At 34.9% G+C, this 57,671-nt stretch carries 51 protein-coding genes, 1 tRNA gene and 4 pseudogenes (1 of these 56 running past the window's edge); 36 read left to right on the forward strand and 20 right to left on the reverse strand.

Annotated elements, in window-relative coordinates:
• Window positions 1–301 precede the first annotated feature (301 nt).
• The 3 genes from B9T24_RS15875 to B9T24_RS15885 all read left to right on the forward strand — a co-directional run bounded on the left by B9T24_RS15875 (window position 302) and on the right by B9T24_RS15885 (window position 1,212).
• A complete protein-coding gene (locus B9T24_RS15875; protein WP_086166684.1) occupies window positions 302–523 on the forward strand; it encodes a hypothetical protein in 222 nt (73 codons plus the stop codon).
• Between the two features lie 14 nt (window positions 524–537).
• On the forward strand, window positions 538–741 hold the full coding sequence (locus tag B9T24_RS15880) for a hypothetical protein (RefSeq protein WP_086166685.1): 204 nt from the start codon (window positions 538–540) through the stop codon (window positions 739–741).
• Between the two features lie 210 nt (window positions 742–951).
• Window positions 952–1,212 carry a hypothetical protein gene (locus B9T24_RS15885; RefSeq protein WP_086166686.1) on the forward strand — a complete coding sequence of 87 codons (261 nt, stop codon included), beginning with the start codon at window positions 952–954 and terminating at the stop codon, window positions 1,210–1,212.
• A 40-nt stretch (window positions 1,213–1,252) separates the two neighbouring features.
• Here B9T24_RS15885 and B9T24_RS15890 read toward each other — a convergent pair whose 3' ends face one another.
• Both B9T24_RS15890 and B9T24_RS15895 read right to left on the reverse strand, forming a co-directional pair.
• The gene (locus B9T24_RS15890; RefSeq protein WP_086166687.1) at window positions 1,253–1,492 is read right to left on the reverse strand and encodes a DUF2171 domain-containing protein; all 240 of its coding nucleotides are present in this window, start codon (window positions 1,490–1,492) and stop codon (window positions 1,253–1,255) included.
• 329 nt (window positions 1,493–1,821) lie between these two features.
• On the reverse strand, window positions 1,822–2,442 hold the full coding sequence (locus B9T24_RS15895) for an SOS response-associated peptidase (protein ID WP_086166688.1): 621 nt from the start codon (window positions 2,440–2,442) through the stop codon (window positions 1,822–1,824).
• A gap of 337 nt (window positions 2,443–2,779) precedes the next feature.
• Here B9T24_RS15895 and B9T24_RS15900 point away from each other — a divergent pair, with 337 nt between their 5' ends.
• The 5 genes from B9T24_RS15900 (at window position 2,780) to B9T24_RS15920 (ending at window position 8,332) form a co-directional block, all read left to right on the forward strand.
• The gene (locus B9T24_RS15900) at window positions 2,780–4,195 is read left to right on the forward strand and encodes a cryptochrome/photolyase family protein (RefSeq protein ID WP_086166689.1); all 1,416 of its coding nucleotides are present in this window, start codon (window positions 2,780–2,782) and stop codon (window positions 4,193–4,195) included.
• A gap of 453 nt (window positions 4,196–4,648) precedes the next feature.
• Window positions 4,649–5,116: a hypothetical protein gene (locus B9T24_RS15905; RefSeq protein WP_086166690.1), complete on the forward strand. Its 468-nt coding sequence runs from the start codon at window positions 4,649–4,651 to the stop codon at window positions 5,114–5,116.
• A 260-nt stretch (window positions 5,117–5,376) separates the two neighbouring features.
• Window positions 5,377–5,574 carry a hypothetical protein gene (locus B9T24_RS15910; protein ID WP_086166691.1) on the forward strand — a complete coding sequence of 66 codons (198 nt, stop codon included), beginning with the start codon at window positions 5,377–5,379 and terminating at the stop codon, window positions 5,572–5,574.
• Window positions 5,575–5,941: 367 nt separating this feature from the next.
• Entirely contained in the window at window positions 5,942–6,376 is a 435-nt protein-coding gene (locus B9T24_RS15915; RefSeq protein ID WP_086166731.1) for an I78 family peptidase inhibitor, read from the forward strand.
• A gap of 660 nt (window positions 6,377–7,036) precedes the next feature.
• The gene (locus tag B9T24_RS15920) at window positions 7,037–8,332 is read left to right on the forward strand and encodes a dicarboxylate/amino acid:cation symporter (RefSeq protein WP_086166732.1); all 1,296 of its coding nucleotides are present in this window, start codon (window positions 7,037–7,039) and stop codon (window positions 8,330–8,332) included.
• 314 nt (window positions 8,333–8,646) lie between these two features.
• On the opposite strand, the gene B9T24_RS15925 is transcribed toward B9T24_RS15920, so the two are convergent.
• Window positions 8,647–9,537, reverse strand: coding sequence for a LysR substrate-binding domain-containing protein (locus B9T24_RS15925; protein ID WP_086166692.1), 891 nt, complete (start codon window positions 9,535–9,537; stop codon window positions 8,647–8,649).
• Between the two features lie 134 nt (window positions 9,538–9,671).
• Here B9T24_RS15925 and B9T24_RS15930 point away from each other — a divergent pair, with 134 nt between their 5' ends.
• Window positions 9,672–11,087 carry an aspartate ammonia-lyase gene (locus tag B9T24_RS15930; RefSeq protein WP_086166693.1) on the forward strand — a complete coding sequence of 472 codons (1,416 nt, stop codon included), beginning with the start codon at window positions 9,672–9,674 and terminating at the stop codon, window positions 11,085–11,087.
• 128 nt (window positions 11,088–11,215) lie between these two features.
• On the opposite strand, the gene B9T24_RS15935 is transcribed toward B9T24_RS15930, so the two are convergent.
• The gene (locus B9T24_RS15935; RefSeq protein WP_171264930.1) at window positions 11,216–12,580 is read right to left on the reverse strand and encodes an amidohydrolase; all 1,365 of its coding nucleotides are present in this window, start codon (window positions 12,578–12,580) and stop codon (window positions 11,216–11,218) included.
• A gap of 378 nt (window positions 12,581–12,958) precedes the next feature.
• Between B9T24_RS15935 and B9T24_RS15940 the strand changes: the two are divergent.
• Window positions 12,959–13,678 (forward strand): annotated as a pseudogene (locus B9T24_RS15940) (SDR family oxidoreductase).
• A 282-nt stretch (window positions 13,679–13,960) separates the two neighbouring features.
• Here B9T24_RS15940 and B9T24_RS15945 read toward each other — a convergent pair.
• Both B9T24_RS15945 and B9T24_RS15950 read right to left on the reverse strand, forming a co-directional pair.
• Window positions 13,961–14,406: pseudogene (locus tag B9T24_RS15945) on the reverse strand (hypothetical protein).
• A 490-nt stretch (window positions 14,407–14,896) separates the two neighbouring features.
• On the reverse strand, window positions 14,897–15,787 hold the full coding sequence (locus B9T24_RS15950; protein ID WP_086166695.1) for a LysR family transcriptional regulator: 891 nt from the start codon (window positions 15,785–15,787) through the stop codon (window positions 14,897–14,899).
• 122 nt (window positions 15,788–15,909) lie between these two features.
• Between B9T24_RS15950 and B9T24_RS15955 the strand changes: the two are divergent.
• A pseudogene (locus tag B9T24_RS15955) lies at window positions 15,910–16,817 on the forward strand (MFS transporter); the annotation flags it as partial.
• Between the two features lie 403 nt (window positions 16,818–17,220).
• Here the strand turns inward: B9T24_RS15955 and B9T24_RS15960 are convergent.
• Window positions 17,221–17,430 carry a cold-shock protein gene (locus B9T24_RS15960; protein ID WP_004648869.1) on the reverse strand — a complete coding sequence of 70 codons (210 nt, stop codon included), beginning with the start codon at window positions 17,428–17,430 and terminating at the stop codon, window positions 17,221–17,223.
• Between the two features lie 428 nt (window positions 17,431–17,858).
• Here B9T24_RS15960 and B9T24_RS15965 point away from each other — a divergent pair.
• The 4 genes from B9T24_RS15965 (at window position 17,859) to B9T24_RS15980 (ending at window position 21,808) form a co-directional block, all read left to right on the forward strand.
• Window positions 17,859–17,935, forward strand: a tRNA-Met gene (locus B9T24_RS15965).
• A 156-nt stretch (window positions 17,936–18,091) separates the two neighbouring features.
• Window positions 18,092–18,451: a hypothetical protein gene (locus tag B9T24_RS15970; protein ID WP_086166696.1), complete on the forward strand. Its 360-nt coding sequence runs from the start codon at window positions 18,092–18,094 to the stop codon at window positions 18,449–18,451.
• 152 nt (window positions 18,452–18,603) lie between these two features.
• Window positions 18,604–18,873, forward strand: a complete 270-nt coding sequence (locus B9T24_RS15975; protein ID WP_086166697.1) for a hypothetical protein — start codon at window positions 18,604–18,606, stop codon at window positions 18,871–18,873.
• Window positions 18,874–19,168: 295 nt separating this feature from the next.
• Window positions 19,169–21,808, forward strand: a complete 2,640-nt coding sequence (locus tag B9T24_RS15980; RefSeq protein ID WP_086166698.1) for a bifunctional aconitate hydratase 2/2-methylisocitrate dehydratase — start codon at window positions 19,169–19,171, stop codon at window positions 21,806–21,808.
• A gap of 233 nt (window positions 21,809–22,041) precedes the next feature.
• On the opposite strand, the pseudogene B9T24_RS15985 reads toward B9T24_RS15980, so the two are convergent.
• Window positions 22,042–22,736 (reverse strand): annotated as a pseudogene (locus B9T24_RS15985) (IS5 family transposase); the annotation flags it as partial.
• Window positions 22,723–22,854, reverse strand: coding sequence for a hypothetical protein (locus B9T24_RS17320; protein WP_265733465.1), 132 nt, complete (start codon window positions 22,852–22,854; stop codon window positions 22,723–22,725). The pseudogene B9T24_RS15985 and the gene B9T24_RS17320, both read right to left, overlap by 14 nt.
• A gap of 578 nt (window positions 22,855–23,432) precedes the next feature.
• Here B9T24_RS17320 and B9T24_RS15990 point away from each other — a divergent pair.
• Window positions 23,433–24,590: an MFS transporter gene (locus B9T24_RS15990; RefSeq protein ID WP_086166699.1), complete on the forward strand. Its 1,158-nt coding sequence runs from the start codon at window positions 23,433–23,435 to the stop codon at window positions 24,588–24,590.
• Between the two features lie 35 nt (window positions 24,591–24,625).
• Here the strand turns inward: B9T24_RS15990 and B9T24_RS15995 are convergent, their stop codons facing one another.
• Complete coding sequence (locus tag B9T24_RS15995; protein WP_086166700.1) at window positions 24,626–26,116, reverse strand: amidase; 1,491 nt, start codon at window positions 26,114–26,116, stop codon at window positions 24,626–24,628.
• A 440-nt stretch (window positions 26,117–26,556) separates the two neighbouring features.
• On the opposite strand from B9T24_RS15995, the gene B9T24_RS16000 reads away from it, so the two are divergent.
• A complete protein-coding gene (locus B9T24_RS16000) occupies window positions 26,557–26,985 on the forward strand; it encodes a hypothetical protein (protein ID WP_413772576.1) in 429 nt (142 codons plus the stop codon).
• Between the two features lie 64 nt (window positions 26,986–27,049).
• Here the strand turns inward: B9T24_RS16000 and accC are convergent, their stop codons facing one another.
• The 4 genes from accC to B9T24_RS16025 form a co-directional block, all read right to left on the reverse strand.
• Window positions 27,050–28,417, reverse strand: a complete 1,368-nt coding sequence (gene accC / locus B9T24_RS16005; RefSeq protein WP_086166702.1) for an acetyl-CoA carboxylase biotin carboxylase subunit — start codon at window positions 28,415–28,417, stop codon at window positions 27,050–27,052.
• 17 nt (window positions 28,418–28,434) lie between these two features.
• Window positions 28,435–28,848: an acetyl-CoA carboxylase biotin carboxyl carrier protein gene (locus B9T24_RS16010; protein ID WP_086166703.1), complete on the reverse strand. Its 414-nt coding sequence runs from the start codon at window positions 28,846–28,848 to the stop codon at window positions 28,435–28,437.
• A gap of 16 nt (window positions 28,849–28,864) precedes the next feature.
• The gene (gene aroQ, locus B9T24_RS16015) at window positions 28,865–29,320 is read right to left on the reverse strand and encodes a type II 3-dehydroquinate dehydratase (RefSeq protein ID WP_086166704.1); all 456 of its coding nucleotides are present in this window, start codon (window positions 29,318–29,320) and stop codon (window positions 28,865–28,867) included.
• Window positions 29,321–30,759: 1,439 nt separating this feature from the next.
• Window positions 30,760–31,359, reverse strand: coding sequence for a LexA family protein (locus tag B9T24_RS16025; RefSeq protein ID WP_086166733.1), 600 nt, complete (start codon window positions 31,357–31,359; stop codon window positions 30,760–30,762).
• Window positions 31,360–31,483: 124 nt separating this feature from the next.
• On the opposite strand from B9T24_RS16025, the gene B9T24_RS16030 reads away from it, so the two are divergent.
• From B9T24_RS16030 to B9T24_RS16065, 8 genes are all read left to right on the forward strand, one after another.
• A complete protein-coding gene (locus B9T24_RS16030; RefSeq protein ID WP_004648987.1) occupies window positions 31,484–31,834 on the forward strand; it encodes a hypothetical protein in 351 nt (116 codons plus the stop codon).
• Between the two features lie 261 nt (window positions 31,835–32,095).
• Window positions 32,096–32,356 (forward strand): hypothetical protein, encoded by a 261-nt coding sequence (locus tag B9T24_RS16035; protein WP_086166706.1) that lies wholly within the window; start codon window positions 32,096–32,098, stop codon window positions 32,354–32,356.
• A 4-nt stretch (window positions 32,357–32,360) separates the two neighbouring features.
• Entirely contained in the window at window positions 32,361–33,119 is a 759-nt protein-coding gene (locus B9T24_RS16040) for a zeta toxin (RefSeq protein WP_086166707.1), read from the forward strand.
• 98 nt (window positions 33,120–33,217) lie between these two features.
• The gene (locus B9T24_RS16045) at window positions 33,218–33,415 is read left to right on the forward strand and encodes a hypothetical protein (protein WP_086166708.1); all 198 of its coding nucleotides are present in this window, start codon (window positions 33,218–33,220) and stop codon (window positions 33,413–33,415) included.
• Between the two features lie 243 nt (window positions 33,416–33,658).
• Window positions 33,659–34,075, forward strand: coding sequence for a YeeE/YedE family protein (locus tag B9T24_RS16050; protein WP_086166709.1), 417 nt, complete (start codon window positions 33,659–33,661; stop codon window positions 34,073–34,075).
• 1 nt (window position 34,076) lies between these two features.
• Complete coding sequence (locus tag B9T24_RS16055; RefSeq protein WP_086166710.1) at window positions 34,077–34,499, forward strand: DUF6691 family protein; 423 nt, start codon at window positions 34,077–34,079, stop codon at window positions 34,497–34,499.
• Window positions 34,496–35,368: an MBL fold metallo-hydrolase gene (locus B9T24_RS16060; RefSeq protein WP_086166711.1), complete on the forward strand. Its 873-nt coding sequence runs from the start codon at window positions 34,496–34,498 to the stop codon at window positions 35,366–35,368. Before B9T24_RS16055 ends, B9T24_RS16060 begins: the two co-directional genes overlap by 4 nt.
• A gap of 208 nt (window positions 35,369–35,576) precedes the next feature.
• Window positions 35,577–36,341: an alpha/beta fold hydrolase gene (locus B9T24_RS16065; protein ID WP_086166712.1), complete on the forward strand. Its 765-nt coding sequence runs from the start codon at window positions 35,577–35,579 to the stop codon at window positions 36,339–36,341.
• Window positions 36,342–36,385: 44 nt separating this feature from the next.
• On the opposite strand, the gene B9T24_RS16070 is transcribed toward B9T24_RS16065, so the two are convergent.
• Genes B9T24_RS16070 through tssH form a run of 6 tightly spaced genes read right to left on the reverse strand, consistent with a single transcriptional unit; the run spans window position 36,386 to window position 44,011 of the window.
• Window positions 36,386–37,336, reverse strand: coding sequence for a M15 family metallopeptidase (locus B9T24_RS16070; protein ID WP_086166713.1), 951 nt, complete (start codon window positions 37,334–37,336; stop codon window positions 36,386–36,388).
• A complete protein-coding gene (locus B9T24_RS16075; RefSeq protein ID WP_086166714.1) occupies window positions 37,333–37,974 on the reverse strand; it encodes a hypothetical protein in 642 nt (213 codons plus the stop codon). The genes B9T24_RS16070 and B9T24_RS16075 overlap by 4 nt, the downstream gene beginning before the upstream one ends.
• Before the next feature lie 12 nt (window positions 37,975–37,986).
• Window positions 37,987–38,793, reverse strand: coding sequence for a type IVB secretion system protein IcmH/DotU (gene icmH / locus B9T24_RS16080; RefSeq protein WP_086166715.1), 807 nt, complete (start codon window positions 38,791–38,793; stop codon window positions 37,987–37,989).
• An 11-nt stretch (window positions 38,794–38,804) separates the two neighbouring features.
• On the reverse strand, window positions 38,805–40,169 hold the full coding sequence (gene tssK, locus B9T24_RS16085) for a type VI secretion system baseplate subunit TssK (RefSeq protein WP_086166716.1): 1,365 nt from the start codon (window positions 40,167–40,169) through the stop codon (window positions 38,805–38,807).
• 5 nt (window positions 40,170–40,174) lie between these two features.
• Window positions 40,175–41,293, reverse strand: coding sequence for a type VI secretion system protein TssA (gene tssA / locus B9T24_RS16090; protein WP_086166717.1), 1,119 nt, complete (start codon window positions 41,291–41,293; stop codon window positions 40,175–40,177).
• 33 nt (window positions 41,294–41,326) lie between these two features.
• Window positions 41,327–44,011: a type VI secretion system ATPase TssH gene (gene tssH, locus B9T24_RS16095; protein ID WP_086166718.1), complete on the reverse strand. Its 2,685-nt coding sequence runs from the start codon at window positions 44,009–44,011 to the stop codon at window positions 41,327–41,329.
• Between the two features lie 423 nt (window positions 44,012–44,434).
• Between tssH and B9T24_RS16100 the strand changes: the two genes are divergently transcribed.
• The 11 genes from B9T24_RS16100 to B9T24_RS16150 all read left to right on the forward strand — a co-directional run.
• The gene (locus tag B9T24_RS16100; protein ID WP_143223768.1) at window positions 44,435–45,103 is read left to right on the forward strand and encodes a hypothetical protein; all 669 of its coding nucleotides are present in this window, start codon (window positions 44,435–44,437) and stop codon (window positions 45,101–45,103) included.
• Between the two features lie 15 nt (window positions 45,104–45,118).
• Window positions 45,119–45,622, forward strand: a complete 504-nt coding sequence (gene tssB / locus B9T24_RS16105) for a type VI secretion system contractile sheath small subunit (protein ID WP_086166720.1) — start codon at window positions 45,119–45,121, stop codon at window positions 45,620–45,622.
• Window positions 45,615–47,096 (forward strand): type VI secretion system contractile sheath large subunit, encoded by a 1,482-nt coding sequence (gene tssC / locus B9T24_RS16110; RefSeq protein ID WP_086166721.1) that lies wholly within the window; start codon window positions 45,615–45,617, stop codon window positions 47,094–47,096. Before tssB ends, tssC begins: the two co-directional genes overlap by 8 nt.
• Window positions 47,097–47,147: 51 nt before the next feature.
• Complete coding sequence (locus tag B9T24_RS16115; RefSeq protein ID WP_086166722.1) at window positions 47,148–47,651, forward strand: Hcp family type VI secretion system effector; 504 nt, start codon at window positions 47,148–47,150, stop codon at window positions 47,649–47,651.
• A gap of 87 nt (window positions 47,652–47,738) precedes the next feature.
• On the forward strand, window positions 47,739–48,215 hold the full coding sequence (gene tssE, locus B9T24_RS16120) for a type VI secretion system baseplate subunit TssE (RefSeq protein WP_086166723.1): 477 nt from the start codon (window positions 47,739–47,741) through the stop codon (window positions 48,213–48,215).
• A gap of 11 nt (window positions 48,216–48,226) precedes the next feature.
• Window positions 48,227–50,035, forward strand: coding sequence for a type VI secretion system baseplate subunit TssF (tssF, locus tag B9T24_RS16125; protein ID WP_086166724.1), 1,809 nt, complete (start codon window positions 48,227–48,229; stop codon window positions 50,033–50,035).
• Window positions 49,999–50,997: a type VI secretion system baseplate subunit TssG gene (gene tssG, locus B9T24_RS16130; protein ID WP_086166725.1), complete on the forward strand. Its 999-nt coding sequence runs from the start codon at window positions 49,999–50,001 to the stop codon at window positions 50,995–50,997. Before tssF ends, tssG begins: the two co-directional genes overlap by 37 nt.
• Window positions 50,994–52,418: a hypothetical protein gene (locus B9T24_RS16135; RefSeq protein ID WP_086166726.1), complete on the forward strand. Its 1,425-nt coding sequence runs from the start codon at window positions 50,994–50,996 to the stop codon at window positions 52,416–52,418. Before tssG ends, B9T24_RS16135 begins: the two co-directional genes overlap by 4 nt.
• Window positions 52,419–52,469: 51 nt before the next feature.
• On the forward strand, window positions 52,470–56,288 hold the full coding sequence (gene tssM, locus B9T24_RS16140) for a type VI secretion system membrane subunit TssM (RefSeq protein WP_086166727.1): 3,819 nt from the start codon (window positions 52,470–52,472) through the stop codon (window positions 56,286–56,288).
• A gap of 48 nt (window positions 56,289–56,336) precedes the next feature.
• Entirely contained in the window at window positions 56,337–57,296 is a 960-nt protein-coding gene (tagF, locus tag B9T24_RS16145; protein ID WP_086166728.1) for a type VI secretion system-associated protein TagF, read from the forward strand.
• Window positions 57,297–57,298: 2 nt separating this feature from the next.
• A protein-coding gene (locus tag B9T24_RS16150) for an OmpA family protein (RefSeq protein ID WP_086166729.1) crosses the window boundary here: on the forward strand, window positions 57,299–57,671 show its 5' portion. The gene runs 398 nt beyond the window's last position; the window shows 373 of its 771 coding nt (coding positions 1–373); the start codon lies at window positions 57,299–57,301; the stop codon falls past the right edge of the window.

Consider the following 57,671-nt stretch of genomic DNA (forward strand, 5'->3'; position numbering starts at 1 on the left):
TTTTTATTAATTCGACTTAGGTATATGCTAATAATGTCATTAATAATTGGACTGATATTGCTATAAATTAAAATATTGAATAGGAATAGAATCATGTCTAAATCACAGTCTCAAAATCAAACAGATTCTCATCAAAGGAATCAACCGATAAAACAGCCTCATCATTTACCACAGCAAGACCATAGGCATAATGAACAGAGATCATCTGAGAAGCAATCACAGGTGCAGAAATAAAAAAATTGTATTCAAAACTTAAGTTTTAAGGGGGCTCAGGTCCCTTTAAATAGTTAAGGAGTCAATGATGCACATCAGACCAGTTAAAGCATATAAGATGAATGAAGACTTTAAAACTTTTCCCAAGCTCATGTATATGGGGGAATATGATGACGATCGTCATTTAATTAATGTATATGATTCATCAAAGGAAAAATTAACAAAAATTATAGGGACTTATCAATGGATATCGAATTCTACTGGTGAGATTTTTTTTATAGAAGAGGATTATCCTTATCTAGCAAATTAATAAGGCTATGTGAGATGAATACAACATATCCACAAAAGTTAGTTACATTTTATAAATTGGAAAGCCCTGATATTCATAGAGGAGTTTGGGCTAATTATGATAAAAATGGAAATTTTATAAACCTTACGAATTATTATGGTAAGGAGTTAATCCTTCTTGAACAGGATCGTGTAAATATTGATGGAAAAATATGGGTTTGTAAGGAGTCATTCAGATAAATTAAAATAAATACGATCTAAATGATGAGGTATTATTTTAATGTGAACATAAAATTATAATTTTTATTATATAGGTTTTTTATAAAATAAATATATGTCATAAAGTAAAATAAATAAAACGATTGGTCATTAAATAATAAAATATTAAGGAAATATTGGAGAGTTTAATGTATATTTATTTTCTGATGCTGCGAATACAGCGAGTAAAAAATGCTACCAAAACAATTGAAAATACTAAGCACTGTTTTAGCCATTTTGGGTATAGCCGCGTTTTTCATATTTCAGTATGTTATGCAGCCAGAAAAATTAGCTGGTTTTACAGAAGGGACGGAACAATACAATGGTTACCGCTATGCTAAAGACAATCAACTTAAGTCCATAGATCAGTGTGATGATGAAAAAGATGATCCAACAATAAATTTTAATCAAGAATTTTTTGAAGGCTGTAAACAGTACTTTAATCATCAATAAGCCCTTCCAAATAAAAAGGGCTTACTTTTGAATAGTTACTTTAATCTTGAGCGGTAACCCAGTGACTTTTTACTTCTTCAGCGTCTTTATTGAGCATAACTTGATTATTGTTAATCTCATTAACCCATGTAAGGGGAATAAAATGATGATGACCATCTTCATGTCTGGTTAACTTAAGCTGATCTGACCCTTGAAGATGATCTACGGTTCCTACTTTTGTCCCACATAATGCAATAACATCTGCATGTTTAGTAATGTCATTCACATTGATAGTCGTCATGTCATACCTCTCCTATAATAGCGGTAATCTTGCCTATCTAATTTAAGACATTCTGAAATTTTTATCGTATATATATGCAAAAGCAAACAAAACGTTAACTAAGTTTACCTTTATGGATCAGTATCATTTTTAAGCCATTATTTTGGAATGATTGAGGTTGAAATATGAGCTATTCTTTTGCGTATTATTCGTTGTTGCGCTGCTTGAAAATAAAATAGCTTAGAACTGATTGCTAAAGTTTTGCTAATCAATAAATAACATTCTTATCTAATTAAAATAGCAGCTTTTAAATAAGGTTGTACATAAATAAAAGGTCATTAAAATAGATTTTATTGATGAATTTTTTTAGGTACAGCTACATACTCATCTTTCATTGCAACGAAAAATTGAGTTGCTTCACTGGATGTGCAATTTAACCAATCTGTTCTATTTTCTTCAGGGATGACAATAATTGAGCGCTTTTCATGGTTTGGTGCATGGAACTGCTTCATAAAAGGGTGCTGATCGGCATTGATGGTTAACAGACTCATAGATCGAATCGGTTGATTATTGATGACCGCATTTTCATAGATTGCAGCCATAGTGAAGGGTAAGCCATCTTTACGAGAAATTTCATACCAATAAGGTTTTTCATCGATATATTTGGGTTCAAAAATAGCATCGACGGGTATTAGGGCAAATTGATTTTTATGCCATGCATGCCGAAAACTCGGCTTTTCAGCGACAGTTTCAGTTCTGGCATTGTAGGTGTGACGACCATATTTTAACTCTTTAGCCCAAGATGGAATAAGACCAAACTTAGCAAGATCCCATTCTGGCTGATCTGCACCATGTATTAAAATGGGTGCATCATATAAAGGGAAAACATCTTCAGGAAATTCAAATGGAGGTTCAGAAAGACCCAGCAGATATGCTCGATTTCGTTTGATGGCTTTAAAATTTGCACACATCAGCAGCCCCTTTGTTTCTATTCATTCTTATGATTAAAGCAAATAGAATGAATAATGATCATGAATTTTACAAATTTGGTACTTTAAAAATCTTTACTGTATAAGGTTTACGAATATTTTCAGGCTAGAAATTCAATCAGCAAAATAGTTAATCGCAGTAGTTCGAATATGAGTTGTATAGTTGATGATGATTTGAATGAATTTCGACAATTAAACAGACTTAAATAATATTAATAACGAATGATCTAAAGTACAAAACTTGTGTTTCATGCTGTTTTTATGTGTTTATTTTTCATAAAATAACAATGAGTAAATATCTTGAGCTTTTGTAATGTCTATGCAATTAATTTGGTTTCGACAAGATTTACGCATTCAAGACCATGCGGCACTTTGGCATGCCACACAAGCAGGTTCTTGCGTTGCTTTCGTGGCCATATCATTTGGTCAATGGGCTTTACATGATGATGCAGCAATTAAAATAGATTTTTACTTAAGACAACTACAAGAGCTTAAAAAACAGTTAAAAAATTTAAATATTCCATTAGTGATTCAGGAAGTTTCTTGTTGGAAAGATATTCCTGAGGTTATTTCTAAGCTTACACAAAAACTGGATATTGAATGTATACATGCAAATATTGAGGTTGGTGTAAATGAGTTAAATCGAGATGCTGAAGTTCAAAAATTGCTCGAAAAATATAATAAAACATTTGAGTTGTATCATGATCGTACTCTATTTCCTGTAGGGGCTGTTCGCAATAAAACAAAACAACCGTATCAAGTTTTTAGTGCATTTAAGAAACAATGCTATGAACAGCTCAGTTTGAGTTTGCCCCAGTGTTATCCTCAAATTGAAGTACAGGCCGATCTTCCGAATAACGAGGTTTGGGATGAGTCAGCTTTGACTATTACATATGAATATCCAAAATTTATTAAAAAACAACAAGCTCACTGGCCTGTAAGTGAGGAATATGCCTTAACGCTATTAGATGATTTTATCAATCATAAAGTGATTAACTATCATAAAGAACGTGACTTTCCTCATTTAGATTCCACCAGCCAATTATCACCCTATTTAAATTTAGGGATTATTTCCATTCGTCAATGTATTCAAGCTTTATTTCGGCTACAACACGGGCATTTTCAGATAGAGCAATTGGGTCAGCAAACATGGTTAGATGAATTATTATGGCGTGAGTTTTATCAACATACGCTTTTTGATTTTCCGCAACTTTCTAAACATTATCCATTTAAGGCAAATACACAGAAAATCCAATGGCGGGATGCACCCGAAGATTTAGCTGCTTGGCAGCAAGGGCAAACAGGTATTCCTATTGTAGATGCAGGAATGCGCCAGTTGCTAGAAACAGGTTGGATGCATAATCGTGTGCGTATGATCACAGCCATGTTTCTGACTAAAAATTTATTGATAGATTGGCGACTGGGAGAACAATGGTTTATGCAACATTTGGTTGATGGTGACTTAGCAGCAAATAATGGGGGGTGGCAATGGTGTGCCTCTACAGGCATGGATTCAGTACCTTATTTTCGGATATTTAATCCGATCACTCAATCACAAAAATTTGATCATAATGGTGACTATATTCGTCAGTGGGTTCCTGAATTGGCACATTTAGATGCTCAAATAATCCATGAACCTTATAATAAAAATCCCGATCTGAGTTTAAATTATCCTAAACCGATTGCAGACTTGAAACAAACCCGAATTCGAGCAATTGAAGCTTTTAAGGTGTAAGCGTCATTAACTGAAAAATTAACGAGCTTGAAAACGATGAGTGATTATAGAGAGAATGGAAGCTGTAAACATTATGCTTATGCAGCCGAATTTCTTATTGATTTTTATACTTTTAAACAGTGAATAATCATTTTTTTATACTGTGGAAGGTGAGTTAATTCAATAGACAGTCACAGATTAGCAATGATATTGAGCACATCGAGGAGATGACTGATTTCTCATCTTGGATGTAGGAAATAATGAAGTTTGGGCAGAAATAACATTAAAATGAATGATTGAAGCTTTTACACATGTGAAAATTGGTGTAGCTATTTTGTCATATCGGTGATTAGATTGCTTAAATGAACAATAATTCGGCTGAAACGGCATTTTTTTGTCGCGATTAACAAGCCTTTCCCATTTTTCGGTATTATATAAATATTAAAGAATGTAAAAACAACAGGAATTTTCTATATGATGAAAAAACTAGCTGCCTTGGTATTTGGCTCTTTACTTGTGACGGGTTGTGCAACAACGCAAAATGTTGAAAATGTCAGTACGGTAGGGCTTTTAATTTGCAAACCAAATGAATTGTGTCCCATCGTAACCGTCAGCTGGAATGAATCACATAAAGATTTACTGAAATTAAGAATGAGTTTGAATAGTACGAAAAATCAATATGACATTCAGAAAGTGATTTTTGAGAATGGGCAGCAATCTTATTCATTTAGTCCTATAGGTAAGACAGAGCAGGACTTTGTTCTTGGAAATTATCGTTCACGTAACAGTATTATTACACCTGTTAATCTTATGAATAATTTACGTGGCTCCGATCAAATTTTAATGAATATCTATACAGATAAAGGTGTTATTTCACGTTATGTTTATAAAGATGGTCAGGAAGCTTTAATTTATAAAGAATTTAAAAGTGTTTATAAGTAACTGTTAATCCTTAAGAGTTAGTCAGTATATGAAGCCGTTCGAAAGAATGGTTTTTTTTTCTTGGAATCATCCATTTTTAAAGAAATAACTACAGAAGAAAAAATCCTCAATAATCAATAATATGTTAGAGAACATAAAGAGTTAAATTATATAATATCTGCTATTTTGTGATATATGTCGCATTTATGTTTAATAAGTTGATGTTTATTGCATATCTATGTAATATTTCAATATTGATTTCTTTTATATTAGAGACGACTATGATTTTTTGGGATGGAGAAAATGTACTTCCTGAACAGGCTGGGAATTTCAAAAAATATTTAAAAAATTACTTGGCTAAGTCAAACTATGAACACCTGCTGGATGACAAAAAATTCAATTACGACAGTACGAGTGATGAGTTTCTGGATGCCGATATCCAAGAGTTCTATCATTTATGGACTATAACTATTGTTTAAAATAAAATTCATTCTAAGAATAAAAAACGTCTAAAAAGGACGTTTTTTTATTCAAAGACATTGAATATAGTATTTTTAAAATCTTGCATTGATAATCAGTTTTTAATGTCTATATTGCTCAATACATGAGTTACTTTATCAAAAATATAAAATAATTTTTTATGTAAATTACTGAAATTTATTGTATTTAATTTAAAAATAAGCAGCGTGTATCAGTTTAGTCCAGTTGTTTTGTGACACTTTTTCATTGAAAATTATTATAGGCTTATTTCACCGAGAATAGACAGGATTTTTATTTTAAACAATTAAGAAATTGATAATTTATCTATTTTTGATATCTTTATATTTTGCTAAGAATTTTTAAATGATGAAAAAAATTGTATTTTTGGGATTGATGATTTCTTCTCTTACAGCATGTTCAGCTATGCAAAACAAAAACACGGATACACCAAAGATCGGTATAGCAAATCCTGCTAGTGAGTATTGTATTAGCCAAGGTGGAAAACTAGAAATCAAAGACGAAGCGAATGGTCAAGTAGGTTATTGCCACTTATCAAATGGTCAAGTTATCGAAGAATGGAAATTTTTCAGAGATAGTCAAAAAGAATGTTTACCTGAAAAGGCTCAGGAGCTAATAGGTCAATCTGCGCTTACGGATGATCAAATTAAACAAAAAACTCAATCTGAAATTATCCGCCGTGTTGCACCCGGTCAGCCAGTGACGATGGACTATCGTTCAAATCGTATTACAGTAACGATTGATCCTGTTTCTAAGAAAATTACACAGGCGAATTGTGGTTAATTTTTTGATGATAATGATTGAAGGATAAAACTAAGAACATAAAACTTTAAAGCTCAACCTCGGTTGGGCTTTCGTTTGATTAGAAATAGGGATGTTAGATCAAGCCTACAATTTTAAAAAATAAAAAAACTTTTATTGAAATGATTTGAGGTCAGTAAAGTTTATTTCTTTTCAAGAAAACCAATCAAATTGATGAATTTCCATTGTTCGTCTTTACCCAAGCGATAAAAAATTTTAGAGATGATCGGAAATCTGCTCAGCCCCAGTGAATTTGTCTTATCGCTGGATCGAATGTATGCACCGTAAAATGTAAGATTATTTTCTAAATGGGTATTTTGTTCTGAACCATAATATCTAGAAATTTTTCTTTAAAATCTGTTGAATATGCCATTTATTTATCGTCTATATTTTTTAGGATTGAGTTATAAAGTAAGTCTAAAGAATAATTTTATGCATTTTTTGCATGCCATAATTAATTTTTGCATTATCGTTTTTTCCAAAAAAAAGTAACACTTGCCGCAGTTAATTGCTTAATCAGTGATTTTGCATCCAGCTCCTAGAACAAAGCCTACATAAATTGATTCACATGGAATGTCATCAATGCCTTGGTATAGAGGCAAGAAACTTGATGCAAAGAAGATTAAAGACGGAACTATTTTTATGAACCAGAAAAAATTGCTCAAATATATTTTGATCGCAATGATATCGGGAATACTCGTTGGTTGGGCCTTTCATAGTACTTTAACGACTGCACAAACAACGGAAATCGCAGCATACTTTAAGATTGTTACAGATGTATTCTTAAGATTAATTAAAATGATTATTGCACCTTTGGTATTTGCAACGATTGTTTCTGGTTTAATCTCAATGGGTAAATCATCTTCTCTGGGATCGATTACCTTAAAGGCGATGAGTTGGTTTATTGGTGCATCGTTTATCTCCCTTTTGCTTGGAATGGGCTTGGCAAATTTATTCCAGCCGGGATCTGGAATGAACCTGAGTATCCCGAAAGAAGCTGTAGATGTGGGTGTAAGTGCCACCAGTCTAAGCTTACAGATATTTATTACGCATATTTTTCCGCGTAGTTTTGCAGAAGCGATGGCAAATAATGAAATATTACAAATCCTCGTTTTTTCAATTTTCTTTGGTTCAGCACTCGCTTATGTTCAGCATCAAAGCGAAGCGACTGTGATTGGCCGAATTATTGATGAGCTTTGCCGAGTCATGTTCCGCATTACAGATTATGTAATGGCCTTTGCACCTATCGCAGTTTTTGCCGCAATTGCGTCTGCCATTACCATTCAAGGGCCTAAGTTACTTCTCGATTACAGTATTTTTATTGGACAGTTCTATGTCGGGTTGCTCATCCTTTGGACAATTTTAATTTCTTTCGGTTATATCTTCTTGAAAAAAGATGTTTTCCGATTGATGCGATTGGTGCGTGAACCGACCATGTTGGCATTTGCCACAGCCAGTAGCGAATCGGCTTACCCAAAAACCATGGAAGCTTTAGATAAATTTGGTGTGCCAAAACGTATTACTAGCTTCGTTCTTCCATTGGGTTATTCGTTTAATCTCGATGGTTCTATGATGTATATGGCATTTGCCGTGTTATTTATTGCACAAGCCTATAACATTGATTTGAGTTTTGCCCAGCAGGTTTTAATCCTACTCACATTAATGATCACCAGTAAAGGAATTGCAGGTGTTTCTCGTGCATCTATCGTGGTTATTGCATCAACGCTTGCTATGTTTAAACTTCCTGAAGCGGGTATTTTATTAATTCTGGCTGTTGATCAATTCTTAGATATGGGACGCACTGCGACCAATGTCATTGGAAATAGTATTGCCACAGCGGTGATTGCCCGTACTGAAGGCAACAAGCATGATCTCCCTGAAGAAGAAGGCGTTGTTGATACAATTGTTCCTGTGAATCGATTAGCTGATAATAGTTAATGTACTTCAGCAAGGTTTATATAAAATCAATGAAGTAACCACTTAAATAATTTAAAAGGTGATTTTTAAAACGATTAGCATAAATTTATATTGCTATACGTTCCTAAAGATCACCTTTTATTATTTTTGTATATACTATGTAAAATCAAAACTTGATATATTTAAACTTAACGATGCATAAATAGAAAAAATAAAGACCTAAAATTATTTAGGTCATTTAAAAAAATAGTATTAATTTTGTGCTGTATATTAAATACACAGAAATATGTATATAACATATAGGTAATGATTAATTAAGTAAACAAAATGTAAATTTATTCAGTCTGTTTTGTTAATGTATTCCAAATATAGTTAATTCTATTTGAAAATGCCATTTCACGCCTAATAATGTAGATATCTTGAAATAAATTATATTGATTACAGTCAACTACTTTTAATTTATTCTCGGAAATCTCTTTTTCAACTAATAATTTAGGTAACCATGCAATACCTAAACCTTGTAAAACCAACTCTTTTAAATCACTAGCATTATCTGTTTCATATAAAGTTCGATAATCTAATTTATTTTCAATTACTTCATCAACACAATTTCTTAAATATGCTTGTTTACTATAAGCCAACAAAGGGAAGGGCTGATCTAATGAATATTTAGGAGTACCATCATTATTTAATGTCGTTACAGGTAATATTTCCATTTCAACAATTTTATGGCATACGAAAAAAGAAAGATCGAGTTGTTGTAACGTTTTTTGATCACAATAACCAATTAAAAAATCACACGAACCATCTTTAAGTAAACGCATCCCTTGTTTGAGATTAGCAGCAATAATTTCTAATTTTAAATCCTCCATGTTGGTTGATAATTCATGAATAAAGCGAGGAAAAAACTGCGTGATTAAGGAGTGCGATACTGAAAATTTGACCGTTAATTCATTATTCTTAACATTCTTTTCTAGATACTTAATGGTTGTAGTGAGTTGATTTTGTATGTTTTTTGAAGATGCTAATAAGACTTGCCCCGCTTCTGTGAAATCAATATTTTTACTATATCGTTTTAAAATTTGGAAACCCAACGCATTTTCAATGTTCTGGATTCTACGCGTAAATGCAGATTGTGTGACGTGTCGTATTTCCGCCGCTTGGGAAATAGATTTTTCTTGCTCTAGTGCAAGCAAATCTTCAATCCATCTAATTTCTAAGGTCATAATTAATCCTTCACGCATACTTTTATAAATTATAATCTATTATGCAAAAAATGCATGCAGTAATATCTTTTTACATTAGAAAAAAAACAGCTTGCGCTCTAATATTAATTTATTGCTACTCAGAGTCTATTTAAATGAACATTAAGATTAATACACGCACTGAAAAAGATTTATTAGGTTATAAAGAAATTCCTGCTCATTGTTATTATGGTGTACAAACTTTAAGAGCAATAGAAAATTTTAATCTAAGTCAAAATAAATTAAGTCAATTTCCTGTTTTTATTAAAGCACTTGCAATGGTTAAATCTGCATGTGCACATGCAAATTTTAAGCTCAATAAAATTGAAGAAAATAAAAATAATGCAATCCAATATGCTTGCCAACAAATTTTAAATAATCAGTATCATGATCAATTTCCAATCGATATGATTCAAGGTGGCGCTGGCACTTCAACCAATATGAATATTAATGAAGTACTTGCGAATATAGGTTTAGAATATTTAGAACATTCAAAAGGTGAGTATCAGTATTTACATCCAAATAATGATGTTAATATGTCACAGTCTACAAATGATGTTTATCCAACAGCAATTAAAGTTGGATTAATCTCTGCAATAGCTCAATTAAATACTCCATTTGAAAATTTAATTCAAAGCTTTAAACATAAGTCAGATGAGTTTTCTGATATTTTAAAAATGGGCCGTACGCAATTACAAGATGCTGTGCCGATGACTTTGGGTCAAGAATTTGGTGCTTTTGGAAATACCTTACAAAGCGATTTGAACAGACTTAATCAAATCATGCCAGATGCTTTAAGTGTGGTGAATTTGGGCGGTACTGCAATTGGAACAGGTATCAATACTGAAGTTAAATACCGTGAGTATGCGATTGCCTCATTATCAGAAATTACGCAGCGAAATATTAGCAGCGCACCTGATTTAATTGAAGCGACTTCAGATATGGGTGATTTCGTTTTATTGTCTAGCTTGTTAAAACGTACAGCAACTAAACTGTCAAAAATTGCGAATGACTTACGTTTACTTTCTAGCGGCCCTCGCGCAGGTTTAAATGAAATTCATTTAGAACCACGTCAACCGGGTAGTTCAATTATGCCAGGTAAAGTTAATCCTGTTATTCCAGAAGCAATGAACTTAGTCTGTTTCCAAATTATTGCTAACGATTTGGCAATTACTTTGGCAGCAGAAGCAGGTCAATTACAATTGAATGCCATGGAGCCTTTAATTGCTTTCAAACTGTTCGAATCTATTGATTTGTTAGGCAAAGCTATGCAAATGTTTCAACATAAATGTATTGAAAATATACGTGCAAATGCTGAACATTGTCAGGCCTTGGTTGAAAATTCAATTGGTATTATTACCGCGTTGAATCCATACTTGGGGTATGAAACGACCACACGTATTGCTAAACAAGCCAATGAGTCAGGTCAAAGTGTTTTGGCTTTAATTAAAGCTGAAAATTTACTTTCGGATCAAATTTTGGCAGATGTTTTAGCTGTCAATAATATGGTACAACCTAAGCAATATGCTTAATCATCCGTTTGAATTAATTGCTGTATAAGTTAAAAGGAACCTATTATTAGGTTCCTTTTTTATCTCTGAAATATTTTATTGATTATGAATAAAGCGCTAAATCAGAAGTAGGCGCAGCACTATCTAGGTTACTGCAAGGAGTTTACTTCTTTTTTAAGAAATTTTTTTGTCCAAGCTGTCTGTACTTGTTCTGCAACTTTTGGATAATTTATAATAAAGCGAGTATGTAATTCTATCCCAGTTTTTAAAGTTCCGTCATCGACTATAAATTGTGGGTTATGGTTGGGGGCTGCTTTTTCCATATCTTGATTGTTCGGTGTTGCACCAATAAAGACAAATAAAGAGGGCATTAACTTGCCATAATATGCAAAATCTTCACTGGCGCTGGCATTATGTTCAAGTACGTGTAATTTAGAGTCGCCTGCTACAGTTGCTAATGTTGGTTGCATCATTTGAGTAAGGGTTTTGTCATTGGTCGTAACTGGAGCATACGGTGCAATTTCGACTTTAGCTGTTATATCATTTGCAAGAGCATTATATTCAACCATCTTGGGTAAATCTTTTAAAATATTTTGACGGATAGCCTCATTGTTGGAACGAATAGTTCCCACCATATTAACTTGGGCTGGAATAACATTGCCCGCAGTACCGCCTTGAATACTCCCAATGCTTATTACTCCCATACCTTGGGTTAAGTCTGCTCTACGACTCAATAAACTTTGCATGTTATTAATAATTTGGGATGAGGCATAAATTGGATCACGTCCTAACCATGGCATAGAACCATGTACCTGTTTACCATTAACTTGAATACGTAAATGGTCTGCGCTGTTGAGAATAGCCCCATCTTTATAGAAAATATTTCCACTTGGTATGCCAGCCATCACATGCATACCAAAAATCACTTCAGGTGTAGGATTATTTAATGCACCATCGGTAATCATTTTTCGTGAACCAATTTGATCCCCTTGAGTAAAGTTGTCGATGTCTGCACCACCTTCTTCTGCGGGTTGGAATACAAAAATGACAGTACCTGAAATTTTATCTTTATTGGCTGCAAGTACTTTAGCTGCACCAAGCAACATTGCAGTGTGGGCATCATGACCACACCCATGCATAACATATGTTTCTTTACCTTGATACATAGCCTTGGTTTTACTTGCAAAGGGTAGTCCCGTTTTTTCTTCTATGGGCAAAGCATCCATATCTGCACGTAATGCCATGACTGGACCTGATTTTTCACCTTTTAAAATACCAATTACGCCTGTTTTAGCAAAACCAGTTTTGACTTCAATGCCATATGATTTTAGTTCTTTTTGAACCAAGGCAGCTGTTTTAAATTCCATATTGCCGAGTTCGGGATGTTGGTGAATGTGTTGACGGAATTTAATGGTATGAGCTTCTACATTTTTAGCAGAATCATTAATCCAATCTGCAAGGCTAAATTGACTGAATAAAGAAAGGGAGATGTATAGTGAAATTTTTTTATACATGTTCATATTTAATAGAGCTCCATACCCAGTTTTACAATTAAATTTCGATCAATTTTTTATCATGTCATATTTCATAAATAAGAACAGAATCATTAAGGTATAGATTTATTTTTTTAGGGTATATATGAACTTAATGATTCGACAGAAAGTTTCGTTAGATTTAAATTATTGTCGATGTTTGGAAATAATGGATAGGTATTTCGATTTTATTCTTTTTTATCGCTTAGAAGTAGACATGAAATTCTGTACGACTTCCAATTTGAACCCCAGTGTTCTTCTTTGTCTTGGTATAAAAATACACCTTGAATAAAAAACTTGACCTCAACTTAACTTGATATTTTATGCTGAATCCAATGTTAATAATCAATTAAATTGTGTATGAATAGCCTAAGTAAAACATTTTTGATTTATGGTGTCAGCAAAGGCCTAGGAAAAGCGATTGCAAAGTTAATACCAAATTCCATAGATATGGTTTATGGGGGTTATCGTTCAGCTCCAGAAGGCATATATAATTTAAATTGGATTTGTACTGATTTATCCAATTCTGAAGATGTCGTTCATAAGGTCAAAAAAATCGTAGGAGAGGAACAAGTCGATATCCTAATTTATAATGTGGGTATATGAGAAAATAATGCTTTTACAGAGAGTTATGACTTTAAAGAGGTTCCATCAATCGAGTTAAATAAAATAATAAACACAAATATAAGCACCTGTATTCAATCACTCCAATCTTTAATAGATAATTTAAAATTATCTGACAATGCTAAAGTCATACTAATAGGTTCAACATGGGGAGTGGATAACCATAATGGTAAAGAACTAATTTTCTCAGCAACTAAATATGCTTTGCGGGGTGTGGCTCAATCATTAATAGAAATACTGTGTGAAGATCTAATAGGAGTAAGCGTTTTAAACTTAGGGTATTTAGCTACAGAGTATGAAATTGATGTTCCAACAGAATTGATTTTAGCGGAAACAAAGCATTCTTTAATCCCTTTATCTGATGTGATTCAAGCAATAAAATTTATCATTTCTACGACTAATGCAACTTACGTGAAGGAAATATTGATGCTGGCTATGAAAGATAGAAATATTTAATTTTTTTAAATAATTAGCATAATGCTAAATGCCAGAATGGGAAGTTGTTGGAAAAAGTCGATGCTAATCAACTTAAACATCGTTATCAATTTGATACATGAGGGAGAGTTGTATTGCGGGTAAATCAGTTTACTGATGGCTCAGATCAATATGAACAAACAACATTTAGTTATGGTTAGACAGGTGGTTAGATCAAGGCAAACTTATTCAAGCCAATACAAAAGAACGGAGACTAAGTTTACATATAATGATTTAGGGGGCGTCAAAAAAATAATAAGGGGCTTAGGATGTTAGAGAATTGTTACGAAGTGGTTTAAGCAAATCGAGGAATAAATTATCATTACGATGATTGAAGCGATATTCTGTTTCTTTAAGATGAAAATAAAACATCTTTTTGTCAATTCCATTAAACTTGATTAGCCCAAATACAATGGGTTTCCCTGATACATCATACCCTCATTTTCCTCAAACACGACGTGCGCCAAAGTACGATTCATCGAGTTCAATTACACCATTGAAAGGAGATATTTCTTCACATTGGGCAGCAATTTTTTTACGTAATTTAATATAATCATATTGATGGAACGTACCGAAATATTGGTGAGTTTAGCGGTATCTGATGCTGTGAAATCCATGGCAAAAAAGTGAATGATCTGCCTGAATTTTACTTCGCTGATTCTTGAATGGGAATAGTATCTATTTTTACTTTCATATGAGGAAGTTACCATACTTTTCATATGCTCAACTTCCTAGACCCTTCTATATATTATAGGTGCAGGCTTATTCGTCTGAGAATTATATTTGTAAATAAATCCTTATTGATAACCCTACGGGACAGGGACATTTTTTCCGCTACTGCGTTATGTTTTACTTATTTAGAATGACTAAATTTTGTAAAACATGCCTTGTATCGTCTAAACACCTTGCGCCGTATACGGCTCATGTCGCAAGCATCTGTGAAATGTCAACAAACCCTATTTATCGCTTATTACAGCTAAATGTAATTGAATTATAATTAAGCTATCAGAATTGGAATTTTAGTCATACAAAAATATAAATACAGTTAAAATATTATTTTGTAATATATTTTAACTGTATTTATCTGTGTTGAATTTGGAGGTATAGACTGTTGATTAATTTCCAGCTTAAAGTTCATTATTCGTTATAGTTGTAAAATAATTCTGTTTGAAAAAAATCATTTTTTAACGTCATAAATCATTATTTATCTCTAAGTAAACTGTTAATAATACTTGAAAAATTAATCGCAGGCTGACAATCAAAGTCAGTTTTAAAAGCAATTCCAAGGCCAATGGTTGAGGTTTGATTGTTTAAATATTTATATTTAATACCTTCAATTTTTAACTGTTTAGTCGATTCAGGAACCAATGAAATTCCTAAATTAGCGGCAACAAGAGACAAGATGGATATAATCTGCGGAGCCTGTTGACCTATCTTAGGGGTAAACCCGTGTTGTTGGCAGGCATTAATGATTGCTGAATATAATCCAGCACTTATATTCGGTGGGGAAACAATAAAACTCTCATTCTTAAATTGATCTAAATCAATGCTATCTTCATTATTTGGATAATTAATCGGTAAAGCAGCAATTAATTTTTCATTAATGAAATTCTTAATTGTGATTGTTTTAGGATAATTCTCTGGTGGTCTTATGATTGCTATATCTAACTCATTGTTTAATATACTTTCAATTAAAATCAGTGAGTTAGCTTCTTTAAGGATTAGGTTAACATCTGGGTAAGCATGTTGAAAAGTCTGAATCGAAGTGGGAATTAAAGGATTTAAAATAGATGTACCTGTAAACCCAAGACGCAATTCTCCACTTTCACCATTAGCAGTATTTCTTGTTAACCTCACAGCATTTTTAAGTTGATTTTGGATAGGGGATACTGCTTTTAGGAATGTTTGCCCAGCAGGAGTAAGCGTAGCCCCTTGAGAATAGCGATGAAATAACTCTACACCTATTTCTTCTTCTAACTTTTTAATTTGCATACTTAAAGGAGGCTGGCTAATGCCTAATCGCAAAGCAGCTTTCGAAAAGTTTTGCTCTTCCGCGACAGCTATAAAATATTGAATATGACGTATGTCCATATGTTTGATATATACCACTATTGATTGATATATATTATATATATAGTCGAGCGGTATTTAAAATTAGGCATCCTTACAAAGAAGTTTTAAATACTGTCATGAGAGTGCATGCTGTCTTAGCTATAAATTCTGGAATGAGTGAATTCAAAAAAGCCGGCTTTGCGCTTTTTTTATTGGGGTTTGCAAGTTTTTCCCTAATATATTGTGTACAGCCATTGCTGCCAGAATTTACCTCGAGTTTTCATATTGCGCCAAGTGCCAGCGCGCTTGCTTTGTCAATGACAACGGGATTTCTGGCATTTTCGATAATGGGATTGCTTACAGAAATCTTTTCTTGGCGAATTTCTATGGCGGTGCTCGGTTTGATATGTTTATTTTGCGCACTGGGTTTTATAAACTACTGCCTGATTCAAGAAATTTTACGCAGCGCAAAGCCATGAGCTTATCTTTCCATTTAAATGCTTGGCTGGGACATCTGAAAAATATTCAATTGGTTCGGATTTACAGTATTGGCTTTTTGATGGCAAGTGTGTTCGTGACATTATTTAATTATGTGACATTTCGTTTTTCATTAGCTCCATATCATTTAAGCCAAACTCAAATCAGTTTAATTTTCCTCTCTTACAGCTTTGGAATAGTTTCATCTTCAATTGCAGGAAACCTTGCTGACAGAGTTGGTCGTAAGCCAATTTTGTATTTTGGCTTTATTTTAATGCTTGTAGGTGTTTGTTTTACCCTAAGTAAGTCACTATTTTATATTGTTTTAGGAATAGCAATTGTGACAACGGGTTTCTTTATTTCACACTCTATTGCCAGCAGCAATGTTGGAGAGTTGGCGCGTGAAAATAAAGGTCATGCTGCATCACTGTATTTGATTTTTTATTATTTAGGTTCAAGTATTGTTGGTTTAATGAGTGGGCTGATTTGGCAAAAACAAGGTTGGAATGGAATTGTGATTCTCGATGTCTGTTTGATTCTTTTAGCATTGGCCATTATTGCTTTTACCCAGCGAGCAAGAGTATTGGATTAGATTTGGAATTTTTTAATAAAGCAGCATTTATTTGTTTACGATATTTCGGGTTCGAATAAGCCTGATGTTTAGATATTGGAAAATATTGGCGAAAAATAGTTTAAGGGGGTCTGTAAATGGTCTTCTGGGGGATGCTAAATAAAAAAGAGTAATTTAGATGTTATAATTTTTAGCTCAGAAAATTTATCTAACTATTGGACAGGTTTAAATGAGTTTAAAGGTGGGGTATATAAAAAAATCAATGCAGAGACCATCTAAGAAAATGGAAATGTCAATTGGTTTATAGCTATGCTTTGAATGATTAATGTTGATTGTAATATAAAACCCAGATATGCAAAAACGAGAGCTAAGCTCTCGTTTTTTAATCTTAAACTACCTTACTGATGTAAGAATAGCTTTAAAATTATAGTGCTACGATGTTTACAGCATTCGGGCCTTTTTGACCTTGAGTGATGCTGAATTCAACTTGTTGACCTTCAGTCAAAGTTTTGAAGCCAGAGTTAGCGATTTCGCTGAAATGAGCAAAAACGTCAGGACCGTTTTCTTGTTGAATAAAACCGAAACCTTTAGTTTCGTTGAACCACTTAACAGTACCTTTAACAGTATTAGACATAATACAATCCTATAAACTTTAATATTTTTTGGTTTACTAAAAAACCGATGTTAACTTGAAAATAAGAATGGAACTTTAAATCTGAAAAAAACGAAGGATTATGACTAAAACTGCGAAATAAGAGAAGATTTACCAGAACAAACTTTTTTCTAGTTGATGAACATAGTATACTTATAAATAAGAATATGCAACTTAATTTATAACTTTTTTTGTTTTTTATGCTTAATATTTTAAATTTATTATTTAAATATTAAAAATCAATAATTTATTTTGGTTTTCTTATTGTCTTAACTTAAGTAGAAGGTCGGTGAATTGAAGTCAACAGATGAGAAATGGGTCGTGAGTTAGAAATACAGTTTAAATTTTCAATTAAAGTTGAATAAAGTTTGCTTTGTTAATCTTTAGGGCGTATAAAGGCACTTCGTTGATGCGGGATGGAGCAGTCTGGTAGCTCGTCGGGCTCATAACCCGAAGGTCGTTGGTTCAAATCCAGCTCCCGCTACCAACGAAAGAATATCAAGTTTATAGCCTAATCTACACAGATTAGGCTTTTTTTATGCCTATACTTTAAGCTTAAACTGGTATTTTTCCTTATATAAAGGCTGAGTGATTTCGTATTTTTATGAACTTTGATTATGATATGAAGAATAGGAGAATGTTCATGAATAAATTATTCACTTTAATTGTATTGGTTGCTTTGGTTGGATGTGCTGAAAAAAAGCCATTAACACTTGAAGAGCAGTGGAAAGGGTATTGTACGAGTGTTGGTAATGCTGCAAATACAATTATGTTTGACCGTCAAAATGCAATTGAAAAGAAAGCTGCATTAGAACACGCGGATAAAATTGAAGATGCGACCACAAAAACATTTATCTTAGATATTATTGAACAAGTTTATGCATTTCCACTTGCTGAAATTGATGCAAATCCAGAAGAAAGCCGTAATCAATTTAAGCAAAAAATTACAGAAAATTGTATTGCGACACCGCATGACAAACTACCTAATTATAAGCCGTTCTAAGGAACGGTTTTTTTATCTGATTAGCATTGAATTATCTAAAATAGCCTAAGCAAACTAAGAATAAATTGTCACATTTCAATTAATCATAATTATAGAAAAGCATATCTGAATAGTGAATAATAAAATGAATAACGAAAAATAAGGAGTGATCAATGGACGTTGTGGGGTATCTACATCATGCAGACTTGCTCTTAGAAGATGAACAAGGCGTTGCCATTATTAGCGGAAATCACTATGTGCTTAGTTTAGGTGATAAAGTTTATATTCAACATATAATTGATCAAGAAACGAAGCTTTATCAAGTTCATATTTCATTTGCCAGCGCAGAGCATGCTATGCTGCATGAAGATGAAATTCAGATTAAATTTGAAGGTTGTCGTGAGAGTTTGCGTGAATATATTCACGCAACGACAGTACACTAAGGTTGAATATTTTTCTTTTTAGAAAAAGGGCAACATTAGGTTGCCCTTTTTATGTATAAATTCTAGTCAAAAGTTAAGTGCTGCCCTATTAAAGGTGTAAATTAGAGTTAAATCGGTCGTGAATTAATCAAAAAAGGCATCATTTAGCTACAAAATAATGAGCATCACGAAGAAACACTGCTACTGCATTAACTTTTAACTAGATTTTTAGTAAAATTTAGTTGTCCATATTACTTGTGAAGCTCGAAAGAAGCTGGAATTCATAAGTAATTTTTTAAAAAAGAGGAATAACACCGTGCTAGAAGCTTACCGCCAACACGTTGAAGAACGTGCCGCACTCGGAGTCCCACCGAAGCCACTTGATGATGCTCAAACAGCTGACTTGGTTGAACTATTAAAAAATCCACCAGCTGGTGAAGAGGCATTTTTAGTTGATTTGCTAGAAAATCGTGTTCCTGCAGGTGTTGACCAAGCTGCTTATGTTAAAGCGGCTTTCTTGGCTGCTTTGGCAAAAGGTGACGCAACTTCTCCTTTAATTTCTAAAGAACGTGCGGTTTACTTACTAGGTACTATGCTTGGTGGTTATAACGTAGCACCTTTAGTTACATTGCTTGATGATGCTGAACTTTCTGAATTAGCTGCTGAAGCGTTGAAAAAAACACTTTTAGTATTTGATGCGTTCCATGACGTAGCAGATAAAGCTAAAGCGGGCAATGTAAATGCTCAGGCAGTTATGCAATCTTGGGCTGATGCTGAATGGTTCACAAGCCGCGCAGACGTTCCAGAAGAAATCAAACTGACTGTATTCAAAGTTACTGGCGAAACGAATACGGATGATTTGTCTCCTGCTCAAGACGCTTGGAGCCGTCCAGACATTCCATTGCATGCAAATGCGATGTTGAAAAACGTACGTGATGGGATTAACCCAGAAGTTCCTGGTGAAGTTGGTCCACTCAACCAAATTAAAGAATTGATCGCGAAAGGCAACCAAGTTGCTTACGTAGGTGACGTTGTTGGTACGGGTTCAAGCCGTAAATCAGCAACTAACTCTGTACTTTGGTTCTTCGGTGACGACATCGCTCACATCCCGAACAAAAAAGACGGTGGTTACTGCTTAGGTTCTAAAATCGCTCCAATTTTCTTCAACACGATGGAAGATGCTGGTGCGTTACCGATTGAGATTGACGTTGCTAACATGAACATGGGCGATGAAATCGTTCTTAAGATTGATCATGCTGCTGCAAAAGTAACTGCATTCAAAGCTGGCGAACAAATCGCTGAATCTGAATTGAAAACGCCTGTTCTTCTTGACGAAGTTCGTGCGGGTGGTCGTATCAACTTAATCGTTGGTCGTGGCTTAACCACTAAAGCGCGTGAAGCTTTAGGTCTTCCAGTTTCTACATTGTTCCGTGTTCCAGTACAACCTGCTGCTACTGGCAAAGGCTTTACTCAAGCACAGAAAATGGTTGGTCGCGCTTGTGGTCTTCCTGAAGGTCAAGGTGTACTTCCGGGTACTTACTGTGAACCTAAGATGACCACTGTTGGTTCGCAAGATACAACAGGTCCTATGACTCGTGACGAACTGAAAGATTTGGCTTGCTTAGGTTTCTCTGCTGACCTCGTTATGCAATCTTTCTGTCATACAGCTGCATATCCAAAACCAATTGATGTTCAAATGCAACACTCGCTTCCTGATTTCATCATGAACCGTGGTGGTGTGTCTTTACGCCCAGGTGACGGTATTATTCACTCTTGGTTAAACCGTATGCTTCTTCCAGATACAGTTGGTACTGGTGGTGACTCACATACGCGTTTCCCAATTGGTATTTCTTTCCCTGCGGGTTCTGGTCTTGTAGCATTTGCTGCGGCGACTGGTGTTATGCCATTAGACATGCCTGAATCTATTCTTGTTAAGTTTAAAGGTAAAATGCAGCCTGGTATCACACTACGTGACCTAGTACATGCAATTCCTTACTACGCGATTCAAGCGGGTGATTTAACTGTAGAGAAGAAAGGTAAGAAAAACATCTTCTCTGGTCGTATCCTTGAGATCGACTTAACAGAAATGGAAACTGACCTCACTGTTGAGCAAGCATTCGAATTATCTGATGCTTCTGCTGAACGTTCTGCTGCTGGTTGTTCTATCACGCTTTCTGAAGAGAAAGTTGCTGAATACCTTCGTTCGAATATCACCATGCTTAAGTGGATGATTTCTGAAGGTTATGGTGATGCGCGTACTATGGCGCGTCGTGTAGAGAACATGGAAAAATGGTTAGCAAATCCATCACTTCTTAAAGCTGATGCTGATGCTGAATACACTAAAGTGTATGAAATTGATCTTGCTGACATTAAAGAACCAGTTCTTTGCTGCCCGAACGATCCAGATGACGCTAAACTTCTTTCTGATGTTCAAGGCGTTAAAATTGACGAAGTATTCGTTGGTTCTTGTATGACAAATATCGGTCACTTCCGTGCGACTGGTAAATTGTTAGAAAAAGTTCCAGGCGGTGTATTGTCAACTCGTTTGTGGATTGCTCCACCGACGCGTATGGACGAACGTCAGTTGATGGAAGAAGGTTTCTATAACATTTATGGTAAAGCTGGCGCGCGTACTGAAATGCCAGGTTGTTCATTATGTATGGGTAACCAAGCACGTGTAGCTCCGAACACGACTTGTGTGTCGACGTCTACGCGTAACTTCCCGAACCGTTTAGGTCAAGGTGCGAACGTTTACTTAGCGTCTGCTGAACTTGCATCTGTTGCTGCTGTACTTGGTAAATTACCAACGCCAGAAGAATACCAACAGTATGCAGCTCAAATTGACAGCATGTCTTCTGACATCTATCAATACTTAAGCTTCGACAAAATGGGCGATTATACTGACGCTGCTGCGAAAGTTGATACCAAGAAAATTGCTGCTGCTCAATTGACTTAATGAGCGAGGATAAAGGAAGCACTGCTTCCTCCGAGCGCAAGAGTAAAGCTATGCTTTACTTTGAAAATTAAGTAATAAGCGGTATAAGATGAGGGCTGATTAATCAGCCCTTATTTTTTTGGCGGCAACCCATGTCAGGATTAGATAGAAACCGAATTACTTTATAAAGATGATAGTATTTTTGTCAGTGAAAAATTGAATTTGAAGAGCCCAGGGCTTTGTTGCACAGAAATTTAAAAATTAAAGCGGCCTAATTCCGTAAATTTATTTAATACTGCCACACGTACATGAATTTCATTGACTTGGTTTTGGAGGTTCCTTGCACTGAGTTTATCTCCCAATAATTTGATGCAATGCATCTTGGTTTCTACCAAACTTCGACGATCATAGCCCGACCATTTTTTCAGATTGTTCTTCCTAGACGTTTGACCATTTTCAGTAATTTATTTCTCTCCACTGATCTCGCTCTTTTGTCTTTCCATGGCTTAGCATTTCTTCTAGGTGGAATGACTGCATGTGCTTGCAGATCCTGCAATAACTTCTCGGCAGTATTTCGTGTCATAAGCTCCATCTGTATACACGGAATCAATTCGCTCATCTTTAGGGATTTACTTGAGTAAATCACCTAGCATCTGAGAATCGCTCACATTGTTTGTGGTAAGTTGAACAGCTCGTATTTGAAGGGTTTTCAACATCTATACCAATATGTAATGCCATTGTCGACGATATTCAGGTTGATGTTTTTTACGTTTCCACTCACCTAAAAACCTCAATCTGATACTGTAAATAAGTAGATGGAGACTGCCACTACTTTTTTGATATCGAATCGTAATGTCAATATGTCTTTGTCTTCTACAAATTGTTGTTTACGAATATCACCGATATTCGGAGCTGTCCAATCTAAACCACAAAGTTTAATGAGGCTCTGCTGCACAAATTGACTCTGATACCTCCAAAAAATGATCATCCGAGCGATTAATATTGTCTTTGGCTGTATTGATAGCATTGATCTTTTCCTGATCATAAAAATCATCTTCATAGTCCATGTTTCTCCTTAAATCTCACTACCCAATTTTTTCTCAATGTGGCACTTCACAATAGCTTCAATGGCGGTATCTGCTGTTTGCTCAACTTCTTTGCTATCAGCACGTGGACCAACATAAAATACTATCTATCTTGAATACGATCTTATCAAACTGATTTTTCTTTTTTAATCAGCTTTCAGCATAATTCCCCAGTCTAGCACTGGCACATTTTTAACTTTCAGAGCGCTAGCTAAGACAGTCGGTAATTGCTCATAAGTCATCTCAGATACTTTCATTATTTATTTCCAATTTTTTGAGTTATGAATTTTAAAAGATCAACCGCTTTCACAGTGTGTTCAATGTAGAAGTAGAGCCAAGTATTCATATTTTATTAAAAGATATTAAATGTATAGCAGAGTATTATGGGTTCTTGAAAAAGAGTGGTTTTTGAGCAGTATACAAATTTTGTAATAATTTAGATTGGAAAGATTTGTATACTCATTTGTATACAGTTGAACTGCAAATGAGTACTTTTAAGTACAAACCTATACAACTCTTTATTTTATTAACTCTTTGAAAATACAACTGATTACAATCATATGCTCTCCCTACCTATTCATCACCGCCTTGCAGGATTCTACTTTTTCTACTACTCGATAGTAGGAACCTTCATGCCATTTTGGAGCCTTTATCTAGAAGATCAGGGTTTTAATTATCAAGAAATAGGGCTTTTATCTTCTATAGCCATTGTGACACGTTTTTTTGCGCCATTTATTTGGGGTTGGATAGCGGATAAGTCTGGCAAAAGAATGTTGTTGGTACGTATTGCGACTTGGGTTGAAGCTTGTATTTGGTTCATGATTTTTCTCATTCCAAATACATTTCAATCGGTTGCATTACTGATGCTTATTTTTAGCTTTTTTCAAAATGCCATTTTAGCGCAATTTGAAGGGGTGACTTTATTTTGGTTAGCTGAAAAACGCACCCAACTTTATGGAAAAGTCCGAAAATGGGGTTCTATCGGTTTTATTGTTGCTGTTTTTGGCATAGGGGCTTTACTTGAAATCGTGCCAATTTCGATGCTGCCTATTATGTTGCTATGTATTGCATTTTTGGCATTTATTTGGTCTTTCACGATCAAAGAGCCGACTACAGCACCTCAATCACAGCAGCAGTTAGAGCCATTGTTACCAATCTTAAAAAGACCTGTTGTTGCTGCATTTTTTGCAATTGAATTTGTTTTATTGTTTTCTCACGCGCCATTTTATAGTTTTTATAGTAACTATTTACACCAAGTTGGCTTTAGCACCACTGAAATCGGTTTTTTGTGGTCGGTTGGGGTGGTTGCTGAAATTATCATGTTCTCTTTTGCACATGTTTTTTTAACCCGATTCTCTTGGCGCTATTTAGTGAGTCTTTGTTTGGTGTTGACTGGCATCAGATGGATGATTGTTGGGCTATTGCCGAACTCATTTGTTGCTCAGTTTTTAGCACAAACCATTCATGCTTTTAGTTTTGGCTTATTTCATATGATTGCCATGCGTGTTGTGTTCCAAAATTTTTCTATAGGGCAGCAAGGACGTGGGCAAGCCATGTACAGCACGATGTGGGGCTTAGGTGTGGCTTTAGGGAGTATCTTAGCAGGCCGATATTGGCAACTTATCTCTGGGGAAGTGATTTTTATTATTGCTGGCTTTGCAACTTTTATCGGCTTGTTGTTTGTTCGCTGGCTTCCAAAACATATCCAACAAGCCTAAAAAGCTTAATAACGTAAATATAGTGTGACTATTTTTTAGAGTTGAATTTGACTATAACGATTAAACCACGGCTGTGCTTGTTCAAGTTGAGCTGCCAGTTGTAGTAATACATCTTCTCGGGCAAAAGGTGCAATAAATTGCGAACCTAAAGGTAGGTTGTCTGCATTCCAATACAGTGGAACAGACATTGCTGGCAGACCAGTGATATTAGCTAATTGTGTAAAAGGAACCCATGTTAAATTTTCTTTTACAATTCGATCTACCAATTTTCCTTGAGCCAATAAATGTGCCTTGCCTAATTTTAATAAACTTTTCAAAATGGGTTTTTGCCAGTGAGGTAATTTAATTTCACCGTTTTTAGGTGCAACAGACGCGGTTGCTGGTGTTAAGTACAAATCATATTGATCAAAAAAATGATTCATTTTTGTCGCATACACGCCCCAGTTGTTGAGATTGTGAATATATTCAAGCGCTGTCGTTTGTTTTCCAAATGCTGCAAGTGCCAATGAATCCAGTTCAAAATCACTATTTTTCGCTTGATGTTGTTGCTTAATTTTTTCAAGAACATAAGAAAATTGACTGAACCACGTGGTAATAAAATCTTTGGCTAGTGCCATACCATCAATAGGTGGTGTATCTTCCACCACAGTATGCCCTAATGACTCTAATAATTTCGCTGTATGTTGAACTGCTGCAATTGCATCTTTGGAAATAGGCGTACCGATAGGTGAGTGAGTACTAAAAGCAATTTTTAATGGTTTAGGTGGCTGTTGAATGATGTCTAAATAAGGACTTTGAGGATGTTCAATTTTAAACAAGGAGCTATGTTCTGCGCCGTGTGTCGCATCCAGCATGGCTGCACTATCTCGAACTGTTTTGGTCAGCACATGTTGAACTGCCGCCCCATGCATCGCTTCACTCATGTGTGGGCCCCAAGGCGTTCGACCACGGCTCGGTTTTAATCCAAATAAGCCACAGTAAGATGCAGGAATACGAATAGAACCACCACCATCTCCAGCGCCAGCAATGGGAACAATACCACCAGCAACTGCGGAAGCCGATCCGCCTGAAGATCCACCACTATTGTGTCTTAAATTCCAAGGGTTATGACACGTTCCCCAAGCATCTGGTTCAGTAATTCCTTTAATTCCAAATTCTGGCGTGTTGGTTCGACCAAGGGTCACAATCCCTGTATTTTCCCAGCGATTGACAATTTCAGAATTTTGTTCAGCAATATGATGAATTCGTTTTAAGCCCTTACAGCCATATGAAGTAGGATAACCTGCATATTCTTGAAATAAATCTTTCACTAAAAAAGGTACACCAGCAAATGGACCCGTTAATTGTTGTTTGGTTCTTTGCTCTGCATAGTCATACATCGGAATAATAATGGCATTTAATTGGGGATTCGTGTCTGCGGCACGCTCCAATGCCAAATTGAGTAATTCTGAAGCTAAAACTTCTTTATTTGCCACCAATTCGGCCAATCCTAGCCCATCATATTTTAGATATTCAGAAAGTTGCATTACTAGCCCTTGTTTTATTTTAATATAAGTCTCTGTTGTTGTAAGCGATTTTATATGAAGAAGCAAGATAGATCGGATGAGCCTTAGAAGGCCTTTGATTGTAGATAGCTTCATCAGCATGGTTGATTTAATAATGGTACTGATTCAGCAGAGAATCGAATTCGTTTAGCTCTCTAGTTTTGATATTTTTTTGAATTTAATTTTGAGTTGAAAAGAATAAATTTATGGACGTATTGCGCTAAAATTTCCTTTGCCCAGCACAGACTAAAATCGATTTAAAGGCATGGCTAAAACATAAATATATTGTTGTAATATGGTTGATAAATACTGGGTTTTCATAAAAACATGCTAAGTTGTATTTAGAAATTTTATCATTGAACTTATGATGTATGAAAAAAACATATCTTACGATTTTTCTCATATTGTGCTCATCTGTAGTGATGGCAAATGAGAACAAAGCAGTTGTTGCAACAGAAGAAATGGATCGAGTTGAAGATTCGAATCCTATTCGTATTGTAACGCGTCCCGAAATTGTTGGTTTGTGGGGCATGCAAATAGCAAATAATAAGAAATGTATTGAATATTATAATTTTAAAAGTAATAACAATGTGGTGATCAAGAGTGGACAAGAATGGTCATCGGGTATTTATGACTATCAATCATCCCAAGAAGAACGTAGTGCGTTACCAGCGCTGATATTACAAGTAAAATACGATAACAATGAAGTTGATTGTTCTGGTTATAACGAAGACCAAACAGGTGAAATTTCTCAATATTTCGTGCAGTGGAAAAATCCATCAACCATTAATTTTTGTAGCAGTGAAAAAGCAGATCAATGTTTTGCTACATTACGCCGTATTTTACCTTAGTTGCTGTAAGCATATAAAAAAACCGCTCTTAAAGAGCGGTTTTTTTATAGCAAAGAAGGTTAAGTTAAGATCCTTCTTTAACATGACCTTCTAATTTCTGAAGCAAATGTTTTTCTAGATAATGAATATCCATTGCTTGAGAACAGAAATTTTCATCTTCTAAAATCAGATCTTTATGCAAAGGAATGTTGGTCTTAATTCCAGTCAAGATCATTTCTTCTAATGCTTGTTTCATCCGCGCAATACACGTTTTGCGGTCTTTACCATGAGCAATGAGTTTAGCAATCATTGAGTCATAGTAAGGTGGAATACTATAGCCTTGATAGATATGCGAATCTAAACGAATACCTGCACCGCCCGGTGTATAGAAATGTTCAATTTTACCTGGTGATGGTAAGAAGGTCGTTGGATCTTCTGCATTGATACGGCATTCCATGGCATGACCATTACATTCAACATCTTCTTGTTGAATATTAAGACCAAGACCACCTGCAATGAGAAGCTGTTGCTCGATAATATCGATACCAGTGACCATTTCAGTGACTGGATGCTCAACTTGAACACGCGTATTCATTTCAATAAAGAAAAATTCATCATCTTCAAATAAGAATTCGAATGTGCCTGCACCACGGTATTGCATTAGTTTACATGCATTTACACAAGCTTCTAAAATATCAGCACGTGCTTGTTCAGGTAAGCCGGGTGCTGGCGCTTCTTCAAGCACTTTTTGATGACGACGTTGTAAAGAGCAGTCACGATCAAATAAGTGAATGGCATGACCATTACCATCCGCTAGAATCTGAACTTCTACATGGCGTGGTTTTTGGAGGAAGCGTTCCATGTAAACAGTATCATCACCAAACCACATTTCCGCATCACGCTGTGCTGCTTGAACTGATTCAAGTAATGTATCAACCCGTTCAACAATACGCATACCACGACCACCACCACCTGAAGCGGCTTTGACAATCAGCGGGAAGCCAATTTCTTTTGCTTCAGCCAATGCATTGTGGATTGTTACGGCATGCGCTGAACCCGGAACAGTTGGAACACCCGCTTTACGCATTGCTGTAATGGCAGAAACTTTGTTCCCCATTAAGCGAATGTGTTCAGGGCGAGGGCCAATGAAGATAAAGCCTGAGCTTTCTACAATTTCCGCAAATTCAGCATTTTCAGACAAGAACCCATAACCTGGATGGATTGCATCTGCACCAGTGATTTCAGCAGCAGTAATAATTGCTGGGATGTTTAAATAGCTTTCACTACTTGCACCCGGACCAATACATACTGCTTCATCAACAAAACGAAGGTGCATGAGGTCTTTATCGGCATCGGAATAAATACCAACGGTTTTAATTCCTAAAGTTTTGCAAGCTCGGGTAATGCGTAAAGCGATTTCACCCCGGTTTGCAATTAATACCTTTTGCAACATTATAAATCCCCGTGGTTTTACGCGCGATAGCGGAAAAGTGCTTGACCGAATTGAATCACTTCACCATTTTTCACTAAAATTTCTTCAACAACACCGCTCTGGGTTGCTTCAATTGGATTCATGATTTTCATGGCTTCAATGATCCCTAAAGTTTCACCCGCAGAAATGGTTTGACCCACTTTAACAAATGGCGCTTCACCTGGGCTTTGTGCAGAATAGAACACACCGACCATCGGTGAAGTTTCTACAGCGCCACGCGGCGTTTTAGCTACAGGAGCTGCAACAGCCGTAGGCATGGCTTGAACACCTGCCGCAACCACAGGATTACGACGAGTTAATGCGATGGATTGATCACCTTCTTTAACTTCTATCGCTTGTAAGTCAGATTCAATCATCAGGTCGATGAGTTTCTTGATTTTACGAATATCCATGAGACAGTATTCCTAATTATGATTGCGTAGTAGGTTGAATTTTTTCGATGGCATAATCGAGTGCAGCGGAATAACCTTTTGCACCTAAACCGCAAATTATGCCAACAGCTTTATCGGATAGATATGAATGATGTCTAAATGCTTCACGAGCATGAACATTAGACAAATGAACTTCAATAAATGGTATTGCTACACCAAGAAGGGCATCGCGTATTGCAACAGACGTATGTGTCAATGCTGCTGGATTAATAATGATAAATTGCACGCCGTGTTGCCCGGCTTGATGAATTTGGTCAACAATTGCACCTTCCCAATTACTTTGGAAAGTGTCTAACGAAATAGATGATTTTTGAGCTTGTGTAATGAGCTGCTGATTTATGTCCTCAAGGGTGAGATGTCCATAAACCTCAGGTTCACGCTTGCCTAGTAAATTAAGATTCGGTCCGTGAATGACCAAAATGGTCGAACTCATTCAGCTTGCTCCATTTCTAAGTTGCAATAATACTTTGCAAGATGTCTGCAAAGTTGCCTCATTATGGCACAAAATCCTACATTTTTTTTATAATTTCGTTAAAATGAAGTAGAGGATATGTGTCATATCAGCGCTATATATTGAGAACTTTGCAAGGAAATGGCAATGTTAAAAAATGACAATTTTTATGATTATTCTTTGTTTTTATATTCTAAACCGAATTGACCAAAACAGTTCATGTAAATTGTGTAACAGCTATTACTCGGTTATCAAAGGTTTGAATGTCTTCTCAGTCGGTAGCAATTGATCTTACTGCATCATTTTCCATAGTTGATGGTTGCCGTGGTAAATACTTATATGCAATTTAAGATAAAGAGATGTTTTATTTTAATCAGCTTTTATTCAGTCATTATGCTATTGGCGACGTTTTCATGTCTAGTATAAGTCATAAGCATTGTGTTGTTCTGGTTGCTTAGGTTAAAGAGCAAAGATACGACCTTTATGTTAAATAATTTTTAATTTTTTAAAATAAAACATATGCTTATTGTAGTTTTTTTGGTTTTGATTTATGTGCGTTATAAGCTGTGTGTTTAAGTTTTAAGGGGTAAGAAATACTGTCTTTGTAGTGGGCGATTTCGTATTCTTTTCTAAAGAAATATCGACATATGCAAAAAGTGATTGTTGTGCGATTAAATGCTAAATATGCGCTGTTTATATGAAAATGCAGGTTTATTTTATAATCATCTTTGTATGCAAAATAAACGTAAAAGGTCTAGATGAAAAGGATTCTTTTGAAGGAATATGGCTATCTTGAGGAACAATGGATTGACCTTTTAGTTCATGAATAGCATGCACATGGTGATTGAAAATGATTGCATGAGATGATGTTCATTGGCAAAAGTTATGTTATCGCTATTATAAAGTTCATTATTGGGCAATTGTTCGCTGATTTTACGATCAATTCATTTAAAAGTTCCTTTTTAATTCAGTCAAAAGAAACCGTCATACCTATTTTTAAGCTTTTGGCTTTGTTACTCAGATATACAGAGTCACCTTTATTATTGTGTGAGATAGAGGGCTATTGCTTTGTACAAAAATTAACATTGCTTAAATTCAAGTATGATCTCTCTATTTTTTGGCTTCTTGAATTTGTAACTTTTTCAAAAAAGGAAGAGTGAAAGCCTAACAAAGCGCTTAGTTGATCATTCGGATAATCAAATGGGTATAATTGACGATCTTTAAAGTCGTATAGGCTTGAGTAGTTACAGTTAATCGTATCTCGAGAGTAGATGGGGTGTTTACTGAAAGAGAATCAATCGGCTATAAAATATGGGTATGGCTAATGAAATTAACATTACTAAACAATGTGGTAAAACAGTAGTCCAAACAACTTAATCGGCATCAAAACTCAAAAGACGAATTTTATTCATACAATTTCATTATCTCAGTTTTTTTAAAATACAGGTCACAACGCCCCAAATAATTAATTGTTCTTCATCGCGTAAATAAATATCAGGATAATCAGGATTTTCTGCTTTTAACCAAATCTTGGTTTGGGCACGTTGTTGTTTTTCTTTCATCAGCCGTTTCAAGGTAAATTCATTATGAATTAATGCCAGAACAATATCGCCGTGTCCTGCGGTTAAGCTACGATCAATCAGGACTTGATCATCTAGGTCTATACCTGCATTTTTCATGGACAGTGAGTTTACCCGTAATACAAATGTACTTAATGGGTTATGCACCAAATATTCATTTAAATCGATAAAGTCTTCTGTGTAATCTTGAGCTGTTGAGGAGAAATCATCAATAGAAGGGTAAGGAATATTTAATGCTGTTTGATTTCGAATTGCTTGCAGCTCAATTTTCTGACTCAAATCATCTTCAGGTTTTGGCTTGAGCCATGCTTTTATTTCTAAAACTTTGGACTCTGGCACACGCATAACCACTGTTTTTTCTTGGTAGTGAGTTTTGCGTCCTGCATTTTTGCGCTTACCGCCGTGTTGATGTTCTATTATGCCTGAATCTTCTACTTTCATTTTTAGTCTTGAATTTGTAACTTTTTCAAGACTAGCAAAAAACCATGCAAATAAAAAGATTGCCAACACATTTATAATCTAGGATAAAATGCAGCATTCAGCTTTATGTAGCAAGGTATAAGCAATGATCCAGAAATCTCCTTTAGAAGAACTCATCGCAGAACAAAAGTTATTGTGTGAGGAGTTTGATTCTGCCTATATTAAAGTGAGTGGTGATGATGTTGTTGCAGTTGCTGTAGAAACATTAAATCAAGAACCGATTGTTGGTATTCGTAAAAAGCCTGAAACAGAAGAAAATGTTGCTTGGTTTATTTATGGTGGGGAACTTGGAGACGGTGAGGATTTTTTCCAAACCATGACCGTTCGAGAGCTTCAAGATATTTTGCCTGAAGTGTTACCGTACTTAGCTTTGGCTGAAGGTTTTCGTTTTATGATTGACCGTGAAGATTATGAAGATGTCTGGAAAGAAGATTAAGTCTAAAATTTTGGTCTCGATATTTTCCAGAGTGTACTGAGGTTAATTTTTTAGATAGTTCTTTATTTTTAGCCACTAAATAAGTGGCTTTTCTTTTTTTAAGAATCTGAGTTAGATCTCACAATTTTACTTAAACAACATGATTAAATAGCGAATTTATCCAGTCAGCCGTTACATTTCTGTGTTGGTGTATAAATAGACAATTATTTGCACTGTGCTAATATAAGATGGAAATATGAATTGTGTAACGGGAGTTGTTTTATGACAGCTTATTACAGCCTTATGAAGGCAAGCAAATATGAGGATGATATGATTCCTAAACTTGCCATACATGCCTTTCGTCATGCCTTTAACAAAGCATGTTCGGTTGCGACCGTCGTTTACGCAAAAGAGCAACAACTTGTACAACGTGAAGTAAATGGAGTTGAGACTGTTCTTCAAGACTTATCTCAATGCTATGTCACGGTTGATCATCTTCCTAAAATATTAAAACGTAAGAAAAAACAAGAGGCTGCTGTATAACTTAATGCCTCAACCAAGAATAAGAATGTTTGCTGGTCCTAATGGGTCTGGAAAAAGCACAGTCAAAGAATATTTATTGCCCCATCATATTGGGGCTTATTTAAATGCTGATGAATTAGAACAAATGCTGAATACGACTCATCAATTAAATTTGATGGTTTATCATTCTGCGTTAAAAGCACAAGATTTGATGGCTTTTTTAAAGCAAAAAAAGCGTCCTCAAACTCAAATTGGGGATTTCATTCCTTTATTGAAACTCGATCCTATTTTATTGGATGACTACAACATTCAATTCGCTAGCACAGAAATAGATTCTTATCTCTGTGCGCGTATCATTGATTATATTCGCTTAGAATTTTTACGCTTAAAGATTAGTTTTACTTTTGAAACAGTGATGTCACATATTTCTAAAGTAGAGTTTCTACAAGAGGCGCAGCGCCAAGGCTTTAAAACCTATTTGTATTATGTATCGACTGTCGATCCACTGATTAATATTGCTCGAGTTCAGTATCGAGTGAGTGTAGGTGGTCATCCTGTGCCTGAAAAAAAGATTGTAGAACGCTATTACCGTAGTATGGATTTATTAATGCAAGCAGTAGATGCCAGTGATCGAGCGTATTTATTTGATAATTCTTCAAATGGCGAAAAAGCTGCATTTATTGCCGAGATTCAATCAGCAGAAACCTTGAAAATGAACCCAGATATTCTGCATTTACCGTGGTGGTTTGCAGAAAAAGTACTTAAAGAATTCATAGACGAATAAAAAATATCTTTAAAGACAAATAACATTGGGTATATTATAAAATATGGTTCATAAAACTAAATAATAACTACGAAATCAATAACTAAGGGTTAGATAAAATGACAAATATTCAGTCTTCTGAAAAGATAGAAATTATGGATGATCTTGATGTGAAAGAGATTGAGCAAGAGCAACAAGGCAAGAATAACAATACAGATGTTACTTCAGGATTAGATGTATTTGATTTAGCAGAATTAGGCAGTGATTTAATTGATGTATTAGGAGACTTAGTCAGTGGCATCAGTCTGGATTTCTAAACGGTCTTCAATACATTAAACAAAATTTAACCATACTTTGTATTGTATATGCCGCGTACATATTAAAATAATTTAAGTATAAAAGCGTTGGCTAATATAGCTTCTTTCTAATGAGGTAAATCAACCAAACTTCTAAAAGATGTCAATAAAATAAACTTCTCAATCCATGATCCATAAAGTTACGGCACTTGATATATTTTTAAATATATTATATAAATATATAATGTTTTGGAGCACTCTATCATGCACGACTTCCTACTCGCATTTTTAGGTGGAACACTTTTAGGTCTCTCTGTTGTGGGCTATTTATATGTAAATGGTCGTATAGCAGGGGTTAGTGGTTTAATTGCTCAAGTGTTAAATTTGCAAACGATATTTAAGACGCCTGCACTGTGGTTTTTATTGGGCTTATTTGTAGTGCCATTTTTTTATGGCATGGTACAAACGCCAAATATTGAACTCAATGCAAGCCCATTGATGATGATTGTTGCAGGATTATTGGTGGGGTTTGGTACGCGTATGGGTTCTGGATGTACCAGCGGACATGGTATTTGTGGAATAAGTCGACTCTCTAAACGCTCTATGATTGCAACCATGACTTTTATGTTTGCTGGATTTGTTACGGTTTATCTCATTCGTCATATCATTGGAGCATTCTAAAATGAAAAACATATTGGCTTTTGTGTTTGGCGGATTATTTTCAATAGGTTTAATTCTTTCAGGCATGTCTAACCCTGAAAAAGTATTAAATTTCCTTGATATATTCGGTCAGTGGGATCCAAGTCTTGCATTTGTGATGCTAGGGGCGATTGCTGTCGCATTTATTCCATTTCAAAAAGTGGTACATCAGAATAAACCCAAAACATTATATGGCGAGGCGATTGATTTACCTAAAAATAATACAATCGATTCTAACTTGCTGATAGGGAGTTCAATTTTTGGAATCGGGTGGGGGATTGCGGGTATTTGCCCAGCACCAAGTTTAACTTTAATTGGTCTAGGCTACTATCAGGCGATTTATTTTATTATCGCGATGTTCGCGGGTTTATTGATTCATCATAAATGGACAGGGAGAAATTCATGACACAACATCCTCTGGTACAGCATTTTTTTGATGAGCAGACCAATACCTTTAGTTATGTCGTGGTTGATCCTATCAGTCGAAAATGCGCCGTGATAGATAGTGTTTTAGATTATGATGCTGCATCTGCAACAACGAAAACCACAAGTGCTGATTTGGTTGTTAATTATATTCAAGAAAATAGCCTAAGCGTAGAATGGATTTTAGAAACACACGTCCATGCAGATCATTTAACCGCATCACAATATTTAAAAGAGCGTTTAGGTGGTCAAATTGCGATGAGTAAGAAAATTGCTATTGTACAAGAGACTTTTAGTTCAATTTATAATTTAGACATTAAGCACTTCAACGCCCAGCAAGCATTTGATCATTTATTTGCAGATCATGAACAGTTCAAAATTGGTGAATTAATTGCATATAACATACCAACGCCTGGGCACACGCCTGCATGTTTAAGTTATGTGATTGGTGATGCTGTATTTGTTGGTGATACCTTATTTATGCCTGACTATGGAACAGCACGGTGCGATTTTCCGAAGGGCAGTGCTTCAGTTTTATTTGATTCGGTCAAAATGCTTTATCAGTTAGCTGATAATATTCGTGTTTTTCTTTGTCATGATTATTTACCTGAAGGGCGACATCAATATCGCTGTGAAAGTAGTATTCAAGCGCAGAGGGGCAAAAATATTCATATTAATGATCAAACAACAAAAGCTGAATTTGTAGCAATGCGTAATCGCCGTGATGCCACACTTGCAATGCCTAAACTGATTTTACCTGCCATTCAGATTAATATGAATGGCGGAAAATTCCCTGAACCAGAAGGCAATGGAATTCGTTATTTAAAACTACCATTTAATTATTTTAAATAACGAATATTTCTAATTTTTTGAAATGAGAAGCTGCTCATTTGACTTATTAAATTACGGTGCTGATTAGATAAACCAACTATTTTTTATAAATATTTTAAATATGCTACAAAATAGCCTAAGCAAAAATAATATTTTTTAAAAAATAGCAATTGATTAAATTCCTATTATCATCAAATATAAATCAACCTTAAATTGTTAAAAGAAATTTATGCTTTTAAATTATCAAATTCATTCCAATGAAATAGCAACCGAAAAAACACCTATTGTATTTATTCATGGTCTTTTTGGTAGTTTAAGTAATTTAGCGATGCTTGCGCGCGAATTTTATAACTCTCATCCCGTCATTCAAATAGATGTCCGTAATCATGGGCTTTCAACGCATTCAGATGAAATGAATTATGCCGTAATGGCACAAGATATTTTAGATACACTTGATTCCATCAATATTGAAAAATTTTCTGTCATTGGTCATTCAATGGGTGGCAAAATTGCGATGCAATTGGTTCATCAAGCAGGTGAGAGGATTGAGCAATTGGTTATCTTGGATATAGCACCATTTGCCTACACTCAAAACCACCATGACCAAATTTTTAAAGCATTATTTGCAGTACACAATGCAAAAGTTGAAAATCGTCTACAAGCAAGCCAAATCATGCGTGAATATTTACATGAAGAAATGGTTGTTCAATTTTTAATGAAATCTTTTGCTCAAGGTCGGTGGCTTTTTAATGTCGATGCCTTATTTAACCATTATTCTGATATTTTACATTGGGATACTATCCAACCATACGACAAAGAAACACTCTTCATTCGAGGTGGAGAATCTGCATATATCAGTACAACTAAACATTTTGCAGCAATTGAACAACAATTTCCAAAAGCTAAAATTCAAGTTGTAGCAGATGCAGGGCATTGGTTACATGCAGAAAAGACCCAACAAGTACTTGATCAAATCAAAGAATATTTAAATTAAATTTTAAGTGGCAGCTTTATTTTAATTGAGCTGCTGCTCTTAAATTAAGGAATATCATGAGTCAGCAGTTGACCTTCTGAAGTTAACTGCTCGGCCATTTCAGCTGTTTTTCTTAGTCCGGGCATACGATATTCAGTATGACCATAATCTTGAATGGACTTCCAGCGACCACCCCAAGTTAAACCCACAGATTCAGCAACTTCACCATATAATTGGTAGCCCTTCATAACGTCTGGATCACGTTCCGAAATAACCACTTTACCATTACGCTTGAATGCAATATCGGCAGCCAAACCAAATTGATGATAACTCTGGAAACCTTTTGCACGGGTAATATGACGATTACCCGCCAATAAATTTTGACGTTCTGGACTGCGATAACCCTCTAATAAAACCATTTCATAACCATGACGTTCTTGCATAATTTTAAAGACCATGAGTAAACGCTGTTTATAACGCGGATTCATTTTATGCCATTTACGATCAGCAGAAGCAATATCACTGTGTAAATGTTGAATATGCAGATCTTCAATATTGGGATTAAATGTTTCAGCCTGCACACTATATTGTGTATCAAGCTGGCTTTCAGCCAGAATTGCTTCTTCAATTAACGATGCATTTACCTCCGCTGGGGGAGACAACATTTGTCCATCAAGCAAGCTATAAATTTGAGGATCAACGTCTCTTAAATAGTCTGCTTCAATTTTGGTGGGATTAATGGGTCGTGTAAAAGCAAAAATTAAGATACTGCTAAATAACAAAAATCCAGAAATAAGAACCCACCATTGCTGTAAATGCCAGTGCGATTGAACTTGCTCAGGTGCAGCTGCATCATTGAGTTGTTGGATAAACTGTTTGGAAAAATGAAGCTGCTTTTTACTTTGTGGAATAAGAATGACAAAAAAATCTTGTACTTTATGACGTAATTCATAAGAAAATAATAAGGCCAAACTGCTTGAAACAAAAATAAAACCAATAAAAATAGCAATAATCATGGAGACACGGCGGTTTCTTTCGAGACGATTGGTGTTCTCGTTACTGTGATTTGTACAGAAGCTTGAGGGGGTTCATTTACAGCAATAGTATTTTCTTTAAGTAAGTTACTTTCTTTTTCCCTGTTTTGTGTTGTTAATACTTTATTCGCTGATGTCAATTTAGCTGTTTCTGTTTTTAATGCTACCTTGGGATCAGCAATATTTTTCGCAGTAATTTGATGTTCTTTAACCGTGTCCTTTAAATTATTTAAATTTGAAGTTATTTTTTTCGAATCACGATGATGTGAAAAAGCCTGCTTCAAATCCATATTTTGAGGCTGTGGAAACTCAGCAGTATGCTTAATATTTTCATCTTTAAGAAATGAATCATTATGGATAATCTCCTGTTGAGTTGAATCTTTTTCTAAAACGCTAGCAATAGAATCATCATGTTCCTCTAAAACTTTTTGCTCAGAAGGATGTGTATTAATTACTGCTAAAGGTTTCTGAATTTCATGACTATTTAAATAAATATAACCAGTAATTAAGCTAAAAATAGCACCAATAAAGAAGCCTGAAACTGCATACCAAACGAGTAAATTATTTCTCTTTTTTACAGGTTGTAATAGTCTTAAAGACCTTTGTTTCTTGTTTGCCATTTTTTATTTTCTTTATGGTAAATGGATGGTGATATAGGCTTGTTCTATAGGTGGGCTAATAATATTTTGATATTTAGAAAGTGCCTGATCATTTTGCTTTAAAAGCATAAAATTTAAGCCAATAAATGACAACAAAGCAAAAAGGATCAAAAATATTAAAATCCAAAAAAAGGGTAATTCACGATGAATAATATGTTTAATATGATCAGGTAAGGCTGAAAATGGCGAGAAAGAAGTTTTTTTACCTTTTAAAAAGTCAATTTCATCACTTACACGGATCACCAGATGATTTAGATTTTCTATAGACTCTATGCGGAATTTCCCATAAAAGCCAAGCAACATACAGTAATGAAAAACCTCTAAAGCGGCTAGTCGATCTTTACCTTGGCTACGAAGAAATTCTAAGATTTCAAAAAAACGATAGCCTGCAAGTTGTGAACCAAAAAGACTTAATTGTAATGGACTAATCATCCAATTATTTTGTAGATCAAAGAATTGAGCACTTTGTTGAGTAACGATTGTTTCATCAAGTAAGGCACAGTAGGCATATTTTGCATCATGAATATCATCAGCCGAAAATTGTAACTTCCGTGCTTGATTTTCAAAATGATTTAATAAGTTTGAAATTTTATCCCGAAATTCATCAACATTAGACGGAATATATTGCTGCTTCAATAAAAAAACAATATAGAAACCATCATGTAATAAATCAATAAGATTGGTTGCACTACTCATTTTTGATTGTGCCAATGCAGGGTTTAGGCCTATACCAATCAATCCATCTTCAAAAAGCGAATGTACCGTATTATTTATATTCATTGCCTGCTTCCTTAGCTATTCATTACCGCAATAAGTTCAATTGAAATATCTTGGAAACCTGCGGGGATATAAATACAAATCGATTGAGCATCGAGCATTCGTTGATACAACTCATTATTGGGTTCAATTTCAAAGTAGCTCACACCAGAACGGATCGGAATTGCGGTAGGAACTTGCATTAAGTGCTGTAAAGGAATTACAGGAAGTGCCGCAACAACACGTTGTTCAACATCCACGGAGTTTCCCACTTTAAAGCGAAGAGGAACCAATTGAATAAGGTCATGAAACTTCATCATGCCACTTGAAACTGCAATATAAAGTCGTGTGTCTCGTGTAATTTTGTCTGATTCTAGACTTCCTAGCCAATAAGATGGTTTAACTTCTTTTAAAGCAATACTGATATAGCGATTTGAAATAATCGTATCGAGTAAATCCCGTAAAATAAGATCTAATTGTGAAAAGCTTTCTTGTAAATAATGGTGCTTATAAACAGGGAGTTGGTCGACTTCATAGGCAGTAGAAAAGGTAAGCAGAGATCCCGTCAAACGTAATAATTCAAAAAATAAGCGTTCTGGATGAATATGTGGATATTGCAAAAGATGATTCAATGTTGCATGTGCCGTATTCAAGGCATTGACTAACCAAAAAGAAACAATATCTCCTGAGCGAAATTCAATGATTTTTTGTTCATTCTCACGATTATTGGTTTGAATGGTTTTAATTTTTGCCTTAATTATATTTAAAGTGCGTTTTAACGCTGAAATGAGCGTTTCACATGCTTCAATATGCAAGATCGGCGGAATAAATTTATGGTCTAATTCAAAACTGCCTGAACTTTGACGTTTCACTTTAGCCACTGGCAAATATAAGAAACCAGCTAGTTCATGATTCGGTTCAATACTGGATTCAAAGATTTTAAATTCTGCACGGCGCCTTAATAAGGTGATATCCGCTACTGTAGCATCAGTAAATAAATCATGAGTTTCTGTTAAATGTGAGTGATAACGGCTCGGTTGAGCACTTTCATCATAAGAAATATTTTTTTTGTGAGGTTGAATAATTGGTAAAGCCAAATAAACCGTCATTTCACCACGTAGATTTAAATCATCAAGCTGAATTGGTTTGGGTAATAAATCACGTGCAGGTGCTTGGTAAATCTCGCCATCTTGCCAAATCATCTCCACTTTTTCTAAAGCCAAAACATGGGTGTTTAATTGTACTTCATCAAATGCAATGGATTGCACACCATACGAAAATGGAATGGTTGCACGAATGATATGATTCAAGCGCTGTTCATGATAGGCATCTTGTAATTGAAAATGTTGTGGACGTAAAAATAAACCTTCGCCCCAAAGAATTTTTTCTGCTTTAAACATTAAATTTACCCATCGTTATTTGTATCATTCATATTTTTTTGTACACCCAAAAGCTCATTTACCATTTCTAAAGGATTTTCATTTTTAATCACTTGAGCTAGCCATTCATGCAGTGGTAACTGACTCCATTGAATGGTTTTTTGTAGCATGTAGCTCACAGGGCTATGAGGTTCATTAACTTTGAAATAATCGGCAATCTCTTGTAAAACATGCATAGCTTGTTCACGATTTTTCAAATGATTTTGAGCCTGTGGTTGAAAGTTTTGTGGTTTCGTTGTGGCTACTTGATCAAAAGGTGTTTGAATCGTTTCGGTCGATATGGCTGTTGTAAGAACAGGCGTAGACTGATTTGGCACAATTTCTTGTAAACCAATCACATCCGTTTTATATATTTTTTTTAAACTGCTATGGATTGATTCCAATTGTGAGTCTATGGATGCAAAACTGGGTGCATCTATATTCATTAAGCCATTCAGTACATTTTTTAAAATGTCCCACTGGTTTAAAATTGCTAAAAAATCTTGATAACTTTGATATTGAAAGGATTTTGACGTATTAATCAGAGCTTGTTCAAATTGCTCAATTGATGCATTCGCTTGGACTTGATTATGATCTTCAGTCTGTTTACGGCATAAATTTTGTTGATGTAATAAGCTGTCATAATCAATTAAAGAATAAAAAGGCAAAGCATTTGAAATTGGAATACTCTTAATTAGTATCGGTAATTGATTAATTAACCCTTGTAGCAATCCTAGACGTTGATCTAAATCTTGATCTTCAATTTCTGGATGTAATAACGCCCAAAAACTACTTAAGCTAAGATGGGTAAGTTCTAGACCTTTAGCTATGCCTGCAAAACCGTATAGATTTGACCATGCTTCAATTAACCAACTGTATAACCGAATATCTTTGGTTTTCTCAGTTAATAGCTCAATGGATTTCGCATTGACAAACTGCCAATCGGCCAGTTTCGGTTCCGCAATCCAATCACCTTGATCTAGCAAAGGATCATCTTGAGATTTTGCTTTTTTTATCGCATGAAATTCATTTGAAAATGAACAATCCATCCCGCAAGGGGCTTCATCTGAGATGACTTTTAATAATGGTTCGAGCTTTAAACTCATATTATGCCTTTATACTATTTTATAAATTTTAATTTATGCTTCTATAGCTTTACTTTTATTAGTACTACGTTTTTTTATGGTTTTCATGACAGGATCGAGTTGATAGACAATTTCATCGGCCTGAACATCAATAAATATTTGTTTTGGTAATTTTTGTTCTGCTAAGCAAACTAAAATTCTCGTTGCCAAAGCAGGTAATACTGAAGCATTCAGAATATGGTCTACATTACGTGCACCACTATCAACTTCAGTACAACGGCTGAGCAGTAATTCAATCAATTCTTCACTGTAAGTGACTTTGCTGGCATATTGTTTTTCTAAACGAACGGTAATTTTAGCTAATTTATGCTGAATAATACGTACCAGTAAATCATCATACAAAGGGAAGTAAGGCACGACACGCATACGACCTAAAAATGCAGGTTTAAATTTTTGATATAAAATCGGTTTCAATTGATCAATTAATACTTCTGCTGTTGGCCACTCCTGAACAGGTAAGTTTAAACAAGCCTGCATAATTGCACTTGAGCCGACATTAGAGGTTAAAAGAATGGTGGTATTTTTAAAGTCGATTAAACGACCTTCACCATCTTCAAGCATGCCTTTATCGAAAACTTGATAAAATAATTCTTGAACATCACTATGCGCTTTTTCAATTTCATCTAACAATACAACACTATATGGATTACGACGAACAGCTTCTGTTAAAATACCGCCTTGACCATAACCAATATAACCCGGAGGCGCTCCCTTTAATGCAGAGACCGTATGTGCTTCCTGATATTCAGACATATTGATCGTAATTAAATGAGATTCTCCACCATATAATTCCTCGGCAAGTGCTAGAGCTGTTTCTGTTTTACCTACGCCACTCGGTCCAACCAATAAAAATACGCCTTGTGGTTTATTCGGGTCTTCAAGTTTTGCTTTAGATGTTTGAATACCTTGTACAAGTTGATGTAAAGCATAATTTTGTCCCATTACACGTTCAGCAAGTTTATCTTGCAAAGTTAAAATTTTCTTGATTTCATCACTGACCATTTTTCCTATAGGAATACCCGTCCAATCTGAAATAATTTCATTAATAATCTGTGCATTAACTCGTTCAAATACCAGTGCTGTTGTTCCTTGTAGAACAGCCAATTGTTGACGAAGGGCACTGATCGCTTCCTTGTTATGATTTAAGTATTTAGGAGACTGTTTTTGTTGTTCTATAGCTTGAATCTGTTGAACAAGTTTAAGTTCGGCTTTCCATTGTTGTTCAGTATTGGTAATTTCAGTATCTAAATCCCCAATTTTCTGACCTAATTCTGCTAAACGCTCATCATGAATGGGACGATTTTTATGTTCATTTTGCAGAATTTCACGTTCAAGATGTAAGTTATATCGTTGTGCTTGCAGTTGATCTAACTTTACGGGTTGCGCATTCTGCGTTAATGCAACACGTGCAGCTGCTGTATCAAGTACGCTAATGGCTTTATCTGGCAGTTGACGTCCACTTATATACCGATGAGATGATTGTACGGCTGTAACAATCGCTTGATCATCAATTTGTAAATTAAAATGACTTGTCATGACAGGAATCATTGCCCGTAACATATCAATGGCAACAGCTTCAGTTGGCTCTTCAACCTTAACGACTTGAAAACGCCTGCTTAATGCCGCATCTTTTTCAAAATATTGCTTATATTCAGCCCATGTGGTTGCAGCAATGGTACGTAATTCACCGCGTGCTAGAGCAGGTTTTAGTAAGTTTGCAGCATCATTTTGTCCAGTTTGCCCACCTGCACCAATTAAGGTATGCGCTTCATCAATAAATAAAATAATAGGATGAATTGAATTTTGAACTTCTCTAATCACTTGTTTTAAACGATTTTCAAATTCGCCTTTAACACTGGCACCTGCTTGTAACAAGCCCATATCGAGAACATGTAAATGTACATTTTTTAAAGCATCTGGAACTTGATTATTGGCAATTTTAAGCGCTAAACCTTCAACAACTGCGGTTTTTCCTACACCAGGTTCACCCGTTAGAATAGGATTATTTTGACGACGGCGCATTAAAATGTCGAGCAGCAAGCGAATTTCAAATTCACGACCAATCACGGGATCAATTTCACCATTTTTGGCTTTTTCAGTTAAATTACTGGTAAATTGATCTAGAGCTGGCGTTTGTTTTAGAGTTTGCTCAGGTTGATTATTGTCTTTTATTGGATGATTATTACTTAAATCTTGTTCAGATAAATGTTCAATACTGTGTGAACATATCTCTAAAAAATGATGTTTCATTCGATCAATAGGGAACAGGTCAAACAAACTTGAAGCACGCACTGCAATTTGATAAAGATCAGAAGCTATTAATAAAACAATCAGTAAATGCCCACTTCGAATCACTGGTTTTTGTTCAGCTGAAGCCAATAACCAAGCTTGTTCGAATAAATGAATGATTGATTTTGCAAAGATTGGGGTACGGCTATTGCCTTTCGGTAATTGCGAAATACTTTGTTTCAAGTCATCGATTAAATCATTTGTCGAAATTTGGTATTTTTCTAAAAGAAGTTGCAAATCATTTTTTGCAGTTTGCTGTAGTAATTCTAAAAAGAAATGTTCAATTTCGATTTCATAATTGTGTTGAGCTATACAGCTGTTGGCTGATTTTTCCAGTGCTATACGGGCACTAGAAGATAATTTTGTAATCAAAATTTTTAAATTATTCATATGACACTCAATTTTATAAAATCACAATTAATTTTTATTGTATTTTCATCACGTAATCAGTTTTAATTTAATTTTTATTAAAAACAATAATTTATATTTTTATGTGTGAAAGCATTTGGCGTATTCTACACATTTTTTTGAAAAATCAAAAAATATATATGATTTATTTTGCTATTTTACACAAAAAAATTATAAAAAATGTCAAATATTGACAGTTATTGTTAATATTTTTGTTGACTTAGTATCACTATTTTTTGTTAAATTCGCAGCGTTGATTTGAAATTATAAAAATTGAAATAAAACTGGGGAAATCATGAAAGTGATTTTGCTCATACTAATAATTAAATTTTAAACTTAGAATAATTAGAGTAGAGGCAGACTTTGAATAAAAGTATATTTTTTATATCCCTAGTTGTCATGATCATGGTGAGTCAATTCACATTCGCGGATGATCATCGAATTGAACTTAAAAAAGGATGTATTCAAGATTATCCTTTGGTTATTGATGAAACAGATCCAGACTTACTCAATATTTATAGTCAAATTTGTGATAAAAAGAATAAGAAAAACATTGAATTAAAGAATGAGTTGTCTATTCAAGCCGCACAAAAATTTCAGCAACTGGGCAAAAATTTAAAAGCATTACAACTGGTAGACAGTTTACACAAGCAAAATATTCAGCATACTGCACTTACAGATGTCTCTTTTCTTGCAGGAGTAGGCATTGCACAAAGTTCTTTACAGCATATGCGTAATCATGAATTGCGTTATTTAAGTCCTGAAATGACCTATCCAGCAGCAAAACAATTATCAGAGAGTATTCGTACATCGCTAGGAATACTCGATGCTTCAGCATCTAAAGTTGAGATGCAAAGTATAGCAAAGAATAAAAAATCAATAAAAGAAGCGTCCAAAAAGCTTTCTTCATCTCATTATTCGAACAATAAGAAACCGCAGCTTAGTCGAGCAAAAAGTATAAATATATCTCCAGTAAAAACATCGGTGAAAGCCTCTACCACAGCAATAAAAGCACAAAATACAAATTCAACAGCTTCGGGTTCAAGCCCATTTTCTTCATTTAAAAATAACTAAAATAGGAGCATATTCATGGCTAAACGTGAAAGTGTGCAAAAAAAATTACAACGAATCCGTCCACCTCGTGTACAACTAACCTACGATGTTGAAGTTGGGGATGCTAAAGAAATTAAGGAGTTACCCTTTGTTATTGGAGTGTTGGGTGATTTTTCTGCGGCTTCTGAGTTAGAAAAAACCAAATTAAAAGATAAAAAATTTATCAATGTAGATTTGGATAACATTGATGAGGTCATGACCTCTCTTGCGCCACGTGCAGCTTTCCAAGTAGAAAATATGCTTAGTGAAGAACAGGGGGGTCTAGCAATAAATTTAACCTTTAATGGCATGCAAGATTTTCGTCCAGAAAATGTGGTCTTACAGGTTGATCCTTTGCGAAAATTAGTTGAAGCACGTGAACGATTAACAGATTTGCGTAATAAAATTTCAAATAATGAACGTCTTGAAGACTTGCTTGATGAAGTTTTACAAAATACCGATCAAGTGCGTAAGTTAAGCGTGGAGGCAGAATATGAATAATGTTCATGCTGCAACTGCGACCTATATCAATGACAAAGAATTAACTTTACTTGACAGCATTGTGGAACAAAGTCGTATTGCACGTAATGATGAAGAGCATCATCGGGCAAAAAGTTTAATCGCAGAATTAGCCAAAGAAGTGATGGATGGAACTATTGTTATTTCTGAAAATATGACCCTATCTATTGATAAACGAATTGCAGAAATTGATGCTTTAATTTCTAACCAATTAAGCAAAATCATTCATCATGAGCAATTTCAAAAAATTGAATCGACATGGCGTGGTTTATACTATTTCTGCCAAGAAACGCCATCACACGCTTTAATTAAAATTCGTATGTTAAATACGACTAAAAAAGAGCTGACTAAAGATTTTCAGGGTGCGACAGATTTTGACCAAAGTACTTTATTTAAAAAAATCTATGAGCAAGAGTATGGTTCATTTGGGGGTGCACCATATGCCACTTTAATTGGTGATTTTGAATTTGATCGTACGCCATCAGATATGTATTTATTGGAACAAATTTCTCATGTTGCTGCCGCAGCACATGCACCTTTTATTTCTGCGACAAGTCCCAATATGCTTGGACTAGCGTCATTTACTGATATTGATCGACCACGTGATGTTTCAAAAATATTTGAAACGGCAGAATACGTGCAATGGCGTTCATTTCGTGAAAGTGATGATGCCCGTTATGTCGCATTAACCATGCCACGGGTATTAGGACGTCTGCCATATCATCCTAAAGATGGTACGCCGACGGAAGGATTTAACTTTGTTGAAGCTGTTTCAGGTCAAAACCATGATGAATATTTATGGATGAATGCGGCTTATGCCTTTGCAACACGTTTAACCAATGCCTTTGATATGCATGGTTGGTGTGCGGCCATTCGTGGTGTAGAAGGTGGTGGGTTGGTTGAAGGTTTACCTGTACATACATTTAAAACCAATGATGGGGAAGTGGTCTTTAAATGTCCAACTGAAATTGCCATTACTGATCGTCGAGAAAAAGAACTCAGTGACTTAGGTTTTATTCCATTGGTTCATTGCAAAAATACCGATTATGCAGCGTTCTTTGGTGCCCAATCGACACAGAAACCGAAGAAATATGATAGTGATACAGCAAATGCCAATTCTGCTTTATCCAGTCAAATTCAATATATTATGGCTGTTTCTCGTATTGCCCATTATTTAAAAGCCATGATGCGAGATAAAGTGGGCAGTTTTGCTTCTGCTGGGAATATTGAAACGTTTCTAAATGAATGGTTATCACAATATATTTTGCTAGATGATGGAGCCTCTCAGGAAGCAAAAGCACAATATCCACTTCGTGAAGCTTCTGTCAAAGTTGTAGAAAACCCAGCTCAACCTGGGCATTACAAGTCAGTGGTCTTTCTTAGACCACATTTTCAATTGGATGAGTTATCCGTTTCTTTACGACTCGTTACTGAGTTACCTCAGTCCTCTCATTAAGAAGAGTGCAATTTTATAATAACTTTAAATTAAAATAGGAAAACTTAAAAAATGAAAGACATATATGTACAATTTCGAGGAAAGTATAAAGTTGATGGCGAGTCTCGTGATACGGAGCACAAAGATTGGTTAGAAGTGAACTCTTGGGCACACAATATGCGTCAACCAAAATCAGCAACCTCATCAAGTGTAGGTGGTCATACTGCTGAACGTGTTGAGCATTCAGATATGATTTTTGTCAAAGATTTAGATGCAACAAGCCCAAAACTTTGGGAGGCATGTTCGGCTGGTTATACCTTTGATGAAGTTCAAATCGATTTTTACCGTGCGAATGGTGATAAGCGGATTAAATATCTTCAAATTAAATTGAAACATGTGCTTGTTTCTAATGTTATACCGACTGTAAGTCAAGAAGGTGTACCCACTGAATCATTTGGTTTGAAATATGCGGCAGTAGAATGGACTTATAACCAACAAGATATTAATGGTACGCAAAAAGGTGCTGTGACTAAAAAGTGGTCACTTTCTAATAATACTGCGTCATACGCTGCATAATTTTTGTGACAAAAACAGTGTGAAAAAAATAGTGGTTAACAGCGCTTAGCCACTGTTTTTTATCTTTGATCTTAAAATAAGTAAAATATGAATTTAGACCAATTATATCCTTACGGCTTTAGAACAACACTATTTGACCGTTTATTACCTGAAACTGATCATCATGATAGAGGACTTTATCTTCAAGAGTTACGAGAATCCATAGCCTCGGATTTAGAGGATTTACTGAATAGTCGAATGGCTAAATTGGACCACTTAATTGATCAGTTTCCTTTGGCGAAACAATCCATTTTACAATTTGGAATTATTGATTTTGTTGGGCTATCGACTGCCAATCCAAACGATCGGGACAAAATTTGTCAATCCATTGAGCAGTCGATTGCTGCACATGAACCAAGGCTTAGGCAAATTAAAGTCGAAATGTTACTCGATGGTCAAAACATGGGAGCCTTATATTTAAGCATCCACGCATACTTAAATATTCATCCTTTATTTGAACCCGTTATTTTTGATGCTTTATTAAAACCAACAACACAACAATATGTTATTTCGGCACGATCTTAAGTGGGTTTTCTGTGATTGAAGAACTGTTACCGTATTATGAAAAACAATTACAAGAATTTGGGCAGCAATCGCGTGAATTTGCACAAAAATATCCAAAAATTGCGCAGCGCTTATCGCTTAATCAGGAACAAATTGATGATCCACACATTGAACGTTTGATTCAAGCTTTTTCATTGGTAGCGGCTCGTATTGATAAAAAACTTGCTGATAGCTACGAGGTCTTCACGCGTTCATTATTTGAGGTGATGTTTCCTCAATATCTCAAACCTTTTCCAGCATGTTCAGTCGTAAGTTTTGAAGATATTAATAAAGTTAAAAAACTTAACCAAGTACATGAGATTCCTCAATCTACAACATTGAAGTCGCGTAGTTTTAAAGGAGTACAATGTGAATTTACCACGACACGCGCTGTTCGATTACTACCGATTCTATTAAGCCAGTTAAATTTTAAGACCAATCCCAGTGCTTATATGCACTTGAATCAAAATGCGACCTTGAGTTTAAGCTTTGAAATTTTCAATCAAAGTCATAAACATTTAATATATGAAAAGTTACCTATTTATTTGGATGCGATTTCTAATTTTCCTTTACAAGTTTTAGATAGCATTTTTTATAAAAGTACAAGTTTTTCATTAAAAATGGGCAACCAGATTATTGAAATTAATAACCCATTTGAAATGATTGGTTTTACGGAACAAGAGAGTTTATTACCCATCGATCAGCACAGCCATCATGCTTATCGCTTATTAATGGAATATTTTTGTTTTGCTGAAAAATTTAATTATCTCAATCTGAATTTAAGTTTTTTAAAGCACTTAAAACAAGAGCAAAATGAATTTGAACTATTGATTCATTTAAAGTTGAATTTAAATGATCAAGCCTGTATTCAAAATTATACAGAATTAAATATTGCGAATTTTAAATTGTTTTCAACCCCCATCGTTAATTTATTTCATAAGCAAGCCGAACCACAAAAAATTAATCATAAACAATTGGAATATCCATTAATCACGGACATACATCATCCAGAATTTTATCAAGTCTATTCTATTATTCAAATGAATATGATTCGAGAAAAAAGTAATCAAGATCAGGTGGTTTTTCCTATTTTACCATTCTTTGCGATGAGTCATTATCAGCAAGATGATGTCCAATTTTTTTATAGTCTGAATTCAACCCAATTACCCAATAAACTGCTTGAAACTGGCTATTCCATTATTTCTAAACATTTGTTACCACACAGTACCAAATCTGATTTTATGAGTTCTCGGCTCTTATGTTCCAATCGAAATTTACCACATGAGGTACTCAGTCAAGCTAATAATACGCTTAACTTAAATGATAGTAATTTGGCACGGCATGCTCTTATTTTAAAAAGACCAACTGCATCTTATTCTTTTGATCAAAATAAAAAGGAGCAATGGCGCATTATTTCTCATCTTTCATTAAATACTTTATCGTTAATGAAAGGAGATGCTATCAGTCATATTAAGGAGCTTTTAGAACTCTATAATTTGCCTAAATTAAAAGAAAACCACCTCATTATTGATTCTATTAAAAAAATTGATTTTTCGTTGACACAAAAGTTGGTTGAAGCGAAACCTTTTCCTTTGTTTGTACGTGGTGTAAAGGTAAGTTTATTTATTGATTCACACATTTTTAGGGGGCACAGTCTATATGTTTTCACACAACTTTTAAGTCATGTTTTTAGTTTAAAAGTTCAAATGAATAGCTATGTCGATCTGGTCGTAACGGATTCAAATACACAACAGGAGTTATACCAATGCGTGCAGAACGTTGGTGGCAAGAAGCTTCTGTAATTGATGATTTAATTACAAGACCTACATCTTATGAGTTTATTCAGGCGACACGTTTGTTGCGACACAGACCTGATTCACCGAAAATACAATATTGGGCGAATGATTTTAAATTCTATAGTTCTTTAAATCTTAATTTTCCTGTTTCTGAAATTGAAACACTTAAGTTTGAAAATGAACGTATCCATTTAACCAATTTAATGGTCGGTTTAACTGGAATGCAAGGTGCTTTACCTTATACCTATACCCATAAAATTAAACAAAGTAGTCGTCAACAAAAAGTAGAAACCATTAACTTTCTAGGTTTATTTAATCACAAATTGACAGCGCAATATGTAGATGCAAGCTTGGCATATCATTTGCCTATGCGTTATGAAATAGAAGCAGAAAATGATTATCTTGATATTTTACATGCCTTAAATGGCTATATAAGTTTACAACAAGAACACGCTGAATTAGACGATTATTTCGCAGAATTTTCAGGGCTAATGCAAGGTCAAAATAATACGGCTTATGCTTTAATGACTATGTTGAGTTGTATTTTTAAAACTAATTTCACAATAAAAGAGTTTGTTGAGGAAAAATTTAAATTAGCAGATGAACAAAAAACAATGCTAGGCGGCTTGAATGCCAGTCTATTGGGCGTGAATAGTTTTTGTGGTGAAAATATTCGACAAATTGATGGGAAAATTGAAATACAAGTCGGCCCATTATCTAGAAAAGACTATCTTAGCTTTTTACCGAAACAAAAAATGAGTCATAAACTAAAAAAAATACTATCCACTTGGTGTAGTCCAACGTTAATGGTCGATGTACGGTTAATTCTAAAAAAAGAACAGATACAGCCACTGTGCTTAGCTTCTAAATCAGAAATTGGTTTAATGCAGGGGGCTTTTTTAATGCCAAAACATGCTGCTGAACATAACTCAGAAACGTGTTATGCATTATTGGGGGGTATTTTATGATTAAACTCTTGATCGGAACTTTTAGTGGTATCTTTATCTGCGTAAGCATGGCCATTATTTATTATTGGCGGGATATTCAATACGACCCATCAAGTATTGATTTAATCGTGTATTTTATTTTATTACCCGCAGTATTATCTCTAATAATGCTTTCACCATATTTAACTTATCAAGTTTATCAACATCAAAAAAAACGTAAAGAAACACAACAACAAATGCAATTACAACAGCAAAAATTGAATCACCTTGAACAAGAAAAAAATAATATAAAGGCAGAAACGATTCAATGGCTTACTTTAAAGATTTTTTCTTCCTTTGCTGTGAGTGCATTGGGTGAAAATGAGACCATTCTTGAGCAGATGAAAAAATTTAGAAGTCCAGAGTTGGATGCTAATTTGACCAATGCTTATGGCTTACCTGTTCTATCCTACAGAATTACAGCGATTGATGATGATTTGCAACAATCACAATATGACGATGATATTGATTTAGACAATGCACGTATACAGCGAATAAAAGCTTTAATTCAGCAGCAATTAGAGCAACAAACTGAAGTTCTATGGCAGGTGGCTGAGCATTTAAAAAGATCTGCTCTTTTTTATGATGCGGAATTTGCCTATCAGTATCGTATACATCCTGCTTGGGATACTTTAAATGATGAAAAAATTGATCAATATGAAGATTTTGAACCGTTGGTTGAACCAGTTTCACGTTTAAATTACTTGAATATCCATGTCTTATTAGCAGACAGCTTATTAGATATATGGGATGAATCAGCTAGCCGTGAGATGTTGCTTCAATTTATGCAATCATTGGGCATTCTTTCGCAGCAAATTCAGATTAAATATCATTTTATTGCTCAACAAAGTTCATATCAGGATTGGTTGAATTTATTGGGCCAGATAGCAACCCAACCTGATGAAATATCGTTGGTGATGAATGTCGACTCTGAAATTGATCAAGCATGGCTTGATGAACAAATGTGGGGAACCGAACATTATTTAGCGGCAGAATTTGCCTCAAGTTGGTGTGTCTCGGCTCAAGATACACAAATAAATCATATAGAAGTCACTAGGATGCTGAAAGTTGTATTAAATGCTGATGATTTATCAAGTTTTTTCCATCAGATGATAACCAATCATGTAACGCAAACAGAGCAGTCTGATCCTTTTGTTTTGATATTAGATGATGCAACAGATCTTAAAGCCATCAAAAAAACCACCCAAATCTTTGCACAGACGTCGGTGGATACACATCATTTTTTATATCCCAAACAAAGTTTTGGACATACACAATCATTAGCAAAAATTTTTAGCTTTATGCTAGGTATGCATTTACCAGAGGAGTTTACTGCAATGATATATAGTGCCGATCAAGCTTCAACGCATGCTTTTTTTCAAGCTGATACTGAATTAAATTAAAAATAACTTACTTAAAATATTCATAAAAATTAAGAAAATAACGAGAATCACATGTTTTATACCATTTTAGGTTATGTCTGGCAGTATGTAACGAATCCTAAAGCCATTATTGCACTGTCTTTTTTAATCGCATTGATTTCCTCATACAATATTATTCCCCGAAATGTTTTTTGGGCTTTGCTCACAGCCTACATTTTGGCTTTAATTGGCTATGCTATGTATTGGTTAATGCAAAAATATCATCATGCTAAACAAGGTGAAGTACTTGCGGAAGCCATTGAAAATAATATACAGATAGAATATGTTCAGCAAAAAGACAAAGATGAATTACAACAGATAAACCAACAAATTAGACAATCTATCCAATTGATTCGTAAGTCGAAATTGGGCGATAAAAAGGGCAATGCTGCCTTATATGAATTACCTTGGTATATGGTAATTGGTAATCCTGCTGCGGGTAAAAGTTCCGCTATTTATCATTCAGGGCTAAAATTTCCATTTGAAGAATCACATCAAAAAATGGTGTCATCTGGATTAAGTGGCACGCGAAATTGTGATTGGTTTTTCTCAACTGAAGGGGTTTTACTGGATACAGCGGGACGTTATTCAGTTTATGCAGAAGATCGCTCAGAGTGGTTAGGATTCTTGGGTTTATTAAAGAAAGGGCGTCCTAAAGTACCCGTGAATGGCTTAATTGTGATCGTTAGTATTGCAGAGCTGATTAGCCAAAGTCCTGAAAAATCACTTAAATTGGCTAAAAATTTAAGAGCACGTATTCAAGACTTAACCGAACATTTAGAAATTTTTGTACCTGTTTATTTGGTCTTTTCCAAAATGGATTTAATTGCAGGATTTACTGAGTTTTTTGAATGTTACGAAGCAAATGAATTTGATCAAGTTTGGGGAACAACATTAACCTATGATCCAGACGCTGCAAATAATGCGGTAGAGCTGTTTGAACAACACTATTCTGCTTTATATGATGGTCTAAAAGGGGTGAGTAGTACTCACTTGAGTCGACGTTATACTCAAAATATTTCACCCAGTGTAATGACATTTCCTTTAGAATTTAAGAGCTTAAAGCCCGCACTTAAAACATTTATTGGCACATTATTTGAAGAAAATCCATATCAGTTCAAGCCTGTATTTCGTGGTTTCTATTTTACCAGTGCATTACAAGAAGGTGTCATTGAAAGCCCAATGACTGAACAAATTGCGCAGGATTTTCATTTATCCAAGAGTGTGACTAATGAAAATGGTATTCCAGCCAATTCTATTTCACAGAATCATGGTTATTTTCTTAAAGGTTTATTTTCAGAGGTGATTCTAAAAGATAAAAATTTAGTCAAACAACATATTAATCCTAGACGCAAAAAACAACGTTACCTTGCATTTATGACGGCATTGTTAGCTGTATCCATTATTTTAAGTATATGGGTATGGTCATATCGTAACAATCAACAGTTGATTGCTGATGTTCAAGCAGATTTAGACAAAGTCGTACAATTAGAAAAACAATCAGGACAAGAATTATCAACACAACTAAATGCCTTGTTGATTTTACAAGACCGAATGCAGCAACTGGATCAATTTTCTGAAAATCGGCCAATTAAATTTGGCTTTGGTTTATATCAAGGCAATGAACTACGCGAAAAATTAAAAGTGGAATATTTAAAAGGGGTGAAGCAAGTTATTTTACAACCCGCCCAAAAAAATATTGCCCTATATTTACAACATATCAAAAATAATGAAGCGACGTTAAAAGCCAATCATGTCAATGTGGAAATTAAAAAAGTTTCTAAAAATCAACAATATTTAGAGCCATCTGAAACCAGCCCACACGATGCTTATAATGCTTTAAAAGCCTATTTGATGATGAGTAATCCACAATATATGGATTCAAGTCATTTAAGTGATCAAGTGACACGTTTTTGGCGTTCTTGGTTAGATTCTAATCGTGGACAAATGCCACGTGGCGAAATGCTGCAAAAAGCAGAGCAAATTCTATCCTATGCAATGACTTTAGCCAATAATCGTCAGTTTCCATTACTTGAGTCGGATACATTGCTTGTCGATCAAACTCGTCAAGTTCTATTGTCTATTATTCAAGGCATACCTGCACGTGACCGTGTTTATAATGAAATTAAAATGCGTGCAGCAGTTCGATTTCCTGCGCTTACTATAAAACAACTGGTCGGTCAAAATAACCAGAACACCGTACTTGGTAGTTATGCCTTGCCCGGTATATTTACCTATAAAGCATGGTCTGAACATGTAGAAAAAGCTATTGATGAGGCGGCGAATCGCCCAACAGATAGCAAAGATTGGGTTTTAAACAGCACACAATCGGATGACCTCACTTTTAGTGGTAGCCCAAACCAAATTCGTAAGCAATTAACCCAATTGTATAAGCAAGAATATATAGCGGAATGGCGTAAATTTTTAAATGGCATTCATTATGCAAAAACCAATGATTTCAAACAACAAGCGAACAATATTGACATTTTAGGCGAACCTGAAAATTCGCCTATTCGTTCTGTTATGAATCGTATTGCTAAGGAAACAAGCTGGGATAATCCTATCGTTCAAGCAGAGTTAGCTGCTCCTCAAACAGGCTTTGTGGCATGGTTTAAACGTAAAGTATTAAATAGCGATGAATCTAAAACTACCCAACAAGCCTCAAATCAAGTACAGGGGGTGATTTCAACAGAATTCCAAATGTTCTACCAAATGGTTCGTAAGCGAGATGATCAACAGAATAAATCATTGCTCGATGAATACATGCAATCCATTGCACAGGTTCGTAGCAAGTTCAATGATTTAAAAAGTATAGGGGATATTGGTCCTACAGCCATGACTTTGGTTAAGCAAACGATTAATGAGCAAAATTCTGTTTTTAATGGCACACAAAAATTAATTGATGAAAAAATGTCTGTTGGATTGAATGAAATTGATCAACAGTTATTACAAAAATTATTGATGAGTCCACTCACCCAATCATTCAATAGTCTATTAATTCCAACACAGGATGAAATCAATAAATTATGGACAATACAAGCCAATCAGCCATTTACACATAATTTAGGTCAAAAATATCCATTTAATTCTTCTGCGACATTACAAGCAACGAGCAATGAAATTGGGCAAATTTTTGGTGAAAATGGCAGTATTGCACGTTTTGCCAAAGATTATCTTGATCCATTGGTGGTCCGTCGCGGATATATCTTAACGTCTAAAACATGGAAGGATTTAGGAATTAGCTTGAACCCTCAATTTGTTATGAATTTCAAAAGTTATGTTGCACCCATCAATGGAATGGCAACTGGAGAGCTAAACCAAGCAGCTGTTCCAACAGCAGTCAATCAGTCAAATTTCCAGTTTTATCCATTAGAAAATGCTCAATTACTTTCTTATACCATTGATATTGATGGTCAACGTATGGTCTATGAAAATGGAGTGCAACAATGGGTAAATTTTGTGTGGCCAAATCAAGGATCTATTCCGGGTGCACGTATTACCGTCATCGATTTAGAAGGGCAGACACACACGATTTTTGATGAACCGGGTGAGTATGGAATTAACCGTTTAATTGATAATGCACAGCGCACTCAACACAGTGGTTATTTTGAAATGATTTGGAAAAATCAACAAAACCCTAACTTGGCTGTAAAAGTAAATTTCCGTTTAATCAGTGGAGCTTCGGATCATATTGGCTCTAGTCGTGGCTATATTGGAATGCTGTTGGTCGATCAAGTGGTAAATAATAATTCGGTTCGTGTCGTAGCAGCACAAGCAGCACCTATGCCTGCTACAGCAGTTAAAACAAATGCGACCTCTGTATTCGCTGATCTAAATGGAACTCGCCCATGATCTATAAAAAAATACGGAATAGGGCAACAAAAAAGCGGGAGAGTTATTATGTATAAAATAAAAACTTTTCCACTTTATTATGGGAAATGTCCTGCACATGGAGATTTTTTAAAGACACGGGGGCAGTCGACTTTAATTCAATTAATGGATCAATGGATGACTGAAGCACTCGAATATGCCATGCAATCGCCAGATTTCAGTCGTATTTATCCAAAACTCCCTGCATTAGATTTTTTCATTGCCAACCCTCAAGAAACCAAGTTTCTGGTAGCAAACTTAATTAGTAGCAAAGATAGTTCAGGACGTCTATTTCCGATGCTACTGAGTCATTTATTAGAGGTAGATACGCCATATGAACATATTTTGTATGCACCCTATAGCTACAAACAGACCTTGATCAATTTATTGCAAAAAAATCAGGTGATACATTCAATACATGATCCTGATATTTTGCTAGATAAATTGAGTAAATTAAGTAATGAAATTCAAATATTTACGCATATAGAAAGCGCTAAATTTTATGAATATCATACGATTCATTCATTTTCTCAATTGATGAAAATAACTGCTTATGAACTTTCTCAAACTATAATTGGATTAGGTTTGTTGCTACAACCTGTTATTCAACAAGGTACCAGTCGACTAAAAAAAGTCCTTATTTTACCGATTAATAATCCAAGCTATTGCTATGAAATAGCCGCGTTTTGGGTCAATTTAATTAGTTATTTTATTGCTAAGCAAAATGTAGAATTGCTCATTGGAATTTTACATAGCCATTCACCTGTTTTGTTATTTGGATTTCAAGGTGCTGATATTATTGCATTAAGTGAAATATTTACTCAAAAAATGGATTCAGAGCATTGGGTTTCATTAGCAAAAGCAGACTGGATTGATCCTTATTTAGAACAAAATGCAGGACTCGCGGCCTTAGAACAGTCCTTGTGTGAGCGCCATCTAAGTTTAAATCAAGGTATTAAACTTTTTAGACAAACATTTATAGCTGATTAAAAATGATTAAATTACAAATAATTAGAAAAAAAATTAAAATCCTGATTTTATTGACTCTTGTATCCTTAAGTTCTTTGGTACTGGCCGAACCCATTGTGGTTGAAGGTGTTGTACCAAATGAAAGCAGTAAACAAGCAATTTTAGCCAAAATGTATAGTGTTTATGGATCGTATCAAGTCATTGATAAAATTAAAGTAAAACCAGTTTCCGCACCCAATGGCTGGAGTGATTCAGTAACCAAAATCATTACAGCAGATTTAAAGAAAGTTAAACAAGGGAAATTATCTGTGCGTGGTACAGAGGTTGAATTAACGGGGAAAATGTTAAATCAAAATGATATTCAGCCAACCACAGTGAATTTTCAAAATATGATTC

This window comes from Acinetobacter sp. ANC 4654 (assembly GCF_002135425.1).
GTDB classification, from domain to species: domain Bacteria; phylum Pseudomonadota; class Gammaproteobacteria; order Pseudomonadales; family Moraxellaceae; genus Acinetobacter; species Acinetobacter kyonggiensis.

Coding starts and splice junctions, on each gene's coding strand:
- tssH (WP_086166718.1), bottom strand. CDS start 44,011: ATGAATAATTTAAAAATTTTGATTACAAAATTATCTTCTAGTGCCCGT.
- B9T24_RS15905 (WP_086166690.1), top strand. CDS start 4,649: ATGATGAAAAAACTAGCTGCCTTGGTATTTGGCTCTTTACTTGTGACG.
- B9T24_RS15990 (WP_086166699.1), top strand. CDS start 23,433: ATGCTCTCCCTACCTATTCATCACCGCCTTGCAGGATTCTACTTTTTC.
- tssB (WP_086166720.1), top strand. CDS start 45,119: ATGGCTAAACGTGAAAGTGTGCAAAAAAAATTACAACGAATCCGTCCA.
- tssM (WP_086166727.1), top strand. CDS start 52,470: ATGTTTTATACCATTTTAGGTTATGTCTGGCAGTATGTAACGAATCCT.
- B9T24_RS16040 (WP_086166707.1), top strand. CDS start 32,361: ATGCCTCAACCAAGAATAAGAATGTTTGCTGGTCCTAATGGGTCTGGA.
- B9T24_RS15910 (WP_086166691.1), top strand. CDS start 5,377: ATGATTTTTTGGGATGGAGAAAATGTACTTCCTGAACAGGCTGGGAAT.
- B9T24_RS16025 (WP_086166733.1), bottom strand. CDS start 31,359: ATGAAAGTAGAAGATTCAGGCATAATAGAACATCAACACGGCGGTAAG.
- B9T24_RS16030 (WP_004648987.1), top strand. CDS start 31,484: ATGATCCAGAAATCTCCTTTAGAAGAACTCATCGCAGAACAAAAGTTA.
- tssA (WP_086166717.1), bottom strand. CDS start 41,293: ATGAGTTTAAAGCTCGAACCATTATTAAAAGTCATCTCAGATGAAGCC.
- B9T24_RS15920 (WP_086166732.1), top strand. CDS start 7,037: ATGAACCAGAAAAAATTGCTCAAATATATTTTGATCGCAATGATATCG.
- B9T24_RS15890 (WP_086166687.1), bottom strand. CDS start 1,492: ATGACGACTATCAATGTGAATGACATTACTAAACATGCAGATGTTATT.
- tssK (WP_086166716.1), bottom strand. CDS start 40,169: ATGTTTAAAGCAGAAAAAATTCTTTGGGGCGAAGGTTTATTTTTACGT.
- tagF (WP_086166728.1), top strand. CDS start 56,337: ATGTATAAAATAAAAACTTTTCCACTTTATTATGGGAAATGTCCTGCA.
- B9T24_RS16060 (WP_086166711.1), top strand. CDS start 34,496: ATGACACAACATCCTCTGGTACAGCATTTTTTTGATGAGCAGACCAAT.
- tssE (WP_086166723.1), top strand. CDS start 47,739: ATGAATTTAGACCAATTATATCCTTACGGCTTTAGAACAACACTATTT.
- B9T24_RS16100 (WP_143223768.1), top strand. CDS start 44,435: ATGGTGAGTCAATTCACATTCGCGGATGATCATCGAATTGAACTTAAA.
- B9T24_RS15950 (WP_086166695.1), bottom strand. CDS start 15,787: ATGGACATACGTCATATTCAATATTTTATAGCTGTCGCGGAAGAGCAA.
- B9T24_RS15960 (WP_004648869.1), bottom strand. CDS start 17,430: ATGTCTAATACTGTTAAAGGTACTGTTAAGTGGTTCAACGAAACTAAA.
- B9T24_RS15895 (WP_086166688.1), bottom strand. CDS start 2,442: ATGTGTGCAAATTTTAAAGCCATCAAACGAAATCGAGCATATCTGCTG.
- accC (WP_086166702.1), bottom strand. CDS start 28,417: ATGTTGCAAAAGGTATTAATTGCAAACCGGGGTGAAATCGCTTTACGC.
- B9T24_RS16070 (WP_086166713.1), bottom strand. CDS start 37,336: ATGATTATTGCTATTTTTATTGGTTTTATTTTTGTTTCAAGCAGTTTG.
- tssC (WP_086166721.1), top strand. CDS start 45,615: ATGAATAATGTTCATGCTGCAACTGCGACCTATATCAATGACAAAGAA.
- B9T24_RS16065 (WP_086166712.1), top strand. CDS start 35,577: ATGCTTTTAAATTATCAAATTCATTCCAATGAAATAGCAACCGAAAAA.
- B9T24_RS16115 (WP_086166722.1), top strand. CDS start 47,148: ATGAAAGACATATATGTACAATTTCGAGGAAAGTATAAAGTTGATGGC.
- tssG (WP_086166725.1), top strand. CDS start 49,999: ATGCGTGCAGAACGTTGGTGGCAAGAAGCTTCTGTAATTGATGATTTA.
- B9T24_RS16050 (WP_086166709.1), top strand. CDS start 33,659: ATGCACGACTTCCTACTCGCATTTTTAGGTGGAACACTTTTAGGTCTC.
- B9T24_RS15975 (WP_086166697.1), top strand. CDS start 18,604: ATGGACGTTGTGGGGTATCTACATCATGCAGACTTGCTCTTAGAAGAT.
- B9T24_RS15880 (WP_086166685.1), top strand. CDS start 538: ATGAATACAACATATCCACAAAAGTTAGTTACATTTTATAAATTGGAA.
- B9T24_RS16075 (WP_086166714.1), bottom strand. CDS start 37,974: ATGGCAAACAAGAAACAAAGGTCTTTAAGACTATTACAACCTGTAAAA.
- B9T24_RS15925 (WP_086166692.1), bottom strand. CDS start 9,537: ATGACCTTAGAAATTAGATGGATTGAAGATTTGCTTGCACTAGAGCAA.
- B9T24_RS16000 (WP_413772576.1), top strand. CDS start 26,557: ATGGCAAATGAGAACAAAGCAGTTGTTGCAACAGAAGAAATGGATCGA.
- B9T24_RS15875 (WP_086166684.1), top strand. CDS start 302: ATGCACATCAGACCAGTTAAAGCATATAAGATGAATGAAGACTTTAAA.
- B9T24_RS15970 (WP_086166696.1), top strand. CDS start 18,092: ATGAATAAATTATTCACTTTAATTGTATTGGTTGCTTTGGTTGGATGT.
- B9T24_RS16035 (WP_086166706.1), top strand. CDS start 32,096: ATGACAGCTTATTACAGCCTTATGAAGGCAAGCAAATATGAGGATGAT.
- B9T24_RS16055 (WP_086166710.1), top strand. CDS start 34,077: ATGAAAAACATATTGGCTTTTGTGTTTGGCGGATTATTTTCAATAGGT.
- B9T24_RS15900 (WP_086166689.1), top strand. CDS start 2,780: ATGCAATTAATTTGGTTTCGACAAGATTTACGCATTCAAGACCATGCG.
- B9T24_RS15885 (WP_086166686.1), top strand. CDS start 952: ATGCTACCAAAACAATTGAAAATACTAAGCACTGTTTTAGCCATTTTG.
- icmH (WP_086166715.1), bottom strand. CDS start 38,793: ATGAATATAAATAATACGGTACATTCGCTTTTTGAAGATGGATTGATT.
- B9T24_RS15930 (WP_086166693.1), top strand. CDS start 9,672: ATGAACATTAAGATTAATACACGCACTGAAAAAGATTTATTAGGTTAT.
- B9T24_RS16045 (WP_086166708.1), top strand. CDS start 33,218: ATGACAAATATTCAGTCTTCTGAAAAGATAGAAATTATGGATGATCTT.
- B9T24_RS15915 (WP_086166731.1), top strand. CDS start 5,942: ATGAAAAAAATTGTATTTTTGGGATTGATGATTTCTTCTCTTACAGCA.
- aroQ (WP_086166704.1), bottom strand. CDS start 29,320: ATGAGTTCGACCATTTTGGTCATTCACGGACCGAATCTTAATTTACTA.
- B9T24_RS16135 (WP_086166726.1), top strand. CDS start 50,994: ATGATTAAACTCTTGATCGGAACTTTTAGTGGTATCTTTATCTGCGTA.
- B9T24_RS15995 (WP_086166700.1), bottom strand. CDS start 26,116: ATGCAACTTTCTGAATATCTAAAATATGATGGGCTAGGATTGGCCGAA.
- B9T24_RS17320 (WP_265733465.1), bottom strand. CDS start 22,854: ATGGACTATGAAGATGATTTTTATGATCAGGAAAAGATCAATGCTATC.
- B9T24_RS15935 (WP_171264930.1), bottom strand. CDS start 12,580: ATGTATAAAAAAATTTCACTATACATCTCCCTTTCTTTATTCAGTCAA.
- B9T24_RS16010 (WP_086166703.1), bottom strand. CDS start 28,848: ATGGATATTCGTAAAATCAAGAAACTCATCGACCTGATGATTGAATCT.